General features: G+C 43.4%; 67 protein-coding genes and 1 tRNA gene. 61 read left to right on the top strand and 7 right to left on the bottom strand.

Annotated features, from left to right (window positions below):
* Positions 1-216: 216 nt before the first annotated feature.
* Positions 217-1,854, bottom strand: a complete 1,638-nt coding sequence (locus D5281_RS15595) for a CapA family protein (RefSeq protein WP_160561031.1) — start codon at positions 1,852-1,854, stop codon at positions 217-219.
* The gene (locus D5281_RS15590; protein ID WP_160561030.1) at positions 1,851-4,094 is read right to left on the bottom strand and encodes a DUF3160 domain-containing protein; all 2,244 of its coding nucleotides are present in this window, start codon (positions 4,092-4,094) and stop codon (positions 1,851-1,853) included. Before D5281_RS15590 ends, D5281_RS15595 begins: the two co-directional genes overlap by 4 nt.
* A gap of 487 nt (positions 4,095-4,581) precedes the next feature.
* Between D5281_RS15590 and D5281_RS15585 the strand changes: the two genes are divergently transcribed.
* The 9 genes from D5281_RS15585 (at position 4,582) to D5281_RS15545 (ending at position 11,304) form a co-directional block, all read left to right on the top strand.
* The gene (locus D5281_RS15585; protein WP_160561029.1) at positions 4,582-5,274 is read left to right on the top strand and encodes a hypothetical protein; all 693 of its coding nucleotides are present in this window, start codon (positions 4,582-4,584) and stop codon (positions 5,272-5,274) included.
* Positions 5,275-5,431: 157 nt separating this feature from the next.
* Positions 5,432-6,136: a LytR/AlgR family response regulator transcription factor gene (locus D5281_RS15580; protein ID WP_277935397.1), complete on the top strand. Its 705-nt coding sequence runs from the start codon at positions 5,432-5,434 to the stop codon at positions 6,134-6,136.
* A 58-nt stretch (positions 6,137-6,194) separates the two neighbouring features.
* Positions 6,195-6,932 carry a hypothetical protein gene (locus D5281_RS15575; RefSeq protein WP_160561027.1) on the top strand — a complete coding sequence of 246 codons (738 nt, stop codon included), beginning with the start codon at positions 6,195-6,197 and terminating at the stop codon, positions 6,930-6,932.
* Between the two features lie 405 nt (positions 6,933-7,337).
* Positions 7,338-7,793: a LytTR family DNA-binding domain-containing protein gene (locus tag D5281_RS15570; RefSeq protein WP_160561026.1), complete on the top strand. Its 456-nt coding sequence runs from the start codon at positions 7,338-7,340 to the stop codon at positions 7,791-7,793.
* Positions 7,783-8,271: a DUF3021 domain-containing protein gene (locus tag D5281_RS15565; RefSeq protein ID WP_160561025.1), complete on the top strand. Its 489-nt coding sequence runs from the start codon at positions 7,783-7,785 to the stop codon at positions 8,269-8,271. Before D5281_RS15570 ends, D5281_RS15565 begins: the two co-directional genes overlap by 11 nt.
* Entirely contained in the window at positions 8,261-9,136 is an 876-nt protein-coding gene (locus D5281_RS15560; RefSeq protein WP_160561024.1) for an ABC transporter ATP-binding protein, read from the top strand. Before D5281_RS15565 ends, D5281_RS15560 begins: the two co-directional genes overlap by 11 nt.
* Positions 9,133-9,915 carry an ABC transporter permease subunit gene (locus D5281_RS15555; RefSeq protein ID WP_160561023.1) on the top strand — a complete coding sequence of 261 codons (783 nt, stop codon included), beginning with the start codon at positions 9,133-9,135 and terminating at the stop codon, positions 9,913-9,915. Before D5281_RS15560 ends, D5281_RS15555 begins: the two co-directional genes overlap by 4 nt.
* 143 nt (positions 9,916-10,058) lie before the next feature.
* Positions 10,059-10,814, top strand: a complete 756-nt coding sequence (locus tag D5281_RS15550; protein ID WP_277935396.1) for a peptidylprolyl isomerase — start codon at positions 10,059-10,061, stop codon at positions 10,812-10,814.
* 4 nt (positions 10,815-10,818) lie between these two features.
* Positions 10,819-11,304 carry a hypothetical protein gene (locus D5281_RS15545; RefSeq protein ID WP_160561022.1) on the top strand — a complete coding sequence of 162 codons (486 nt, stop codon included), beginning with the start codon at positions 10,819-10,821 and terminating at the stop codon, positions 11,302-11,304.
* 58 nt (positions 11,305-11,362) lie between these two features.
* Here D5281_RS15545 and D5281_RS15540 read toward each other — a convergent pair whose 3' ends face one another.
* Entirely contained in the window at positions 11,363-12,124 is a 762-nt protein-coding gene (locus D5281_RS15540) for an FHIPEP family type III secretion protein (protein ID WP_160561021.1), read from the bottom strand.
* A gap of 237 nt (positions 12,125-12,361) precedes the next feature.
* On the opposite strand from D5281_RS15540, the gene D5281_RS15535 reads away from it, so the two are divergent.
* On the top strand, positions 12,362-13,522 hold the full coding sequence (locus D5281_RS15535; RefSeq protein ID WP_160561020.1) for a 2-oxoacid:acceptor oxidoreductase family protein: 1,161 nt from the start codon (positions 12,362-12,364) through the stop codon (positions 13,520-13,522).
* Complete coding sequence (locus tag D5281_RS15530; RefSeq protein ID WP_160561019.1) at positions 13,522-15,867, top strand: thiamine pyrophosphate-dependent enzyme; 2,346 nt, start codon at positions 13,522-13,524, stop codon at positions 15,865-15,867. Before D5281_RS15535 ends, D5281_RS15530 begins: the two co-directional genes overlap by 1 nt.
* An 83-nt stretch (positions 15,868-15,950) precedes the next feature.
* Here the strand turns inward: D5281_RS15530 and D5281_RS15525 are convergent, their stop codons facing one another.
* On the bottom strand, positions 15,951-16,988 hold the full coding sequence (locus D5281_RS15525; RefSeq protein ID WP_160561018.1) for a LacI family DNA-binding transcriptional regulator: 1,038 nt from the start codon (positions 16,986-16,988) through the stop codon (positions 15,951-15,953).
* Between the two features lie 402 nt (positions 16,989-17,390).
* On the opposite strand from D5281_RS15525, the gene D5281_RS15520 reads away from it, so the two are divergent.
* The 10 genes from D5281_RS15520 (at position 17,391) to D5281_RS15475 (ending at position 27,899) form a co-directional block, all read left to right on the top strand.
* Positions 17,391-17,543: a hypothetical protein gene (locus tag D5281_RS15520; RefSeq protein ID WP_160561017.1), complete on the top strand. Its 153-nt coding sequence runs from the start codon at positions 17,391-17,393 to the stop codon at positions 17,541-17,543.
* A complete protein-coding gene (locus D5281_RS15515) occupies positions 17,500-19,050 on the top strand; it encodes an ABC transporter substrate-binding protein (protein WP_160561016.1) in 1,551 nt (516 codons plus the stop codon). The genes D5281_RS15520 and D5281_RS15515 overlap by 44 nt, the downstream gene beginning before the upstream one ends.
* 90 nt (positions 19,051-19,140) lie before the next feature.
* Positions 19,141-20,097 carry an ABC transporter permease gene (locus D5281_RS15510; protein ID WP_330585067.1) on the top strand — a complete coding sequence of 319 codons (957 nt, stop codon included), beginning with the start codon at positions 19,141-19,143 and terminating at the stop codon, positions 20,095-20,097.
* A 24-nt stretch (positions 20,098-20,121) separates the two neighbouring features.
* Positions 20,122-21,027: an ABC transporter permease gene (locus D5281_RS15505; RefSeq protein WP_160561015.1), complete on the top strand. Its 906-nt coding sequence runs from the start codon at positions 20,122-20,124 to the stop codon at positions 21,025-21,027.
* 5 nt (positions 21,028-21,032) lie between these two features.
* Positions 21,033-22,001 (top strand): ABC transporter ATP-binding protein, encoded by a 969-nt coding sequence (locus tag D5281_RS15500; protein ID WP_160561014.1) that lies wholly within the window; start codon positions 21,033-21,035, stop codon positions 21,999-22,001.
* A 24-nt stretch (positions 22,002-22,025) separates the two neighbouring features.
* A complete protein-coding gene (locus D5281_RS15495) occupies positions 22,026-22,997 on the top strand; it encodes an ABC transporter ATP-binding protein (protein WP_160561013.1) in 972 nt (323 codons plus the stop codon).
* Positions 22,998-23,010: 13 nt separating this feature from the next.
* Entirely contained in the window at positions 23,011-24,717 is a 1,707-nt protein-coding gene (locus tag D5281_RS15490) for a CocE/NonD family hydrolase (protein WP_160561012.1), read from the top strand.
* A gap of 73 nt (positions 24,718-24,790) precedes the next feature.
* Positions 24,791-26,158 (top strand): acyclic terpene utilization AtuA family protein, encoded by a 1,368-nt coding sequence (locus D5281_RS15485; protein WP_160561011.1) that lies wholly within the window; start codon positions 24,791-24,793, stop codon positions 26,156-26,158.
* 165 nt (positions 26,159-26,323) lie between these two features.
* A complete protein-coding gene (locus D5281_RS15480; protein ID WP_160561010.1) occupies positions 26,324-26,668 on the top strand; it encodes an AtuA-related protein in 345 nt (114 codons plus the stop codon).
* Positions 26,669-26,687: 19 nt separating this feature from the next.
* Positions 26,688-27,899, top strand: a complete 1,212-nt coding sequence (locus D5281_RS15475) for a CaiB/BaiF CoA transferase family protein (RefSeq protein ID WP_160561009.1) — start codon at positions 26,688-26,690, stop codon at positions 27,897-27,899.
* A gap of 71 nt (positions 27,900-27,970) precedes the next feature.
* On the opposite strand, the gene D5281_RS15470 is transcribed toward D5281_RS15475, so the two are convergent.
* On the bottom strand, positions 27,971-28,168 hold the full coding sequence (locus tag D5281_RS15470; RefSeq protein WP_160561008.1) for a hypothetical protein: 198 nt from the start codon (positions 28,166-28,168) through the stop codon (positions 27,971-27,973).
* Positions 28,169-28,644: 476 nt separating this feature from the next.
* Here D5281_RS15470 and rpsJ point away from each other — a divergent pair, with 476 nt between their 5' ends.
* The 40 genes from rpsJ (at position 28,645) to D5281_RS25790 (ending at position 51,947) form a co-directional block, all read left to right on the top strand.
* Entirely contained in the window at positions 28,645-28,962 is a 318-nt protein-coding gene (gene rpsJ, locus D5281_RS15465; RefSeq protein WP_016281731.1) for a 30S ribosomal protein S10, read from the top strand.
* A gap of 82 nt (positions 28,963-29,044) precedes the next feature.
* A complete protein-coding gene (rplC, locus tag D5281_RS15460; RefSeq protein WP_160561007.1) occupies positions 29,045-29,725 on the top strand; it encodes a 50S ribosomal protein L3 in 681 nt (226 codons plus the stop codon).
* 28 nt (positions 29,726-29,753) lie between these two features.
* Positions 29,754-30,374 carry a 50S ribosomal protein L4 gene (gene rplD / locus D5281_RS15455; RefSeq protein WP_160561006.1) on the top strand — a complete coding sequence of 207 codons (621 nt, stop codon included), beginning with the start codon at positions 29,754-29,756 and terminating at the stop codon, positions 30,372-30,374.
* Positions 30,374-30,673 carry a 50S ribosomal protein L23 gene (rplW, locus tag D5281_RS15450; protein ID WP_120465915.1) on the top strand — a complete coding sequence of 100 codons (300 nt, stop codon included), beginning with the start codon at positions 30,374-30,376 and terminating at the stop codon, positions 30,671-30,673. The genes rplD and rplW overlap by 1 nt, the downstream gene beginning before the upstream one ends.
* Positions 30,674-30,903: 230 nt before the next feature.
* Positions 30,904-31,746 carry a 50S ribosomal protein L2 gene (gene rplB / locus D5281_RS15445; RefSeq protein ID WP_160561005.1) on the top strand — a complete coding sequence of 281 codons (843 nt, stop codon included), beginning with the start codon at positions 30,904-30,906 and terminating at the stop codon, positions 31,744-31,746.
* A gap of 19 nt (positions 31,747-31,765) precedes the next feature.
* Complete coding sequence (gene rpsS / locus D5281_RS15440; protein WP_022350138.1) at positions 31,766-32,047, top strand: 30S ribosomal protein S19; 282 nt, start codon at positions 31,766-31,768, stop codon at positions 32,045-32,047.
* A gap of 11 nt (positions 32,048-32,058) precedes the next feature.
* On the top strand, positions 32,059-32,463 hold the full coding sequence (gene rplV / locus D5281_RS15435; RefSeq protein ID WP_160561004.1) for a 50S ribosomal protein L22: 405 nt from the start codon (positions 32,059-32,061) through the stop codon (positions 32,461-32,463).
* A 90-nt stretch (positions 32,464-32,553) separates the two neighbouring features.
* Positions 32,554-33,219: a 30S ribosomal protein S3 gene (rpsC, locus tag D5281_RS15430; RefSeq protein ID WP_160561003.1), complete on the top strand. Its 666-nt coding sequence runs from the start codon at positions 32,554-32,556 to the stop codon at positions 33,217-33,219.
* On the top strand, positions 33,219-33,656 hold the full coding sequence (rplP, locus tag D5281_RS15425; RefSeq protein ID WP_120465907.1) for a 50S ribosomal protein L16: 438 nt from the start codon (positions 33,219-33,221) through the stop codon (positions 33,654-33,656). Before rpsC ends, rplP begins: the two co-directional genes overlap by 1 nt.
* A complete protein-coding gene (rpmC, locus tag D5281_RS15420; protein WP_160561002.1) occupies positions 33,646-33,852 on the top strand; it encodes a 50S ribosomal protein L29 in 207 nt (68 codons plus the stop codon). Before rplP ends, rpmC begins: the two co-directional genes overlap by 11 nt.
* Positions 33,853-33,918: 66 nt before the next feature.
* Positions 33,919-34,173, top strand: coding sequence for a 30S ribosomal protein S17 (rpsQ, locus tag D5281_RS15415; RefSeq protein ID WP_334296619.1), 255 nt, complete (start codon positions 33,919-33,921; stop codon positions 34,171-34,173).
* 109 nt (positions 34,174-34,282) lie between these two features.
* The gene (rplN, locus tag D5281_RS15410; RefSeq protein ID WP_120465901.1) at positions 34,283-34,651 is read left to right on the top strand and encodes a 50S ribosomal protein L14; all 369 of its coding nucleotides are present in this window, start codon (positions 34,283-34,285) and stop codon (positions 34,649-34,651) included.
* Between the two features lie 12 nt (positions 34,652-34,663).
* Entirely contained in the window at positions 34,664-34,975 is a 312-nt protein-coding gene (gene rplX, locus D5281_RS15405) for a 50S ribosomal protein L24 (RefSeq protein ID WP_160561001.1), read from the top strand.
* Positions 34,976-34,999: 24 nt separating this feature from the next.
* Positions 35,000-35,539 (top strand): 50S ribosomal protein L5, encoded by a 540-nt coding sequence (gene rplE, locus D5281_RS15400; protein WP_330585064.1) that lies wholly within the window; start codon positions 35,000-35,002, stop codon positions 35,537-35,539.
* 14 nt (positions 35,540-35,553) lie between these two features.
* Positions 35,554-35,739: a type Z 30S ribosomal protein S14 gene (locus D5281_RS15395; RefSeq protein WP_160561000.1), complete on the top strand. Its 186-nt coding sequence runs from the start codon at positions 35,554-35,556 to the stop codon at positions 35,737-35,739.
* Positions 35,740-35,929: 190 nt separating this feature from the next.
* Entirely contained in the window at positions 35,930-36,331 is a 402-nt protein-coding gene (gene rpsH / locus D5281_RS15390; RefSeq protein ID WP_160560999.1) for a 30S ribosomal protein S8, read from the top strand.
* An 85-nt stretch (positions 36,332-36,416) separates the two neighbouring features.
* Entirely contained in the window at positions 36,417-36,959 is a 543-nt protein-coding gene (gene rplF, locus D5281_RS15385) for a 50S ribosomal protein L6 (RefSeq protein WP_160560998.1), read from the top strand.
* A 17-nt stretch (positions 36,960-36,976) separates the two neighbouring features.
* Positions 36,977-37,345, top strand: a complete 369-nt coding sequence (gene rplR, locus D5281_RS15380; protein ID WP_160560997.1) for a 50S ribosomal protein L18 — start codon at positions 36,977-36,979, stop codon at positions 37,343-37,345.
* A gap of 17 nt (positions 37,346-37,362) precedes the next feature.
* Positions 37,363-37,872 (top strand): 30S ribosomal protein S5, encoded by a 510-nt coding sequence (gene rpsE, locus D5281_RS15375; protein ID WP_160560996.1) that lies wholly within the window; start codon positions 37,363-37,365, stop codon positions 37,870-37,872.
* A gap of 13 nt (positions 37,873-37,885) precedes the next feature.
* Positions 37,886-38,074 carry a 50S ribosomal protein L30 gene (rpmD, locus tag D5281_RS15370; RefSeq protein WP_160560995.1) on the top strand — a complete coding sequence of 63 codons (189 nt, stop codon included), beginning with the start codon at positions 37,886-37,888 and terminating at the stop codon, positions 38,072-38,074.
* Positions 38,075-38,096: 22 nt separating this feature from the next.
* Positions 38,097-38,546: a 50S ribosomal protein L15 gene (rplO, locus tag D5281_RS15365; RefSeq protein ID WP_160560994.1), complete on the top strand. Its 450-nt coding sequence runs from the start codon at positions 38,097-38,099 to the stop codon at positions 38,544-38,546.
* Positions 38,547-39,860, top strand: a complete 1,314-nt coding sequence (gene secY, locus D5281_RS15360; protein WP_160560993.1) for a preprotein translocase subunit SecY — start codon at positions 38,547-38,549, stop codon at positions 39,858-39,860.
* 256 nt (positions 39,861-40,116) lie between these two features.
* Complete coding sequence (locus D5281_RS15355) at positions 40,117-40,758, top strand: adenylate kinase (protein WP_160560992.1); 642 nt, start codon at positions 40,117-40,119, stop codon at positions 40,756-40,758.
* Between the two features lie 12 nt (positions 40,759-40,770).
* The gene (gene map, locus D5281_RS15350; protein WP_160560991.1) at positions 40,771-41,586 is read left to right on the top strand and encodes a type I methionyl aminopeptidase; all 816 of its coding nucleotides are present in this window, start codon (positions 40,771-40,773) and stop codon (positions 41,584-41,586) included.
* A 1-nt stretch (position 41,587) separates the two neighbouring features.
* Positions 41,588-41,848: a KOW domain-containing RNA-binding protein gene (locus tag D5281_RS15345; protein WP_160560990.1), complete on the top strand. Its 261-nt coding sequence runs from the start codon at positions 41,588-41,590 to the stop codon at positions 41,846-41,848.
* Between the two features lie 90 nt (positions 41,849-41,938).
* Positions 41,939-42,157: a translation initiation factor IF-1 gene (gene infA / locus D5281_RS15340; RefSeq protein WP_009256116.1), complete on the top strand. Its 219-nt coding sequence runs from the start codon at positions 41,939-41,941 to the stop codon at positions 42,155-42,157.
* A 71-nt stretch (positions 42,158-42,228) separates the two neighbouring features.
* Complete coding sequence (rpmJ, locus tag D5281_RS15335) at positions 42,229-42,342, top strand: 50S ribosomal protein L36 (protein ID WP_031271335.1); 114 nt, start codon at positions 42,229-42,231, stop codon at positions 42,340-42,342.
* Positions 42,343-42,573: 231 nt separating this feature from the next.
* Positions 42,574-42,942: a 30S ribosomal protein S13 gene (gene rpsM, locus D5281_RS15330; RefSeq protein WP_160560989.1), complete on the top strand. Its 369-nt coding sequence runs from the start codon at positions 42,574-42,576 to the stop codon at positions 42,940-42,942.
* Positions 42,943-42,992: 50 nt separating this feature from the next.
* Complete coding sequence (gene rpsK / locus D5281_RS15325) at positions 42,993-43,391, top strand: 30S ribosomal protein S11 (RefSeq protein ID WP_160560988.1); 399 nt, start codon at positions 42,993-42,995, stop codon at positions 43,389-43,391.
* 222 nt (positions 43,392-43,613) lie between these two features.
* On the top strand, positions 43,614-44,207 hold the full coding sequence (rpsD, locus tag D5281_RS15320; protein WP_160560987.1) for a 30S ribosomal protein S4: 594 nt from the start codon (positions 43,614-43,616) through the stop codon (positions 44,205-44,207).
* A gap of 117 nt (positions 44,208-44,324) precedes the next feature.
* Positions 44,325-45,284 carry a DNA-directed RNA polymerase subunit alpha gene (locus D5281_RS15315; RefSeq protein WP_330585063.1) on the top strand — a complete coding sequence of 320 codons (960 nt, stop codon included), beginning with the start codon at positions 44,325-44,327 and terminating at the stop codon, positions 45,282-45,284.
* A gap of 190 nt (positions 45,285-45,474) precedes the next feature.
* Positions 45,475-46,011, top strand: a complete 537-nt coding sequence (locus D5281_RS15310; protein ID WP_160560986.1) for a bL17 family ribosomal protein — start codon at positions 45,475-45,477, stop codon at positions 46,009-46,011.
* A 202-nt stretch (positions 46,012-46,213) separates the two neighbouring features.
* The gene (locus D5281_RS15305; protein ID WP_160560985.1) at positions 46,214-47,137 is read left to right on the top strand and encodes an AraC family transcriptional regulator; all 924 of its coding nucleotides are present in this window, start codon (positions 46,214-46,216) and stop codon (positions 47,135-47,137) included.
* Between the two features lie 149 nt (positions 47,138-47,286).
* Positions 47,287-47,360 (top strand) — tRNA-Arg (locus D5281_RS15300).
* A 127-nt stretch (positions 47,361-47,487) separates the two neighbouring features.
* A complete protein-coding gene (gene mscL, locus D5281_RS15295) occupies positions 47,488-48,018 on the top strand; it encodes a large-conductance mechanosensitive channel protein MscL (RefSeq protein ID WP_330585062.1) in 531 nt (176 codons plus the stop codon).
* 27 nt (positions 48,019-48,045) lie between these two features.
* The gene (locus D5281_RS15290) at positions 48,046-48,879 is read left to right on the top strand and encodes a pyridoxamine kinase (RefSeq protein ID WP_160560984.1); all 834 of its coding nucleotides are present in this window, start codon (positions 48,046-48,048) and stop codon (positions 48,877-48,879) included.
* Between the two features lie 78 nt (positions 48,880-48,957).
* A complete protein-coding gene (gene cls, locus D5281_RS15285; RefSeq protein ID WP_160560983.1) occupies positions 48,958-50,505 on the top strand; it encodes a cardiolipin synthase in 1,548 nt (515 codons plus the stop codon).
* A 39-nt stretch (positions 50,506-50,544) separates the two neighbouring features.
* Positions 50,545-50,955, top strand: coding sequence for a hypothetical protein (locus D5281_RS15280; protein WP_160560982.1), 411 nt, complete (start codon positions 50,545-50,547; stop codon positions 50,953-50,955).
* Positions 50,956-50,980: 25 nt separating this feature from the next.
* On the top strand, positions 50,981-51,328 hold the full coding sequence (locus D5281_RS15275) for a DUF1700 domain-containing protein (RefSeq protein ID WP_160560981.1): 348 nt from the start codon (positions 50,981-50,983) through the stop codon (positions 51,326-51,328).
* A 469-nt stretch (positions 51,329-51,797) separates the two neighbouring features.
* On the top strand, positions 51,798-51,947 hold the full coding sequence (locus tag D5281_RS25790; protein ID WP_277935394.1) for a hypothetical protein: 150 nt from the start codon (positions 51,798-51,800) through the stop codon (positions 51,945-51,947).
* Between the two features lie 78 nt (positions 51,948-52,025).
* Here D5281_RS25790 and D5281_RS15270 read toward each other — a convergent pair whose 3' ends face one another.
* Both D5281_RS15270 and D5281_RS15265 read right to left on the bottom strand, forming a co-directional pair.
* Entirely contained in the window at positions 52,026-53,591 is a 1,566-nt protein-coding gene (locus D5281_RS15270; RefSeq protein WP_160560980.1) for a response regulator transcription factor, read from the bottom strand.
* Positions 53,551-55,437, bottom strand: a complete 1,887-nt coding sequence (locus D5281_RS15265; RefSeq protein WP_160560979.1) for a sensor histidine kinase — start codon at positions 55,435-55,437, stop codon at positions 53,551-53,553. Before D5281_RS15265 ends, D5281_RS15270 begins: the two co-directional genes overlap by 41 nt.
* Positions 55,438-55,760: the final 323 nt, after the last annotated feature.

The following is a 55,760-nucleotide window of genomic DNA, read 5'->3' as shown; positions in this document are numbered from 1 at the left end:
TCAATCTATCCAAACATTACGAATAAAAGTATAACACAAGAGGCCCCGAATGATAAGTGAAATCTTAATAAGCGCATAAAAATCAATTATCAGGACGCTGAGCGCAGCTTTATGCAATCTTGCTGCATACAACGTCCTGCAATTCATTGCAACGGTTCATTCCGGGTTTGACCTGACAGGCATATTTGTGCAGGACGATGGAATTTGATGGAAAAGCTACTGCGACTTTGGCTTTACCGTATACATCCCATCATCTTCCCGCACAATTATAAGGGGCTGCAGAGCATACTCCGTCACCTTATATCCGGTAGATGTCAGTGATACGGTGAAGCTTGCCACACCGCCTTTTACACAGGCTTTTTCAGGCTGTGCGCTGACGAAATTTCCGATAGAGTAAAAAACCAGCATTTCATGGCAACTGTCATCTGTAAGCATTTCATAAGGCTGCAGGGTGTGGGGATGGGTGCCGATTACCACGTCCACTTTACTGTCCAGAAAGATTTGGGCCCACTTTTGCTGAAATGGATCTGTCTGCTGGGAATTTTCTGTGCCCCAGTGGGCAAAAACAATGATAAAATCTGCTTCGTTGCGGGCTTTTTGGATGTCGTCTCTGATTTCGTCTTCATCATCCAGCAAGTGTACCATATAGGGGTTTTCTTCCGGGATTCTGATGCCGTTTGTGCCATAGGTATAATTAAATAATGCAAACCGGATGCCGTTTTTTTCAATGATTTCATAAGGGCGCCGGTCCTCTTGGTGAAAGGCAGGAGTGTCTTTTAAAGTATGGGAACTGCCGCATTTTGCCTGTATGCCCAGACAAAGGATATTGTGGGAGTCAAAAAATTCTTTTGTAGTTTGAACGCCGTGGGCGCCCTGGTCCAGGGCATGATTGGTTGCACAGGTTACTACATCAAATCCCGCATCTGCAAGGGCCGCCCCTACGCTTACAGGAGTTCCAAATCTTGGATAATCACTATACAGAGACGGATTATCTGTCAAAGGTGTTTCCTGGTTGATGACGGAAATGTCACAGCCGTTTATCAGCTCCCGGACATTTTCAAAGAGAAAATCAAATGATTCACCGTGATACAGGCCATATCGGTAGATTGCCTCATGGATGAGATTGTCTCCAAAGACGGCAAAGGATACGTCCGTATCTTCTTTTTTAAAGCCCCAGGAATCCCAAACCCAGCGGGTTATAAGTCCATCTGTGTCCGTCAGGAAAAGACGGCCAACTTGCAGAAGGGGCTGCTCGCTATTTAACATAAGGATGTTCTGCGAAGCGTGGTATCCGTTGTTTGCATTCAGGGACTCTATTGCATCCATGCGCGCTACATTTTGCCCCAGATAAGATGACATCCACTTGGGTGTCACCTTCCCATCGTCATATTCGTATACAAATATATGCTGGGACCAGCAGGCCTCGTCTTCTTCCACCCAGAAGGGTTTATAGCTGCCGAACCGCCCCTTTTTCCAGCAAAGCAAAACCAGTTCTTCCTCCGCATCCCTGTCTATGTCGCAGGATAATACCTGCTGGACTTTTATATCATCCGGGGATGTCCAGATGGGGGCGTTATCGTAAAAGATGTTGACCGCTTTATGATTTAATATGATTTGATATGGAACCGGATTTGCATAGTACGTTCCGCTTTCCCATGTAATCCACTTAGGCAGAAGGAGTCCCTTATCGATAAGGATATTTCCTGCAAGATAGAAGACGGCGCCGACACATGCCAGCGCCATAATGCTCCTAAAAGTCTTTTGGGTCCATAAGCTGCTCTTAAAAACGGAGCGGCATTTACTGCATATGGTGGCTGGCAAAGTATGCCAGCGCCTGGTGATGTTACTTTTCATGGCGAATCACACCGGTAGCTGTAGGTCCAGTCTGGCTTTGACAGAGGGAAACTAAAGTTATAGTAACCGGTTTCATCAGGTACCATTCCCATCATTTGTCGCCATTTCGTGTCTGTCAACCTGTCGCTTAAAGGCCATGGAAACTGATAAAAAGAATATACGGTTCCTTTTGCAATTTTCAGCTTGCCGTCAACCTGCACCACAACATAAATGGAAGAAGGATTGTCGGTTGCGGCTTCAAGCACTTGGCCGTTGGGATCGGTTGCGATATCCACCACAACTCCTGCGGGGTATTCCTGGGTGGAAATGGATTCGGATGCCCCTTCATTTTTTATGGTTTCATACCAGAAGTGCTCAATGGTTCCGCCGTAATATCTGATAAAATCATATTCTTCATCGGTTAAAAGTTCTTCCGTAAGCTCCTTGTTGGAAATAGTCAACAGCTGGTTTGCGATATAAGATAAACGTGAGAGGTTTTCTTTATCATCCTCCGTAAGCATTCCATATGAGGCAAGACCCTGGGCGGTCTGGTCCGCAAGAAAAGCAAACCTTGCGTATACAAGAGGTTCAGGTTCCACATACCCCCGGTCATCCTGTTCTTCCTCGCCGCCGCCCATTTCCGCCAATACCTGTTTGGAATAAAGTATGGTGTCATGCTTTAATTCCGTAAAGCTGCCTGCAAAGCATTCAAGGTCTTTTTTCAGCCATTCTTCATTTTGCATAAAAACCGGATAGCCCTCTCCCTTGGCGGTAAGTAATGGGCGCAGGGTGTTTAACCAGCCGGCATATAAGCTGGCGGACCACAAAGCCTCGTTATCTTTCGAAAGAGCCTGCTTTAATCGGTCCATATTTTGGCTGTAACCTGCGTAGTCTGCCGCGCCGGCATCTTCCAGAATCCGAAGGGCCATATCGCTGCCAAGAGCAGCCGGGACATCGAGTACATCAGGCAGCATACGCCGCTGGCCTGAGCTGTTTTCCCCCACTCTTTGGTAAATCAGGTTTTGCATGATAGTCCCATCAATGGTAAAACGCTGTCCCATAAAACGGAAACCTGGAATAACGTTATCTTCCCCATCGTCAATGGGAATGGAATTGATTTGGGGAGCGGGCAGTAAAGCAATCAGGTCCTGGAACTTAGAAAACGCATTTTCATCTTCCAACAGAGTATCCAGGGTGGGAGAATCTCCGTATATCTGGCGGATAGCAGATGCATATTCGCACACACCGTTATCATCGCTGGCTCCCGCAAAAAAGGATGTGACAACGTAGGCGGATTCCCAAAGATCATATGCCGCCTGGTTTTTGGAAAGAGCCATGATCATTAACAGAGCGCTTCTGTTCATGTCCTCTTTATCCTGGGGAAAATGGATTCTGCCGTACCACATCATTGCTTTGAAGTATTGTTCCAGACTGCTATCCCCTTCATAATATCCGCGGGGAATGTACTGGGAGTAATCCTCGTAATTTTCAGCCAGCTCAGACATGGCGTTGCCTGTTGCCTGCGCAATGCTCTCAAGCTCACGGCCAGCCAGCTCCTTTACATAATCGGGAACTTCCGTATTTTCATCTAACAGCTTAGCACCAACCGCAAAAAATGCCACATTACGTCTTGCTGCGGATTCCCATTGACTGCCTTTGAGCCGGTCGTACTGGGCCATACTGTCAGCGAGCATATGTCCGCTTAATTGCGTCATGCACTCTTTCAGATAAGTTCTCTCAATATTTTTTAACAGATAACTGAAATAAAGATGATAAGTGTGCATCAGGGAATCGACTGTGACGAAATTGGGTATCTGGGCGTACCTGTTGATTTCATATAGCTCAAAAAATTCATTGCAGCCCCGGTCCTGCACAACAAATCCGTTTCGGGCCAGCTTTTCTGCCATTTCCTCTGTCAGATAAAATTGTTGTAAATTAGAGATGTTGCTTAAATCGGGATTGATGGTATAGGCTTTGATGCAGGGGACTACACTGCTGGTATCCACACTTGCCCCGCCGGTGATAAGTAAGGGCCGGCTATCGGGGAAATACCCGGCGGAGATATTGGATGGAGTGCTTTGCGCCTGGGTATTGTTATCTTGCTCCGGAGAAAGCAGGGGAGAGGAGATGGACTCTGAGGATACAAAAGGGGCCGCATTTTCGTCTGTCCGATTTTGAAAGGAACATGCGCTTAAAGTATTTGTGATAATACTGATAGATAAGATTGATGCAATTAGGAATTTCTTTTTTATTTTTATCATAATAAATGCTCCGTTGTTGTTTTGATTTCTGCGGGCAACGAGCCAAGTAGGCATGCTTGCATGAACATCTGACGGCTGCCGCTATGCTCATAATTATAGGGGGTTCCTGCAAAAAGTCAACAATCTGCGGTTTAAAATCCAACCATTCCAAATCGCCTTGTTACTTTTCACAGGCTGGCCAGAGGACGCTTGGAAAAAACAAATATTTCAAGCTGTTTATTGGCTGAACTTTAAAAAGTAACATCGCCTTCAGCGAGGGGGAATTTACGGGCATTGACAAGAAGGAAGGGGTTTATGACATAATTGATTGATTTCATATAAAGCGGCTAAAGTATATTCCCGGAACGAACGATATATCTATCATCAAAAGGGAGCTATGGAGAGCGTATTTTCAAGGGATTGAAACTTTGATGATACGCTTCCACAATTATGGCGCAAGTTGGCGCCAAGAGCAGATTTTAGACAGACGTTAAGGAGGGGAAAACAAATGGCGGGCAACGACTTTTTTGTAAACAGTATGACCAAGGCATATAGCGGTTTTTTGCAAAGCCAGCTTGCCGGAACGAAAACAAAAGGAGCTGTGGGCTTTATGGACACGGTGGGAACGCTTTATGAGACCGGAGAAGTAGGCGCGTTTTCTGCGGAAGATATGACGCTTGAGGAATATAAGCAGTATATTTACCAAAAAATATCTCAGATACCGATGCATCCTTCCCAGGCCATGAGCTCCATTTCCATTCACATTACGGATAAAGGCTTTGAGGCGATGAAAAAGGATCCTTCCTATGAAAAATGGGTGTTAGACACGCTGAAAGCCAGCTTTTCATTTTATGATCCGTGGGCCAGTACCTGCGGGGGAAGTTTTACCGTGCACCGGTTCGGGGAGACCAAGGAAGAATACCGTGGGGATAGCTGGCGCATGGGATTTCAGGGAGGAAAAGGCGGCAGTATTTTTGACGAGGAATCGGAAGAAAGCTTTTGGGAGAAACGGGCTAAGAGACATAAAAAATATATGGAAATGCTGAATAAAGAGGCCCTGGAAGAAAAGATCATGGGTCAGGTATTAAAGGAGGCAGCTGTACGCAGGGGAGACTATGAAGGGATGTTTGCCGAACAGAGCATGGCGCAGTCCATCAGCTTTGCAAGATTATTGCTGAACCCGGAACTGACAGAAAGTTAGGGGCGATTATCATTGATTACAAAAAAACATCTTTTTATTACAAAATAATTTTAGGTTTGGGAAAAAAGACCGATATAAATATATATGACTTATGGGGGATAAAATTTTGGCTGTGTCCCCGGCATACTGACAGAAGAAAGGACATGGTTACCAGGATATGCTTCGAATTGCCGTTTGCGATGAAGAAAAAAGCATGGGAGAATATCTGAGACAATTGATAGAAAGAGGGATTGCGGACAGAAAGGATTGCCGGGTAGAGGTGTTTTCCTCAGGGGAGGAATTGCTGAAGAAAGGGAAAGAATTTGATATTTATTTTCTGGATATTGATTTAAAAGGAATGAGCGGAATCGATATGGCCAGAAGCCTTCGGCAGGAGTCTGAAGCGATAATCGTGTTTGTAACCGCTCTTAAAGAATATGTTTTTGATGCTTTTGACGTGCAGGCGTTTCAGTACCTGCTCAAGCCGATAGATGAAGAAAAATTTTTCCGGGTGCTGGAACAGGCCATTGCGGAATGCAGGCCAGAGAAATGTTCGGAACCTCTGGTGGTACGGGTGAAAGGCTTATACCGGAACATTCCCAAGGAGAGTATCTTTTATGCGGAAAATGAGGGCAGAAAGATAGTGCTGCATTTGAAGGAGGAACAGATTTCTTATTACGCTAAAATGTGCGAGCTTGAGGAAATGCTGGGGGATGATTTTTTTCGCTGCCACAGAGGGTATCTGGTAAACTTAAATGCGGTACAAGGGTATGACACCGGAAATATACAGATCAAAAACGGAGAAACCATTTTAATGGCAAAACAAAAGTATAGTTCTTTTGTGGATGTCTATATGGAATTTCTGCGCAGGAAACAGCAATAAAAATTTACAGGGTAAAGGCCCGGTTTCAGGAATAATTGATAGGATGGAGGATGAGGAAATGAGTACAAGTAAAGTCAATTCACTTATTACGCAAAACAGACTGCTTAGTCAGGCTAAATCGCGGGCAAGGGCACAGAGCGTTGCCACAGGAAAGGCATTGCTCAACGGTACGAATAATAAGGACAGCGTGGTTAATTCCGTTAATAATAAAGCCGGCCAGCAAAACACCAAAGTAAGCGAAGCGGACCGGAAAGCAAAGGAAAATTACACGACCATGAAGGAGGCGGCGGAAAGCGTCAAAAAGCATGCAAAAAATCTGCTGGTTTGGCCTGAAAAAAAATGGGATGAAATGACAGAGGATGAAATTGCCGAATACAAGGTGGATGTACGCAAAGAGGTTGTCAGCCTGGTGGAAGATTACAATACTATGATTAAGAGTATGAGCGAGGAGCAGGGTAAGGTCAACGAGATTTATTTAAAGCAGATGAAGGGATATTTTAAGAATGCCCAAAAGGATTTGGAGAGTCTTGGCATCACCCAGAAGGAAGATGGCACATTGTCTTTAGACCAGGAGCTTTTAAAGGCAGCGGATGCGGAAACTTTAAAGAAGGTTTTGGGCTCGGAGGGTACCTTTGTGTCCGATATCGGAAATAGGGTGGAGAATGTTATATCCAATGCGGAAACGAATCTGGCGGTGATCAATAAGAGCATATATGCCGGAAATTACACATATAATCAATATGGAAGTGATATTTTTGAAGCATTGCTTGGAGGAAAGTATAATTCCAAAGGCTGAATGGCTGTAAATTATGTTTATATATATGAGTGGCCCGGGAGAGAAATCTCCCGGGTTTTTTCACGAAAAAATACGTCCCTGACAAGTAGCAACAGAAATAAAAAGCGCATATTTCCGGCAGCGCTGAGCCCATATTATATCTGTATTTTTTATAAATGGTATTACGCAGGGCAGTCTATTTTCGCGAGGTTTTGACATTCATGAAATAAAATAGACTGCCCTGTTTGTTTTGCGCGCTGTTTATGTATTTGAAAGGCTCTAAAGTGCACCTTACAGGTATTGCCATTGTGCAGAAAAGAAAATCTGTTACAATACAGATAAAATCATTCCTCATAAAGGGCAGGTATTTAGAGCCTATGTGGGAGATGTAATCTGCAGCGGGATTGTTGACTAAGAGGTGGATAGATGAAACTTACAATGGAAAAAGTCGCAAAGGGGGAGGATGAGGTAATCATTCGATACCATGAAATGAATGAGCAGGTGGAGACATTAGCGGAAATTGTAAAGAGCGGCGGGCGGAAAATATGTGCGGTCATAGAAGGACAAACACTTTTGCTGTCCCCAGAGTGCATTCTGTATCTGGAAAGTGTGGACGGAGTAACTTATGCTTACCTTAAGGACAGAGTTTGCAAAGTGCAGATGAGCCTGTTTGAATTGGCGCTTACGTATGAAAACAGGGGGTTTTTTCGCTGTTCCAAATCTATGGTACTGAATATTTACAAGATCGGTTTTCTGAAAAGCGAACCGGGGAACCGTATACGGGCCACAATGGAAAACGGCGAGCAGGTGATGATTTCCAGAAGATATGCAAAGGCTTTGCGGCAAAAGCTAAAAGGAGGCGTAAAGGAAGATGAGGAATAGAAAAAAAATGGAATCGGGAAAGGAATTTAAGAAACGTTTTAAAAACTATTTGAATTTAGAAATTGTGATTGATTATAAAACCTGTACTTATTTTTTTTGTATTTGGTTCTTTTACTGCGCATATCTGCTTTGCCAAAAAATCCATTGGGCGAATATTTTTTATATGTTTGAAATGATGGCGGCATCGTATTTGATCAGTTATGTGCAGGTTTACGTATTTCACAATTTTGATGAAGCCAGTCAGCTCAGGAAAAAGGATATACCGGGTATTATTTGCTGCAGCGGCCTTTACATTGCCCTTTCATATGGATTTAGGTGGTTTGACAGAAATTATATGGCGACATTGCTATTTGGAGTATATGTACCTGCCACATATTATGTAATGTATCTGGCCAATAAAATAAAGCGTGCAATTGACACGGATAATCTAAATAAAATGTTGGAGGACTTTAAGAAAGGAGAAACTTATGACGCATGAAAGGGAAAATATAATTGAGATAAAAAATCTTACCAAATCCTATGGGAAAAAGAGAGGGGTAAAGGCAATTTCCCTTTCCGTACGGCAAGGAGATATTTTTGGATTTTTAGGGCAAAACGGTGCAGGAAAATCTACCACCATTCGGAGTATGCTTGGACTGCTTCATTATCAGGAAGGAGAAATCCGGATACTGCAAATGGATGCGGTCAAGAATCAAAATGAGATTTTACGGCAGGTAGGGTATATGCCTTCTGAGGCCATGTTTTATCCTTCCATGAAGGTGAAGGAGGTGATCTCATTTGCTGCCAGAGCCAGAAAAACCGACTGCTCCAAGGAGGCTGCGAGACTTTGTGAAGTGCTTAAGGTAGATGAGGAAAAGAAAATAGAGGAATTGTCCCTGGGAAACCGTAAGAAGGTCAGCATTGTCTGTGCCATGCAGCATAGACCCAGGCTTCTCATTTTGGATGAGCCTACCTCCGGCCTTGACCCGCTGATGCAGGAGGCGTTTTTTGAGCTGCTGCTGGAATACAACCGCCAGGGGACAACCTGCTTTTTATCCTCCCATGTGCTCTCGGAGGTAAAAAACTATTGCAGGCATGCGGCTATCATAAAAGAAGGGGCGATTATCCGCACGGATACGGTGGAAAATCTATCAAAGTCTGACGCACGGTATGTGAAACTTACAAGGGGCGGACAGAAAAGGGAATTTGTTTACACAGGTAAAATAAATGCTTTGCTCCATGAACTGGCGAACATGCAGGTGGAGGATGTGCTGATTGAAGAACCGTCTTTGGATGAAATTTTCAGGCATTACTATGAAGATAAGGAAAGTGGCGCTGATATGCAAAAGGAGGGGCAAATATGACACTCTTTATACAAGAATTGAAAATGGGAAGAAAACAGCTTTTGGCATGGACGATATGTATTGGTATTTGTTGTTTTGGGTGTATTTTGCTGTTTCAAGGGCTGGAGGAGACGATGGAAGAAATGGGAGATGTGTATGCGCAGATGGGAGCCTTTGCAACTGCACTTAACCTGGACAGAATGGATGCTGGTACAATGGAAGGGTTTTTTGCTACGGAAATTTCTATGATTTTTGCAGTGGGCGGAGCAATGTTTGCTGCCATGATGGGCATTTGCATGCTGACTAAGGAGGAAGAAGGACATACAGTTGAGTTTTTAAATACACTTCCCTTTGGAAGAAATTATATTGTGGTATGGAAATACATAGCAATGACAGCACTCATTGCCTTATTGAATGGCATATGTCTGTGCTGGGAGCTTTTGGGATTTATCTGCGCAGGGGAAATGATGCCCTTAAGGGAGCTTTTACTTTTCCATGGGGCACAGTTTTTGATGCATTTGGAGGTGGGTAGCATCTGTTTTTTAGCATCTGTTTTCTGTAGAAAAAAGCAGATGGGGGCATCCCTTGGATTTGCTATACTTTTATATGGAATGGATTTAATGTGCAGAATTGTGCCCGATTTAAAAAATCTGAAATATGTGACGCCTTATTACTTTTCGAATGCGGCGGAGATTTTTATAAACGGAAGTATAGAAGGCAAAATGGTGGGAATAAGCGTGGTGGTGATTGTATTTTGCGGCTGCGCGGCAGCAGTACTTTATAAAAGAAAAGATTTTTAACAGCATCAACGGCATAACCCCGGAAGGAATAGAAATTGATATTTAGAATGGAAAAATATGAATTGTGTGGTATAATAAGTGAGGCTGGCGAACATGCATTGTGGGTTTGGGAGCAGCCTGCGATATGCAGGGGGGATATAAACATGAAAGGAATGATAAAATCTATGAAAAGAAAAATAATCTGTTTGTTTATTGGCGCTTTGCTTATTGCGACAGCAGCTGGCTGCGGATTAAAAGAAAAGACTGCAGAGGAAAATCAGAAGGAAACCGGCAGCACCCAGGGGGAAGAAAGCCAGGAGGGAACCGGCAGCATCCAGGAGGAAGAAAACCAGGAGGAAAACGCTGCAGTCCAGGAGGCTGATGATGGGCAGGCGGAAAGTGCGGGAGATGAGGCCTTGTTATCCGGCAAACATTATGTAAATATTAACATCAAGGATAAAGGAACGATCAAGGTAGAACTGGATGCAGATGCTGCACCGATTACAGTAACCAATTTTGTGAAACTGGTGAAAGAAGGCTTTTACGATGGGTTAACTTTCCACCGTATTATAAAGGATTTTATGATGCAGGGGGGAGACCCTACAGGAACAGGCATGGGAAGCTCAGATAAAACGATTGTCGGAGAATTTGCAAGCAACGGCGTGGAGAATCCGATTTCTCACACAAGGGGAACGATTTCCATGGCCCGTTCCAGTCTGCCGGACAGTGCAAGCTGTCAGTTTTTCATCATGCACCAGGATGGTACTTCTCTTGATGGGGACTATGCCGCTTTTGGGCACGTTACGGAGGGAATGGAGATTGTGGATGATATTTGCGAGAATACCACAGGTCAGGACAGAAACGGTGTGGTTCCGGAAGAAAACAGGCCAGTGATTGAAAGCATCGAGTATGTGGAGTAGATGGGTGAAAAAATTTTATTTAGATATGACAGAAAGTAACAATTGTATCTCCGCATTTATGAAGGATGCGGAGATTATTCAGGCAGGGACAACTATTTATTCTATGTCTGTCTCTGCCCGAAATGCGGAATATCAAAAACTGGCGAAGGAGTATGACGTTCATTTTATTTTTGATGATATGGATGTGAAAGTAGACTTTTATACAATTCCTCGGATAGATATTATGGCAATAGACAGCAAGGGCGGATATATTGCAACTGTTGGGATGATGAGCGATTTAGACAGCGATGCGTCTATATGCTATATTGACAAGAATAAAAGAACCTATATCATTGCAGAAAACGCAAGAGAATTTATTGCAAACATAGCGGAGTGGAAAGAAAATCTCAGAGCGTATAACGAAATCCATTTTTTTCAGACGCAAAAGCAAGCGCAGACAATGTATGAATTTATAGATGTGGGAGTATTCGTTTCGGAAAACGAAAGTTGATAAAAACGCTGAAAAAGGCCTGGAAGATTCATAGTCATATCTTCCAGGTCTTTTTTTGCTAAGGGAGTAGCTCTCTTTCCATTTCTTCAAGAATATGAATCAAATCTCTGATTGATTTCCCCTGCTCCAGCATGCATCTGAGGTGGTCTGTGAGCTTAAGATAGCTTATCTTTTCAGGCACAAGACCGTCAGCAGTTCCAGGATAGAGTTCTTTCAGGTTATCAATCATGGTTTTGACAAGCTGTTTGTTGAGAATCTGGCTATAGTTTTTTCTACATTCTTCCACCATGCAATCAAGCATTTCATAGTAAGGATTTGTGATATCGGATTCATCTGCAGAAAGCTTCATATGAGCTTCACGTAGAACATAATCATAGGAAAGGATTCTGTACGAAGATTTATCTAATGCAAGATTATCGCGAAGCCTTATAACAGGCATTAGTATACCATACTTTTTGGCAAGGTCGTTTCTTTTTTGATTCAGATAATCTGTTTTATACCCTTCCAGCACATAGGGGATAAGAGCTTCTCCAAATTCAAGGGCAACAGGTTCAGCAAAAAGATTATGGCGGATTTCCTGCTCCATTTGTAAATTGTTATTTTCCGTGATAGGATTGTCGCTGATTCCTAAAAGTGTGTCGGCGCTGATATGCAGGATGCCGCATATCCCTTTTATAAGAGAAAGGTCCGGCAGACCGTTTCCGCGCTCCCATCTGCTCACTGCCTGTGGGGTGACACCCAGACGATAGGCAAAGTCATCCTGAGTCATTTTTAAATTCTGGCGATACTGGCAAATCACTTCTCCCATGTTTTCTTTCATGTTTATACCTCCTGTTTTTGCTTCCAACCGGTTGGATGAGTATGATGTCATTATACCCATGAAAGATGCGGGTGTAAAACAATGTATTGTTGGGGTAAGACTCAAGGTGGCATTCGCATAGAAAATATAATCATGTCGTTTCAAAATAAATGAATAATTTTCCAAAATAAAAACATACTGTCTGTAAAAAAGGAAAAGGACAATCAATAAGATTGCCGGCCAAAATGGAGGTATGGTATGGGAAAAATAAAACTGCCTATGACTGACAGTGGCTATTACGAAATCCGTCTGGAAAGTATAGGCGGATTAGGGGCCAATCTATGCGGCAAGATGTTGGGAGAGCTGGGCGTAAAATACTTGGATTTAAACAGCGCCAGCTTTTCCAGCTACGGTTCGGAAAAGACAGGTACGCCGGTAAAAGGATTTATCAGATATTGCGAAAAGGAAAAGGAAATCAGAGTTCATTCCCCTGTGATAACGCCCAATCTGCTGGTGATTTTCCATCAGGCCCTTTTAAAAGAGAAGAATGTATGGGCGGGCTGCAATGAGAACACAGAGGTGATTATTGCCATTGAGGAGGGCCAGGAAACGAATGAGATAGAAGTCCCGGATAATTTGAAGGCTTGTTATGCTGTGAAAGCGCAAAAAATTGCAATGGAAACCCACGCAAGAATCAATGTGGTGATGCTGGGGGCTATGGCCCGGGTGCTGGGATTTGTGGCCTTAGAAGATATGAATCAAATCTGCGCAGATGCACTTGGAAAAAAGTACCCGGACGCTCTTAGGGGGAATTTGGAAGGGATCAAAAGAGGTCATGATGAAGTAAAAAAGATAGAAGGAAAAGGCGGAGCAGATTTACTTAAACAGAAACAAAGGGCGCCAAAAGCAGACAAAACAGATGAAAACAAAGAAAAGGGAAATAAGGAAAAAGAGAGTTTCAGGATGGGAAAACCTGCCGTTAAATGGGGATATGATACGGCCCCCATAGGCGGAATCAACCCTGAGTTTGGCAACACGGTAGCGACAGATCTCTCTCCTTCAAGACAGGGTTTTATTCCGCTTTTTATCAAAGAAAGATGTATCAACTGCGGAATGTGTGATTCTACCTGCCCGGATATGGTTTTTCAGTTTGCACCGGGACAGTATAAGGGGAAAGAAATGATGGTTAACCAGGGGCTGGATTATTACCATTGCAAGGGGTGTCTCCGATGTGTGGAAGTATGCCCAGTGAATGCATTAGTCAGAGGGATAGAAGCGGAGCATCCCCGGAAAGAGTATTTCATGCCCAATCAGGATTTGCTGCGTATGCCAGACTATTATATAAAAGCAGGACCTGACGGCTATGTTACTTCGGAGTCCTATTTGACGGAAAAAAGAATGGAAGGCGGGGAAGTGTAATGGAAAAACAGATAACGGAATACGCAAGTGGAAATGAGATGGCGGCAATCGCCATCCGGCAGATTGGCTACGATCTGATGGGTTATTATCCCATTACACCTTCCACGCAGATTGCGGAGAACCTGGATGTCATGCGGGCAAACGGAGAGAGTGATCTGATTATGATTGCAGCCGAGGGAGAGCACAGCGCCGCAGGTATCTGCTATGGAGCAGCGGTAGGAGGCGGCAGAGTTATAAACGCCACCAGCGCCAACGGGCTTTTGTATGCCATAGAACAGTTCCCGGTTCAGTCGGGAACGCGTTATCCTATGGTCATGAATGTGGTGTGCAGAACTGTATCGGGGCCTCTTTCCATCAAAGGGGATCACAGCGATATCATGTTTATGTTAAATGCAGGCTGGCCCATTCTTTTTGCACACTCGGTCCAGGAGGTATATGATTTTAATATAATTTCCTTAAAGCTTGCGGAAACAGTGCGGCTGCCGGTGGTGGTAGCCTATGATGGTTTTTTTACCAGCCACCAGAAAAGACGGTGCCTGCGTTTTGAGCGGGATGAGGCAGTGCAGAGTTTTATAGGCCCCAAGAAAGAAGACTATCCTTTTCTTGATTTGGACCATCCGATTACCGTAGGATCTTATATGAATGAGCCGGATTTGATTAATAACCGGTATCAGCTGCATCTTGCCATGAAAAAGGCGGATACTCTTTTGCCGGAACTTTTTAGAGAATATGGGGAACTGTCCGGCAGGAAATACCAAAAGGTGGAAGGATACAAATGGGAAGATGCAGAGACACTTTTGCTGCTGCTTGGTTCTTCTTATGATACTGCAAAGGAAGCAGTGGATCAGATGCGTGATCAGGGAAAAAAGGTGGGTGTAGTGACCCTTCATACCCTGCGGCCTTTTCCGGATAGGGAGATTGTTTCCCTTTGCAAAAATGCCGAAAATCTGTTGGTAGCGGACAGGCAGGACAGCTACGGTGCAAAAGGAGGAAATCTTTCCCTTGAAGTGAGAGCAGCTATTCAGAGAGCCGGCAGCGAAAAATGTGGGAGCAGCGGACAAAGAATTGAAGCCGAGACAAGCGACAATGGAACAAATAGCAACAATATGTATGGGTCAGAGGTGCACATAAAAAATCTGGTCTATGGATTGGGCGGCAAGGACTTTTTTGTGGAGGATGCCGTCAAAATGGTCACATGGGCGGAAAACCCCAATTCACCTGATTTTGCATATTACGGTGTCACCAAAGCAGATAGTGGGAAGGAGAAGCCGGCAGAAAGCTTTAAAGGCGAAGCGATGGCGGAAGGAACCAACCGTTTTTTTGCCCCCTTAAGTGCAGAAAAAACACAGCTGGGAGCTACCAAGGCGGAAGAAAAGGACGGAAAGGTCCAAATAAGCGGCGGCACCCTAAATGCCACTGCGGCCATTCCCAAACGCCTTGCCCCAGGCCACGGCGCCTGTCCTGGCTGCGGCATACCGGTCAATGTGAATCTGCTGCTTCGGGCAATAGAAAATCCGGTTGTACTTCTGTTCCAGACCGGCTGCGGTATGATTGTAACAACAGCCTATCCCCGTACCAGCTTCAAAGTTCCTTTTGTGCATAACCTGTTCCAAAATGGAGCGGCTGCTTTAAGTGGAATTGCTGAAATCTGCTACCGCAAGCAGAAAAAGGGAGAAATCCCGCCGGGGGATATCATATTTATTATGGTAAGCGGAGACGGCGGTATGGATATCGGCATGGGATCTGCCCTGGGAACGGCCCTGCGGGGCCACAGACTTATTTTGTTTGAGTATGACAACGGCGGCTACATGAATACAGGGTATCAGTTGTCCTACTCCACCCCCAAAGGTGCCAGAAGTGCCACCTCCCATGTGGGCAAAGAGCAATACGGGAAACCCTTTTTCCACAAGGACATGCCTCAGATTATAGCGGCAACAGGCATCCCCTACGTGGCAACTGTTGCAGAATCTAACCCCATGGATTTTATCAAAAAGGCGGCGAAAGCGGCCTACTATGCAGCTGCCACGGGAACAGCCTACGTAAAAGCACTGTCGGCCTGCCCCTTAAATTGGAATGATAAACCAGCTGCGGAGCGGAGGGTAATCGAAAAGGCAGTGGATTGCTGCTATTTTCCTCTCTATGAGGTGGAAAAAGGAAAAACCACTTTAAGCTATGACCCTGAAAAGATGGGCAAAAAAGTACCTGTCCTTGACTGGCTGTCCATGATGGGACGAACAAAGCATTTACAGAAAGAAGCTTATGCGGATATTGTGAAAGAGTTGCAGGAGGAAGTGGACAGGCGTTTTGCGCGGCTTAAGGCCAGAGCGGAAAATCCCATATTATAGGTAAAATGACAAATATGGTCATGTAATGGAATTTGAGAGAATGTTTGATATATTACGATGTGAAAGAGGAATGGCAGATTATGTTATATCTGCCGTTCCTCTTTCGCACGAAGTAACGCCGGGCAGCTTTCCCGTGGAATGTATGGTGTCGGAAAGGCAACGCTTTTTGGAACATAATCAAACGTGCTAAGAGAATCAGACAATATTTTCAGGCATTCTCTGGCCATATCTTCCAGGGGCAGGCTGATTACGGAGAGAGAAGGAACACAATATTCCTCCTGCTCAGGGCGTCCACTGCCGACACTGATGAGCTCGATTTGCTCAGGGATATGCAAACCTCTTTCATAAAAGGCCTTGAGCGCTCCAAGGGCAATACTGTCAGAGGTACAAAAAAGGCAGTCCGGCAGAGAGTTTAAACCACACAAAGTAAGAGCGCCCAAATAGCCACCCTTCATGGTATCATCTACCGTAACAGAAACAGGGTGTTCCATCCCGGCTTCATTTACCTGAAATTCGAAAACATTCGTCCTGATATTCATTCCGGAAAAAGTAGCCGGAGATTTTAACAGTGCCGGATGCTTTTTGCCATGGGCAGCAAATATTTGAGCTGGAAGAAGTCCGATTGTTTTATCATCCATTGTTACAGTTGAATATTTTTTTGAGTATCTGTTATAGAGAACAATTGGAATATTAAAATCGTTGTTTTCCAGATATTCCATGTCCGTTTCTGAAGGATTACAGATGATGATTGCATTTGTAGCAAGCACAGACTCCTGGGTCAGAACATCCTCTAGGTGGTTGTTCTCATAAGGTACGATAGAAAGCTGGAATTGATAATTGTTTTCTATAATTGTGGTCTGGAGGCCTTTTAAAAAGCGGGAAAGCAGATGGATTCGGTTATCTGAAACCCAATACAGAGAAATATTGGATTTTGAAGAAAGGCTGCCCCTCAAAATTTTAGCCTGAATATTTGGCTTATATCCCAGTTCCTTGGCCGCCTCCAGAATTCTTTGCTGGGTTTCTTTTTTTATCTTGCGTTTATCGCCATTTCCCTTTAGAACAATAGAGACAGTGCTTGGGGAAAGTCCTAACTTGGCGGCGATATCTTTAATAGTAGCCATGATAACCTCCCATATTTTATTAGTGATGAACCAGGTGCTTTAGGCATTATTATTTTTATTGTACCACATATGAGATCAAGAAAGAAAGCAAGACAAAAGTTTTTTCATAAAAATATTATATTTGCGTTTAAGTTGTATGATGTGCTTTATCATATGATGCCAGGTTGCGCGAGGAGAGCTGTCTGAATTGTCTTAAGGGGATAAGTCCATAAGTAAGTATAACGTTAGAATAAAGTGCGTGAAACATATAGTAATAATAACCAAAATTAATACAATCAAATAGTGCAAATTGACGAAAAAACAATAAGTATAACGTTGTATATTGACAAAGGGTTGAACTGTGATATACTCAAGATACAAGTACAACGTAGTACTTAGAACAAATACACAGGAGGATGAAAAATGAAGAAAAAAGTGTTAGCAGTATTGCTGTCCGCTTCTATGTTAGCCGTAATGCTCGCAGGATGTGGGAAATCTTCTGACGCACCGTCAGGAGAAACGCAAGCAGCAGATGATGCCGGTGCAGCCGAAGATGCATCTGGGGGGGGGTACTGAGGAAAACAACAGTTCTGATACATCCGGTGGGGCGGTAAGTTCCGGAGAACCGAAAAGCGGCGGTGTTTTAAGGTACGCTTCCGCATCTACCGTATCCACACCGGGGTATACGCCGGAATGTTCAAACAATGCGTCATTGATTTTTTTGACAACTGCATATGAGTTTTTGGTGACCTATGCCGAGGATGGCAGCTTAGCACCAAAGCTTGCCACAGAGTGGGAAACGGATGCAGATGAACCAAGTATTACATGGACCTTAAGGGAAGGCGTTACTTTTGCAGATGGAATGCCGTTTAATGCGGAAGCGGTTAAGGCCAATATTGAAGAGTATCAGAAGAGTGAGCGTAATGAGACAAACAATATTGCAAGCTGTGAAGTGATTGATGACACCCATATTAAGATGGTTCTGAATTCCTGGAATTCATCCACATTGGAAGCCGTAGGTTTCTTCGTATATTATATGTCACCGGAAGCCTTAAAGGATGTGGATTCCTTACGAAACAGTTCCTGCGGTACGGGACCTTTCCAGGTAACTGATTTTTCACCCGGGGTTTCCGTTAAGTATGCGAAGAATGAAAATTATTGGCAGGAAGGCAAACCTTATCTTGACGGAGTTGAAATTTATACCGTGGACGAACCTACCACCAGATCCTCTGCGTTCCAGGCAGGAGAATACGACCTGCTTGAAATGGATGATATGACTATCGCAAATGAACTGGCTATGAGCGGAAATTATGAGACAGAGGATAATATAACAGGCCAGGGATTTGTCAGCACAGGTATTATCCCTAACAGCGCAGAAGACGGACCTTTTGCCGACCCTCTGGTGCGCAGGGCTCTGTGTTATGCGATAGATGTGGAAGCAGTTGTGGAAGCTTTTGGTTATGGCATGTGGATTGAGCTTGACCAGTGGGCAACACCCGATGCAGTTACTTATAATAACGATATCAATCATTTTACCTATGATCCGGATAAAGCGAGAGCATTGTTGGCTGAGGCAGGATATCCGGATGGATTTACAACTACATTCACAACGAATCCGGGACACAAAGACGAGTTTACCGCGATTGCAAATATGCTTGAAGAAGTAGGAATTCACTGCGAAATGAACCTTGTTGATGAAAGCGCACAGGTGAATCTGTATTCTACGGGGACATGGACGGGGATCATGGGACACTTCGCTGCAATCTCTCCGGACCTCGGCCTTTATATGGGACGTCATCTTGACTATAACGGAGCCTTCTATGCGCCTGGTATCCAGCATCCGGATGAGGCAATGGATCTTTTAGAGGCAATCCGTACGGCTCCCACGGAGGAAGAAAAGCATAAACTTGAGCATGATATGCAGAAGCTGATGTATGATGCGGAGGAAGGACTTGCAATTTTCGGAAGGCCTCTTTACACCTCAAAAACAGCCGTTTTCAAGTATGATTATGTCAAAGATGACAACAGAGGTGTATATCATAATGATACGTGGACTCTTGCTGATTGCTGGCTGGATAAATAATCCTGTTGTGTATCTGACCTGTTTCGGTATAACCAAGAGGCTGCCATATTATTACGATATGGCAGCCCTATTAGAAAAGGAGGCCCGTACGTGAATAAGAAATTGTTAAAAATGATTGGAAGACGTATCGTCCAGTCTGTCATAGTTATTTTTATTGTGACGTTGATAGTGTTCCTGCTGAATCAGATGGTGCCGGGAGATCCGATAGTTAACTTCTTAGGACCAAATGCAACCGAAGAACAAATCGAGTATTATACCCAGTTATTTGGATATGACCAGCCGGTTCTGGTACAGTATTTCAAATGGATTCAGGGATTGTTCCGGGGTGAGATGGGACGTTCCGTGGCACTGCAGATGGAAATCTCCGATATTCTCTTTGAACGTTTAAAAGTAACATTATCAATGGTATTCCCTGCCTTTATATTGGCAGTTGCCCTGGGAGTGACACTGGGAATTACCGCTGCCAAAAAAAGAGGAAGTATATTCGACTCTGTAATTTCCTTTTTTGCCAATATCGGAATGTCTATGCCGATGTTCTGGTTCGGAATGATTTTGATTCTTATATTTGCCTTGAAGCTTGGTATTCTGCCTACATCGGGATTTACCGCATTCAGTGAGGGAGCAGGAGAATGGGCGTCTCATATAATCCTGCCGGTTATTGTGCTTGCCATGGGACCGTTAGCCCAGTTTACCAGACAGACAAGGTCATCTATGCTGGAAGTGATTCGCCAGGACTATGTAATGACGGCACGGGCAAAGGGAATCAGCCAGAAAGCAATCACTTTTAAGCACCAATTGAGAAATGCCTTTATACCGATCATTACCGTTATGGGAATGTCATTAGGCGGCATGATCGGAGGAACAGTACTTGTAGAAAGTATCTTCGTTGTTCCCGGGCTTGGAACGTTGATGATTTCATCCATTAAGAGCAGAGACTTTATGGTAGTGCAAAACGGCGTGCTTGTCATTGCAATCGCTGTTGCCCTCTGCAATCTTATCGTAGATATTCTTTATGGTGTAATCGATCCAAGAATCAGAAACGACTAAAGCGTACGGAAAGGAGAAACGAAGATGAACAGGAAATCAACATTAAGTAAAATAAAAGATTCCAGAGTAGTACGTGTTATTTTTGCCAGAAAATCGGTCGTATTCTGCCTGTGCGTACTGGCTGTCTTAATATTGGCGTCAATTGCTGCGCCACTTGTAGCGCCTTATGATCCGTATAAACAGGATTTGAAGGGGATGCTGCAGGGAATGAGTACGCAGCACATCTTTGGTACGGATGCAATGGGACGTGACGTGCTTTCAAGAATCATTTATGGCGGACGCGTATCCTTCACGGTAGGTCTGGTGTCCGTTCTTATTGCGGGAACAGCAGGTATGATTCTAGGGCTGATAGCAGGTATGGCAGGGGGACTTGTGGATGCGGTTATCATGAGAGTTATGGATGCTATGATGTCAGTGCCCATGATTATTATGGCGCTCTTTCTGGGAAGTATTTTCGGCAAGGGACTTGGAAACATTTGTCTTGCAATCGGTATTTCCATGATACCGAGCTATGCCCGTGTTACCAGAGGACAGGTTCTTACCGTAAGAGAAATGGACTATGTTACGGCCGGTACTTTGTGCGGCGCATCTAAGATGAAAAATGCCGTTTCACACATTTTTCCGAACTGTGTCTCCTCCAATATCGTGCTTATGACCATGAACCTGGGCAGTGCAATTTTAAATGAGGCGGCTTTAAGCTTTCTTGGAATGGGAATCAATCCGCCTACGGCAAGTTGGGGCGGTATGGTAAATGACAGTTATAAGTATATGGGGACAAATGCGGTCATTGCAATTGCACCAGGTCTGTTTATCATGATTGTGGTACTTTGCTTTAATATGGTAGGTGATGCGCTCCGTGATGCAATGGATCCGAAGCTCCGTGGAACCTTAGGTAAGAAAGTAAAGCGCAGCAAGGGAAAGAAAGGATAGACATTATGGCAGATAAACTTCTTGAGATTAAGGATTTGAATATAACATATAATACGGAAATTACCACTGTTTATGCAGTGAACGGAATGAGTCTGTCGCTGGAATATGGAGAGACACTTGGGCTGGTGGGAGAGACCGGAGCCGGGAAGACCACAACCTGCCTTAGCGTTATGCGGCTGCTGCCGGAAGGAATCGGAGAAGTCACGAACGGCTCCATTATCCTTGACGGAAATGATATGCTGAATCTTTCCGAAGATAAAGTAAGGGAACTGCGTGGGAATATTGTCTCCATGATTTTTCAGGACCCGATGTCGAGTTTAAATCCGGTTATGACAGTAGGCGACCAGATTTTGGAGGTATTAAAAGAGCATAACAAGGATATGAGCAAGGCGGACTTAGATAAAGCGGTAGATGATATGATGGAATTGGTAGGTATTCCTGCTAACCGCAAGAATGAATATCCCCATGAGTTTTCAGGCGGTATGAAACAGAGAATCGTTATCGCCATCGCCCTGGTCTGCGAGCCGAAGTTGATCCTTGCAGACGAGCCTACAACGGCTCTGGATGTTACGATTCAGGCGCAGATGCTTGGCCTTATCAATGATTTACAAAAGCGTTTGAACACGGCTATGATACTGGTGACACATGACCTTGGCGTTGTGGCGCAGACCTGTGAGAAGGTTGCGGTCATGTATGCCGGGGAAGTGATTGAGTTTGGAAAGGCGGAGCATATATTTGGCGCGGAAAATCTGCATCCTTATACCAAAGGATTGTTTGATGCTATCCCGAAGCTGGACGAGGATACGGAACGTTTGGTTACAATTGACGGTATGATACCGGATCCTACGCAGGTCATAAAAGGATGCCGTTTCGCCGAACGCTGTAAATTCGCTACGGATAAATGTAAAGTAGCGCCGCCGGTGGTGGAAGTGGAACCCGGTCATTTGGTGAAATGCCATAGATACGGCAAATAGAATCAGGTAAAGGAGGTGAATGGAATGGAAGAAAAAATATTAGTTGAAGTACAGGACTTAAAGAAATATTTCAAGACGACTAAGGGAATGCTGCATGCTGTTGACGGAGTTAATTTTCAGATTAAAAAAGGTACCACGCTGGGTGTTGTAGGAGAATCCGGCTGTGGAAAATCCACACTTGGACGACTGCTTTTGCATCTGCATGAGTCAACCGGCGGAAAAATTATTTATGACGGGGTGGATATTACCAACTATGACGAGAAGCAGATGCGGGAGGTCCGAAAGAAAATGCAGATGATTTTCCAGGACCCACAGGCTTCTCTGGACCCCAGAAAGAATGTAAAAGAATTAATCGGCGAGCCATTGAAAAACTATAAGGTATGCGGAACGAAAGAAGAATATGAGAAAAAGGTAGAAGAAATCATGGATACGGTAGGCCTGGCAAAGCGATATGCTGAAAGCTACTCCCATGAGCTGGACGGTGGAAGGCGCCAGAGGATCGGTATTGGGCGTGCGCTGGCAATGAACCCGGAATTTATTGTCTGTGATGAACCGGTGTCTGCTTTGGATGTATCGATTCAGGCGCAGGTTTTGAACCTGCTGATGGATTTGCAAGATGAAAAGGGCCTGACCTATATTTTTATTACCCATGACTTAAGCGTTGTAAAACATATAAGCCATGAAATTGTAGTAATGTATTTGGGACAATGTGTGGAGTATGCCAAAACGGCGGACTTATTTAACAATCCGATGCATCCCTATACCCAGGGTCTGCTAAATGCCGTACCAATTCCCAGTTTAACAGCCAAGAAGCTTTCCACGCAGGTGATGAGAGGGGAACTGACTAGTCCCATTGACCCGGTGCCAGGCTGTCGTTTTGCGGCAAGGTGTCCCTATGCAACAGATAAATGCCGGGGCAAGGATATAGAACTAAAAGAGATTGAACCAGGTCACTTTGTAAGCTGTAGAAAAGTACTGGATGAGATGAAGGTATGATAAGGAGAGAATTATGGCGGGACAGGAAAAAGCGGCTGGGGCGCAGGCGGAAATGGAAGAACGCCTCCATCAGGAGATGCTGAATATCAGAGCGGAATTCGATAACTGCCCTGTGGACGGAGCAGCATGTGATTATGCTATGGAGGAATGCTTTCTGCCGATGCCTGACGGAGTAAAATTACATACAGTCATATATAAACCATCGGATAAACAGAGCTTTCCGGTATTGATACAAAGAAGCTGTTATCCTGCGAATATGGAAATTTACAAAGTATATGGTCAGGAGCTGACAAAGAGAGGGTATGGTTATGTCTTGCAGATATGCCGCGGTACCGGCAAAAGTGGAGGCCAGTGGGAGCCGAATGTGAACGAGCGCAGGGACGGCATAGCAACGCTTAGCTGGTTAAATGCACAGGACTGGGCGGAAAGCATCGGCTACTTTGGCGCCAGTTATCTTGCGCTGACAGGATGGGCAGTTGCAGATGTTGTTCCGGATAAAGTGAAAGGCATGATGCTGACGGTGTATGGTACGGACAGATTTAAGTCGGCCTATGAGAAAAGATTGTTCCGGCACGATGTTCTGACCGGGTGGAGTATGGCAAACGCAGGGCATCCGGTGGAAGCGGATTATCTGGAGAGCTGCAGATACAGACCCCATGCGAAGGTAGACGAACAGATGTGGGGAGGGCGGCTTGACTGGTACCAGGATTGGATTCATGCGGTAAAACGCAGCGATGCATACTGGCAGCAGGGCTGGTGGAAAGAATTGGCGGAAATACCTGCAAAAGTAAAAGTTCCGGTTTATATCGTGGATGCCTGGTACGATCACCATTTTGGCAGTGCCATGAATACTTATATTTCTCTTAATGAGGAAACGAAAGAGCACAGCTGGATGGACGTGGGATGTTGGAACCATATGTGTGAGAACTGTATTGAATGGGGAGAGCAAAAGAACCTTGAAAACGGTGATGTAAAACGCACCCTTGAGTGGTTTGACCTGCTGTTAAAGAAAAAAGAAATGCCCCAAAAGCGAATTCGTGCCTACGTGATGCGGGAAGATTGCTGGCAGAAACTTGAAACGTGGCCTTTGCCCTCGGGATGTGTCAAAAAGTTTTACATCCGAGAGGACAGAAGCTTGGGGGAAGATACGGGGCGGGCAGGAGAAATTACTTTTGATTACGACCCGGAAAACCCATGCCCTTCTCATGGCGCGGAGAGTGTGCTGACTACAATTACCGAGGCAGGTTCTCTAAAGCAGCCAGAGCCGGATTATAGGCCGGATGTAGTGAGCTTTTTAAGCGAACCGCTTACGCGGGAGCTGGCGATGGCAGGGCAGATCAAAGTACATCTAAGGGTCAGGACGGATGCTGATGACACTGCTTTTTCGGCAAAGCTATGTGAAGTATTTCCGGATGGCAAGGCCTATAATATTCGAAGCGGTATTACAACCATAGCAGCAGATATGCCGCAGGACGCTGTCTATAGCCCCGGTGAAGAAGCGGCGGTATGCATAGAGTTTTGGGATATTGTGTGGACCGTTAAGCCGGAAAGCCGTCTGCGTCTGGATATTTCTTCTTCTGATTTTCCGCAGTATACGGCGCATAGTAATTATGCCGGTATCTGGTCGGAGCAGGAAAAGAGCAGAATCGCCCATCAGGTGATTTGTACGGGGAATGCAGGCTGCTATTTGGAAATTCCCTTGTCCCCGGCCCAAAAGTAGTTCAGGTGGTTTGTTATGCCGCCAAGCGGCATGATTAAAAATTATAATATAATGAAGAAAGAGGTAAAAGTCTATGAAAAAAATTGCAATTGGCGGTGGCCAGGGCTTTTGGGGCGACTCCCCGGATGCTGCGCTCCATATGCTGCGTCATGCGGATATTCAATATATGGCATGCGATTATCTGGCGGAGCTTACTATGTCTATTATGGCCAAACAACAGTTAAAGGATCCCGGTAAGGGATTTGCTCCGGATTTTGTCACAAGAATTTTGAAAGAAGGCGGCAAGGAAGCATGGGAAAAGGGAATCCGCATTCTGACCAACGCAGGCGGTATGAATATTACCGGCTGTGTGGAGGCTATCAGACAATGGGCTGATTCGGCGAGTATGAAGGGGTATAAGATCGGATATGTAACAGGAGATTCCATTAAAGAGAAAATACCGCAACTTTTGAAAGAAGGCTGGACATTCCCTAATTTTGATTATGATGGGGATTTTAATGAGATTGTTGATAAGATTTACAACTGTAATGCTTATATTGGACATGAAGGCATCAAAGAGTGCTTAAACCAGGGGGCGGACGTTGTAATCACAGGACGTGCGGCTGATTCCGCATTGTTCCTTGCTCCTTTTGCCCATGAATTTGGATGGGCTGAAGATGATTGGGATAATCTGGCAAGAGGTATTATGGCAGGACATCTCTTAGAGTGTGGCGGTCAGGGAGCAGGCGGCAACTATATGTATGACTGGCGCGGTGTTCCGAGAATGGATGAACTTGGATTCCCGATTGCCGAGATTACGGACGACACCTTCGAGATTACGAAAGCTCCTGATTGCGGCGGTATTATCTGTGAACAGAGCTGCAAGGAACAGTTCCTTTATGAAGTGCTGGACCCTGCAAATTACATGACGCCCGATGTAAATGTTGATATCAGTCAGGCAACAATCACGCAGGTTGGACCTGACAGAGTACGCATTGGTAATGTACGCGGCAAGCAAAAGCCTGACAAACTAAAACTTTGCGTGGGATATCATAAGGGCTGGAAGACCGTATCTATGTTGAGCTTTGCATGGCCGGATGCCTATGAGAAGGCACAGTACTGTGCAGATGTGATTATGAAGAAAATGGCAAGACGGGGCATGAAGGCGGACGATATACATATCAGCTATATCGGAGTGAACAGTCTGCATTTGAATGTGGCGGATATGAGCGAAGAATCTCTGAAGAACCTGAATGAATGTGTACTTCGCATTGCGGTATTTAGTGAAGATAAGTCCGAATGTGCCAAGATTATTCCGGAAATCAGCCCAATGCAGTTAAACGGCCCTCCAGGAGCATCTTTCTTCGGCGGACGTGCACATGTGCAGGAGGTAATGGCGTTGTGGCCGACCTACGTTCCTAGAGATGCCCTTGATATTCAGGCGCACATCCTGGAGGTATAACGTGAGAAGAACTTCTAATTACCTGTGGCAATTTTCACTGGCATCAATGACTGCTTTGTGTAGAAGTTCTAAGTCTGCTGTGCAGACTGTTCTCACGTAAGTAAGTGCCCAAAGTACGGGCATTCTTCGTATAAATATTAAATAAGTGGAAGGAGATAAGGAAAGATGGCGGAGATTTATTTAAATGATATCGCCCATGGACGCAGTGGAGATAAAGGTGATACGAGCAATGTTTGTGTATATGCAAGAAAACCCGAATACTACAAGATTATTGAACGTGAAGTGACACCCAAAACGCTGCATGCACATTTTGGCGATATGGTAAAAGGCGAGATTGTAAGATATGATGTTCCGAGTCTTGGCGGATTTAATTTCGTGATGAAGCATGCGCTGGGGGGCGGTGCGACAATGAGCTTAAGACTGGATTCTCTTGGAAAGTCCATGGGAAGCGCGGTTATGCGGATGAAAATCCATGTGACAGATGAAGAAATGAGTGGAATTATCGCGTAAATGGGGAGGTTTATATAGATTGAGCGGCAAAAATATTCAGGATATACAGGCATTAGAGGATTTAAAAGTGCTTGATCTTACGAGAGTTGTGGCAGGGCCATATGCAGGTTCTATTCTTGGAGATTTTGGCGCACAGGTGCTGAAAATTGAGATTCCCGGGCGTGGGGATGATGCGAGAGCGTACGGTCCTTATGAAAACGGAGAGAGCATGTACTACGCGAATTTGAACCGGAATAAGAAGGGCATCACACTGAACTTGAAAATGGAAAAAGGCAAAAAAATTTTTTTGAAACTTGTGGAAGATGCGGATATCCTTTTGGAGAACTATCGGCCCGGAGTTATGGACAAGCTGGGAATCGGCTATGAGAAATTGCATGAAGTTAATCCCCGGCTGATTTACGGAACTCTTTCGGGATTCGGCTCCTATGGTCCGTATTCACAAAGACCAGGATACGATATTGTGTCGCAGGGAATGGGCGGACTTATGAGCATTACGGGAGCAGAAGGCGGTGAGCCTACAAGGTCAGGAAATGCAATGGGGGATATTCTTGGCGGTATGAATCTGGTCATCGGTGTTCTGCTGGCTGTTCATGCAAGGGAGATGACCGGTATAGGACAGAAGATTGACGTATCGCTGGTTGATTCGGTGGTGGCAAGCCTTGAAAACGCTTACGTGCGGTATTTTAAGTCAAAGGAGCTTCCCAAGCGGACAGGAAATGCTTATGCATCTATCGCCCCCTATGACACCTATCAGGCAAAGGATGGAAGGGTGATTCTGGCATGCGGAAATCAGAAGCTGTATGAAAAATTTTGTATTGAAGTTTTGGACATGCCCTGGATGATTACGGACGAGCGTTTCTTAACAGTACCTCTTAGGGTAAAAAATAATAAAATCCAGAAGGCCTACATAGAGGAGTGGAGCATTCGGTATACGGTGGACGAAATTGTAGAGAAAATGCTCAGCAAGGGAATTCCGGCAGCGCCTCTTTACAATGTAAAGCAGATTACGGAAGATGAACATATTGCGAAAGTAAGGGAAATGTTTATTGAAGTGGAACATCCCGTAATCGGCAGGTCGAAGGTGAATGGTAATCCTGTTAAATTAATGGACATGATGCCCCGGATTAATTATCCGGCGCCCACACTTGGACAGCACAATGAGGAAGTGCTTGCTGGGCTTGGGTATACGAAGGAACAGATTGGAGCGCTGCAAGAGGAAAAAGTCATATAAAATCTGTTTTTAGAGTTTAATAACATTGAAGAACTGCTGTAATCCCGAAAGGGGAACGGCAGTTCTTTCGTTCATTCCTTTATTTTGTCAAATTCTGTAAGATTAATACCAGAAGCTGTTAAGATAACTTTTAAATCTATATATCGGTCTTTCATCTCAGCGTATGCTTCAGAGTTTTTATCAGACAACCGCATATAACGCTGCAATCTTGCAAATTCTTCAACATTTTTTTGCATCATTTCTTTTTCGGTCGTTTCTAATACCTCCATATTTTCACCGCCTTTACAATGAAAGTAACTGTTAGCATGTTACTATATTTATTATAATGGTTTCAATTGCCGGTGTAAAGTCTATTGCTTTGTTCATTTACAGCTTATTAAAAAAAGCAAAAAAAGTACTTGCATGATACGTAAACTTCATGTATACTAATTAATGCTGTGGCATGATAGCGATGAAGCGTGAGGTTGCTGCATTGCCGAAAGACATTGCAGGTTTTCCGTGGAGCGAATGTCAAGAGGTCGGCAGAAATATAATGCCGGACCTAAGAACCTGACGGCAAGTCACTGTACAAACATATTGTCTGCCAAGCAAGGCAGAAACACGGGCGTTGAGCAAGTCCGAGGTAAATGTGCGGATAAATCCGCGCGTTATCTTTCGGGAAAGCATGACACGCACGGAAGAGTGTACAGTCACCACTTGTCGTACTTAAATCTTATAAAAGTGCGAAAAGGAGGCGGCTTTTTTTATGGCAAGTCAAGTAATGAGAATCACACTCAAGGCTTATGATCATCAGTTGGTTGATGCATCTGCCAAAAAAATCATCGAAACAGTTAAGAAGAATGGATCACAGGTAAGCGGACCGGTTCCCCTTCCTACTAAGAAGGAAGTAGTTACCATCTTAAGAGCGGTTCACAAATACAAAGATTCCAGAGAGCAGTTCGAACAAAGAACCCACAAGAGACTGATCGATATCATCACACCTACACCCAAGACAGTGGATGCTCTGCAGAGACTGGAAATGCCCGCAGGTGTGTACATTGATATTAAGATGAAGAACAAATAAGCCATAGGGCGTTCTCATCAAAACCCCTTACACTAGTATGGCCCGACAGAGGCCCGCTGTAGAAACAAATGGAGGTAAAGAAATGAAGAAAGGTATTTTAGCTACAAAAGTCGGAATGACTCAAATCTTCGGCGAGGATGGAACTTTGATTCCTGTAACTGTTCTTTCGGCAGGTCCTTGCGTGGTAACCCAGGTCAAGACAGTGGAAAATGACGGTTACAGCGCAGTACAGGTTGGCTACGTTGACAAGAAAGAGAGAATTACCAACAAGGATAAGAGCGGAAAGAAAGAAGTTATCCACAGACATGGCGTTGGCAAAGCTATGAAAGGACATTTTGACAAGGCGGGTGTGCCCTGCAAGAGATATGTCAGAGAGTTCAAGTTTGACAATGCTGAGGAATATACCCTTGGAAGCGAAATCAAGGTTGATGTATTCGCAGCAGGCGATATGATCGATGCGTCCGCTGTTTCCAAAGGAAAAGGATTCCAGGGCGCAATCAAGAGACATGGACAGCACAGGGGCCCTATGACCCATGGTTCTAAGTTCCACCGCCATCAGGGTTCTAACGGCGCTTGTTCTTCGCCCAGCCGTGTATTTAAGGGCAAAAAGATGCCTGGCCACATGGGATGCGTAAAGGTTACCGTGCAGAATCTTGAAGTAGTCAGAGTAGATGCTGAAAAGAATCTTCTTTTGATTAAAGGCTCCGTACCCGGACCTAAGAAAGCCTTGGTTACAATCAAAGAAGCCGTAAAGATGGCTTAAGCCGATAGATGAAAGGAGGACCATTCAAATGGCAAATGTAGCTGTTTATAATATGGAAGGCAAGGAAGTTGGCACACTTGAATTAAACGATGCCGTATTTGGCGTTCAGATCAATGAACATCTGGTACACATGGCAGTTGTGCAGCAACTTGCCAATAACCGTCAGGGAACACAGAAAGCAAAAACGCGTTCTGAGGTTTCCGGAGGCGGCAGAAAGCCCTGGCGGCAGAAAGGAACTGGCCATGCAAGGCAGGGTTCAACAAGATCGCCCCAGTGGAAGGGCGGCGGTGTTGTATTTGCACCCGTTCCGAGAGATTATTCCTTTAAATTAAACAAGAAGGAAAAAAGAGCAGCGCTTAAGAGTGCGCTTACGAGTAGAGTACAGGGTGGTAAGCTGATTGTTGTAGATGAGCTTAAATTAGACGAGATTAAAACAAAGAAGTTTAAGGCGGTTATGGATAACCTGAAGGTAGCTAAGGCCTTGGTTGTGTTATCTGAAAATGACGAAAAAGTTATTTTGTCCGCAAGGAATATTCCTGCTGTTAAGACAACACAGGTGAATACAATCAATGTTTACGATATCCTGAAAGGCGACACACTGGTTCTGACTAAGGATGCAGTGGCCAAAATTGAGGAGGTGTATGCATAATGGCAGCAATTCAATATTATGACGTAATCCTTAAACCGGTTATCACCGAAAAAAGTATGGCTGGTATGAGTGAAAAGAAATATACTTTTTTTGTTCATCCCGAAGCAAACAAGAGCATGATCAAAGAAGCTGTTGAAAAAATGTTTGAGGGAACAAAGGTTGCCAAGGTAAATACCATCAATATGGATGGAAAGGTCAAAAGACGCGGTATGACATTCGGCAGAACCGCAAAGACCAAAAAGGCAATCGTATGGCTGACAGAGGACAGCAAAGAAATCGAAATTTTCACCGGCCTATAAAATACGGCCAAGAGATGTTCTAAACTGCCAAAGAACGGCAGTTAAGAACAACTAAGACTTGGCCGAAGAAAAGCTAAGATGCGAAAGGACCGCATCTGAGCATTTCTAAAGTTTCGTTGTGTGCTTGACTGCCAAAGAACGGCAGTTAAGAACAACTAAGGCTTGGTCGAAAGAAAAACTATGCACAGGAAAAGTGCGATATGAAATGAGAATTGAAAGGAGAAAAAGTCATGGGAATTAAGACATATAACCCATATACACCTTCCAGAAGAAATATGACTGGCTCCGATTTCGCTGAAATCACTAAGACAACACCTGAGAAATCACTTGTTGTTTCTTTAAAGAAAAATTCCGGTCGTAACAATCAGGGTAAAATCACGGTAAGGCATCGCGGAGGCGGCGCAAAGAGAAAATATAGAATTATAGATTTCAAGAGAAATAAGGACGGTATTCCGGCAACGGTAGTTGGAATCGAATATGATCCTAACAGGTCGGCAAATATTGCTTTGGTTTCCTATATAGACGGAGAAAAGAGCTACATCCTTGCTCCCGAAGGATTGAAAGACGGCATGAAGGTTATGAACGGACCTGAGGCGGAAGTAAGAATCGGCAACTGCCTTCCTTTAGCGGCTATTCCGGTTGGTACCCAGGTACACAACGTTGAATTATATCCCGGAAAGGGCGGCCAGCTGGTTCGCTCTGCAGGAAACAGCGCCCAACTTATGGCAAAAGAAGGAAAATATGCAACCCTTCGTCTTCCCTCCGGTGAAATGAGAATGGTTCCTATTGTCTGCAGGGCAACGGTTGGCGTTGTAGGAAATGGAGACCACAGCCTGATCAAGGTTGGTAAGGCAGGACGCAAACGCCATATGGGTATCCGCCCTACAGTTCGCGGTTCTGTTATGAACCCCAATGATCATCCTCATGGTGGCGGTGAAGGTAAGACTGGTATCGGACGTCCGGGTCCCAGCACACCTTGGGGCAAGCCAGCTCTTGGTCTTAAGACGCGTAAGAAGAAAAAAGCTTCTAACAAGTTGATCGTAAGAAGAAGAGACGGCAAGGCCATCAAATAATGAAGGAGGAGAGAAGAAAATGGCTAGATCACTGAAAAAAGGACCTTTTGCAGATGCAAGTCTGCTTAAAAAAGTAGATGCAATGAATGCAGCAGGACAAAAGCAGGTTATCAAGACCTGGTCCCGTCGTTCTACAATCTTCCCCTCTTTTGTGGGGCATACATTTGCAGTACACGATGGAAGAAAACATGTGCCTGTATATGTAACAGAGGATATGGTCGGACATAAACTCGGCGAGTTTGTTGCCACCAGAACCTACAGAGGACACGGAAAAGACGAAAAGAAGTCTAAAGTAAGATAGGAGGTTTTATCATGGCAAAAGGACATAGATCCCAAATTAAAAGAGAGAGAAATGCGCAGAAAGACACAAGACCCTCCGCTAAGTTATCTTACGCAAGAGTGTCTGTTCAGAAAGCTTGTTTCGTTTTAGATGCCATCAGAGGCAAAGATGTGGAGACTGCCCTGGGTATTTTAACCTATAATCCCAGGTATGCTTCCAGCATTATCAAGAAATTATTAGAGTCAGCTCGTGCAAATGCTGAGTATTTGTACAGCCAGGATCCTACAAAGTATCCGAATCCGGAGCACCTTTATATCGCGGAATGTTATGCAAATAAAGGACCTACGATGAAAAGAATCAAACCGCGTGCACAGGGCAGGGCTTACAGAATCGAAAAGAGAATGAGCCATATCACCCTTGTGCTGGATGCGAGATAATATGGCAAAGAGCCAGCGAAACGCTAGCTAAAAGCGTTGCGGAAAGAGGCTTGCAGGGCAGGCCAGATAAGAAAGGAGTAAACTAATTTTATGGGACAGAAAGTTAATCCTCACGGCCTCAGAGTCGGTATTATTAAGGATTGGGATTCTAAGTGGTATGCAGAAGCAGATTTTTCTGATTTCCTGGTAGAAGATTACGATATCAGAAAATTCCTTAAAAAGAAATTATACAGTGCCGGAGTTTCCAGAATTGAAATCGAGAGAGCTTCTGACAGAGTGAAAGTAATTATCTATACGGCAAAGCCCGGCGTGGTAATCGGTAAGGGTGGCGCTGAAATCGAAGTAACCAAAAAAGAACTTTGCAAAATGACCGGAAAAAGGGTATTAGTAGATATTAAGGAGATTAAGAGACCTGACAAGGATGCACAGCTGGTTGCTGAAAATATTGCGCAACAGTTAGAGAATCGTATTTCCTTCAGACGTGCTATGAAATCCTGTATGGGAAGAACCATGAAGGCAGGAGCGCTGGGTATTAAGACTTCCGTATCCGGACGCTTAGGCGGTGCAGATATGGCCCGCACGGAGTTTTACAGCGAAGGTACAATTCCGCTTCAGACATTGCGTGCCGATATTGATTACGGTTTCGCAGAAGCTGATACCACCTACGGCAAGGTAGGGGTTAAGGTATGGATTTACAAGGGTGAGGTACTTCCTACCAAGAAGAATGAAGAAAAGCAGGAAGGGAGCGATAAATAATGTTAATGCCAAAAAGAGTTAAACGTCGTAAACAGTTCCGTGGCAGCATGAGAGGAAAAGCGACCCGCGGCAACACAATCACTTACGGTGAATACGGTATTGTTGCATTAGAGCCATGCTGGATCAAGTCAAACCAGATTGAAGCTGCCCGTATCGCCATGACCCGTTACATTAAGCGTGGTGGTAAGGTTTGGATCAAGATTTTCCCTGACAAGCCAGTAACAGCAAAACCCGCAGAAACACGTATGGGTTCCGGTAAAGGTACCCTGGAATACTGGGTGGCAGTTGTGAAGCCGGGCCGTGTTATGTTTGAGATCGCAGGAGTTACCGAGGAAATCGCAAGAGAAGCGCTGCGCCTTGCAACTTATAAGCTTCCTTGCAAATGTAAGATTGTTTCTAAGGCAGACTTGGAAGGTGGTGCATTGAATGAAGACTAACAAGTATGTAGAAGAATTACAGGCAAAAACAGCTGCAGCCTTAAGCGAAGAATTGGTGGCAGCTAAGAAAGAGCTTTTTAATTTGAGATTCCAGAATGCAACAAACCAGCTGGACAATACAGCAAGAATCAAGGAAGTAAGAAGAAATATTGCAAGGATCCAGACCGTTATAACCCAGAAGAAGAAAGAGGCGTAAGGTCTGCCAAAGGAGCCGGAATAGAATCTGCGTTGCAGGAATGTCAAAGAAAGGAGACGAAAAGTCGTGGAAAGAAATTTAAGAAAGACACGTACCGGTAAAGTGGTTAGTGATAAAATGAATAAGACAATTGTTGTTGCAATTGAAGAACATGTAAAACATCCGCTTTATAAAAAGGTCGTTAAAAGCACCTATAAGCTGAAAGCGCATGACGAAAATAACGAATGCAAGATCGGCGATACCGTTAAAGTGATGGAAACAAGACCTTTATCCAAGGATAAAAGATGGAGACTTGTGGAGATTGTAGAGAAAGCTAAATAAATTTAGCTTCAGCTAAATAAATTAGCAGCATGCCAGAGGTTTTGGCGGGTATTAATTCAATAAGACGACATGCGCAGCATGTTGGCGTTTGATTGGAAGGAGAAATAGCATGATTCAACAGGAAAGCAGACTGAAAGTCGCTGACAATACAGGTGCAAAAGAAATCCTTTGCATCAGAGTTATGGGTGGATCCACAAGAAGATATGGAAATATCGGCGATATCATTGTTGCTACGGTTAAAGATGCAACACCAGGAGGCGTTGTAAAGAAGGGTGATGTTGTAAAAGCCGTAATCGTCCGCACTGTGAAAGGCGCGCGCCGTAAAGACGGTTCTTATATCAGATTTGATGAAAATGCTGCTGTTATCATTAAAGATGATAAGACTCCCAGAGGAACACGTATTTTTGGGCCGGTAGCAAGAGAGCTTCGTGAGAAACAGTTTATGAAAATTGTTTCTTTGGCTCCGGAAGTATTATAGGAGGTATGCAGCATGGCAACTTTAAAAATTAAAAAGGGCGATACCGTTAAGGTAATGGCCGGTAAAGATAAAGGAACAGAGGGAAAAGTAATTTCCGTTGACGCCAAAAAGCATAAAGTGATAGTAGAAGGCGTAGGTATGGTTACCAAGCACACGAAGCCTTCAGCAGCGAACCAGAACGGCGGAATTATTCAAAAGGAAGCGCCCATTGATATATCAAACGTAATGTATGTTCACAAGGGCCGTCCAACAAGAGTTGGGTTTAAGTTTGAAAATGGCAAAAAAGTACGTTTTGCAAAGTCAACAGGTGATACGATTGATTAATTCTGGGAAAGGAGAACTGTAAGCGTGAACAGACTTAAAACTATTTATAGTGAAGAGATCGTAGATGCTATGATCAAAAAGTTCGGATATAAAAACATTATGGAAGTGCCGAAGCTTGACAAGATTGTTGTAAACATGGGCGTTGGCGAAGCAAAAGAAAATGCGAAGATTTTGGAATCCGCAGCCAGAGATCTTGAGATTATCACAGGCCAGAAGCCTATCCTTACCAAGGCAAAGAAGTCTATCGCTAACTTCAAGATCAGAGAAGGTATGCCGATTGGCTGTAAAGTAACTCTGCGTGGGGAAAAGATGTATGACTTCCTGGACCGATTGGTCAACTTGGCATTGCCTCGTGTCCGCGACTTCAGGGGCGTAAATCCTAACGCTTTTGATGGAAGAGGAAATTATTCATTGGGTATCAAAGAGCAGCTTATCTTCCCTGAAATCGAGTATGATAAAGTGGATAAGGTAAGAGGAATGGATGTTATCTTTGTGACAACAGCAAAGACCGATGAAGAAGCACGTGAATTATTAAGATTGTTTAATATGCCATTTGCTAAGTAAAAGGAGGAAAATTCATGGCTAAAACATCAATGAAGATTAAGCAGCAGCGTAAACCGAAATTCTCTACAAGAGCATATACCCGCTGCAAGGTTTGTGGACGTCCCCATGCAGTCCTTAGAAAATACGGAATCTGTAGGATTTGTTTCCGCGAATTAGCTTACAAGGGGCAGATCCCCGGCGTAAAGAAAGCCAGCTGGTAAAAACGCATCGCTAAGCGATGCTATAGAAATTTGCAAGCAAATTTCCCAATGTTAATAGATTTGCGATTGAGGAAGAAAGCAAATTTTCCATTTGACGAAGGGAGTGGCTTACAGGGTAAACTTTGTGATAAGCTGATTTAGTGGATAGAGATAAAGGATATTGCATTGAATTTATATAGGAGGAAGTAAAATGACAATGAGTGATCCTATTGCAGATATGCTTACAAGAATCCGTAATGCAAATACTGCAAAACATGATACGGTAGATATTCCATCTTCCAAAATGAAGCTGGCAATTGCTGATATTCTTCTGGAAGAAGGCTATATTAAGAAATATGATTTGATTGATGAAGGCAGCTTTAAGACAATCCGCATTACCTTAAAGTATGGCGTAGACAGAAACGACAGAATCATCAGTGGATTAAAGAGAATTTCCAAGCCAGGCCTTCGTATTTACGCCGGCAAGGATGAACTTCCAAGAGTTCTCGGTGGCCTGGGCATTGCAATTATTTCTACCAATCAGGGCGTTATTACTGATAAAAAGGCAAGAGAGCTGCAGGTAGGCGGAGAGGTGCTGGCTTACGTTTGGTAATACAATACTGGACGATGGGCAGGTTGGGAAGAACCTGTGGTTCTTCCGGTAAAATAGATATAGGAATAGAATAGGAGGTACGGGCATGTCACGTATAGGAAGAATGCCAATCGCAATCCCGGCAGGCGTTACTGTGGAGATTGCAGAAAATAACAAAGTGACGGTAAAGGGTCCGAAAGGAACACTGGAAAGAGTGCTTCCTGAGGAAATGGAAATCAAGGTTGAGGGAGCGGAAGTTACTGTTTCAAGGCCCAATGATTTGAAGAAAATGAAATCCCTTCACGGCCTTACAAGAACACTGATCCACAACATGGTTGTGGGCGTTACGGATGGCTTTGAGAAGAAGCTTGAAGTGAACGGTGTTGGTTACAGGGCAGCAAAATCCGGTAATAAATTAACCTTATCTTTGGGATATTCCCATCCGGTTGAGATGATTGACCCCGAGGGCATTGAGACAGTGCTTGAAGGACAGAACGTTATCATCGTTAAGGGGATTGATAAAGAAAAAGTTGGCCAGTTTGCAGCTGAGATCAGGGATAAGAGAAGACCTGAACCCTATAAGGGCAAGGGTATCAAGTATGCGAATGAAGTGATCAGACGTAAAGTTGGTAAGACTGGTAAGAAATAGATAAGGAGAGTGTAAAGATGGTTAGTAAGAAGTCAAGACAAGAAGTTCGTGAGAAAAAGCACATGAAAGTGCGTAACCACATCAGCGGTACAGCCGAAAGACCCCGTCTTGCTGTATTTAGAAGCAATAATCATATGTATGCTCAAATTATTGACGACACAGTTGGAAATACTTTAGTTGCAGCTTCTACTGTTGAAAAGGAAGTAAAAGGTGAGCTGGAAAAGACCAATAACGTTGATGCGGCAGCATATTTGGGAAAGGTTATTGCTGGTAGAGCACTTGAAAAAGGTATTGACACCGTAGTTTTTGACAGAGGCGGATATATATACCATGGTAAGGTTGCAGCATTAGCTGATGGAGCCAGAGAAGCTGGCTTGAAATTCTAGGAAGGGAGAAGCTTAACATGAGACGTACAATCATCGATGTCAGCGGCATGGAATTAACAGAAAAAGTAGTTTCCATCAAGCGTGTAACCAAAGTTGTTAAGGGCGGCCGTAACATGCGTTTTACAGCATTGGTAGTAGTTGGGGACATGAATGGCCATGTAGGCGCCGGCCTTGGTAAAGCAACAGAAATCCCTGAAGCAATCCGTAAGGGTAAGGAGGATGCCATCAAACATTTGGTTTCCGTTGCAATAGATGAAAAGAAAAGTATTACACATGATTTCACAGGAAAATTCGGATCTGCTTCCGTTCTCTTAAAGAGGGCTCCGGAAGGTACAGGTATTATTGCCGGCGGTCCTGCGCGTGTGGTTTGTGAGCTTGCAGGTATCAAGAATATCCGTACCAAATCTTTGGGTTCTAATAATAAGCAGAACGTTGTGCTTGCAACAATCGAAGGCTTAAAGGCACTTAAGACGCCTGAGGAAGTAGCGAGAAAACGCGGAAAATCTGTGGAAGAAATTATGGCATAGGAGGGAACGGAAAATGGCAGAACAGAAAATGTTAAAGATTACTTTAGTGAAATCTCCTATCGGAGCAGTTCCCAAGCACAGAGCTACTGTTACATCCATGGGACTTAGAAAACTGAATAAGTCAATTGTGTTGCCGGACAACGCATCTACAAGAGGACAGATTCAGCAGATCAGGCATTTAATTAAAGTCGAAGAAGTTTAATTTTAGATAAGGAGGTGTCACAATGAGTTTAGGATTATCAAATTTAAGACCTGCTAAAGGTTCTAAGCACAGTGATAATTTTAGAAGAGGGCGTGGACACGGTTCAGGAAACGGCAAGACTGCCGGTAAGGGGCACAAAGGCCAGAAGGCTCGTTCAGGCGCACCAAGACCGGGTTTTGAAGGTGGTCAGATGCCTTTATACAGAAGAATTCCCAAGAGGGGCTTTACCTGCCCTAACTCAAAGGAAATCGTAGCGATTAATTTGGGTGTGCTGGATGAAAGATTTGAGGAAGGCGCTGTAGTGGATGTGAATGCACTTATGGAATCCGGTATTGTTAAGAATCCGAAAGATGGCGTTAAGATCCTTGGAAATGGCGAAATAACCAAAAAGCTTACAGTAAAGGCAAATGCTTTTAGTGCATCCGCAAAAGAAAAAATTGAAGCTGTTGGTGGAACTGCAGAGGTGATGTAAATGTTTACAACCTTAAAAAATGCGTTTAAAATTAAAGAAGTAAGAAATAAATTACTGTTTACCCTTGGCATGCTTGTTGTGATCCGTTTAGGGTCACAGCTTCCTGTGCCGGGAGTAGACAGGCATTATTTTTCCAACTGGTTTGCACAGCAGACCGGGGATGCATTCAATTTTTTTGATGCCTTTACAGGCGGTTCTTTTCTAAATATGTCTATTTTGGCGCTGAACATTACCCCTTATATTACATCTTCTATTATTATGCAGCTTCTCACAATTGCGATTCCAAAGCTGGAGGAGATGCAGAAGGAAGGGGAGGATGGCAGAAAGAAGATTGCTGCAATCACCCGTTATGTAACAGTTGGACTGGCACTGATTGAATCTACGGCAATGGCATTTTACTTTGGCGGCGGCGGACTTTTGGAAGTGAATAATCTCTTTAATAAATTAACCGTTGTGGCAGCCCTTACTGCAGGTAGTGCTTTTCTTATGTGGATTGGCGAGCGAATCACAGAAAAGGGCGTGGGGAATGGTATTTCCATAGTGCTTGTTATTAATATTATTTCCAGGATTCCCCAGGATATTGCAGGATTGTTTGAAAGGTTTGTGAATGGTAAGGCAATCGCTGTGGGGGCGGTAGCGGCAATCGTAATTCTGGCTGTTATTCTTGCAATGGTGGTTCTGGTTATTATTTTGAATGACGGTGTTCGCAAAATTCCTGTTCAGTATGCTAAAAAAGTGCAGGGAAGAAAGATGGTAGGCGGACAGATGTCTTCCATCCCCTTAAAAATTAACACAGCAGGTGTTATTCCAATTATTTTTGCATCCTCATTAATGCAGCTGCCTGTTATTCTTTGCAGCTTTTTTGGATATAACGGAAGTGGTGTGTGGGGCCATATTTTAAGAGGGCTAAGTTCTTCAAATTGGTGTAATCCTAATGAGCCTGTTTATTCTATCGGGCTTTTGGTATATGTAGTGCTGGTTATTTTCTTTGCCTATTTTTATACCTCCATCACGTTCAATCCCATTGAGATTGCAGAAAATATGAAAAAGCAGGGCGGATTTATTCCCGGTATAAGACCTGGAAAGCCGACCAGTGAGTATCTGACTAAAATTCTGAACTATATTATCTTCATAGGAGCTGTGGGTTTAACCATTGTATGCGTGATACCTTTTGCATTTAACGGTATATTCGGCGCACAGGTATCCTTTGGAGGAACCAGCTTAATCATTATCGTCAGCGTAGTATTAGAGACGATTAAGCAAATTGAATCACAAATGCTGGTGCGCAATTATAAAGGTTTTTTGAATGACTAAGAATCGTCATGGATTATCCTGGAACGGTACGAAGATGTCATTACATGAAAATATCATTTCATGAATATATATTAGAGGTTAAAGGAAAGTTTGAATGAACTGTCAAAACTTTTCTTTCACCTCTAATTTGATAATGCAGGATTTGTGTTGTCATAAGACAGCAGCACAAAGACTGGCAGACAGTATGGAAAGCATGGTAGTATGGCCCGTTAATGTCATATCACAGGTTCTGGTGATGTGGCGGAGGAGATAGAATATGAAAATAATTATATTAGGTGCGCCTGGTGCAGGGAAAGGCACGCAGGCAAGAATTATTTCAGAAAAATTTGGTATTCCGAATATCTCTACAGGAGATATTTTCAGAGCAAATATTAAAAATGGAACGCAGCTGGGAATGGAAGCAAAAAAGTATATGGATCAGGGACTTTTGGTACCTGACGAACTGACTGTTAAAATTCTTCTTGACAGGGTAGGCCAGGAAGACTGTAAAAATGGTTATATACTGGACGGCTTTCCAAGAAACATTCCTCAGGCCCAGGTGCTTGATAAGGCCCTTGAGGAAAGAAAAGAAAAACTTGACTATGCAATCAATGTGGATGTGCCGGATGAAAATATTATCAAAAGAATGAGTGGAAGACGTGCCTGTACGGGCTGCGGCGCTACGTATCATATAGAGCATATTCCGCCCAAGGCGGAGGGCATCTGCGATACATGCGGCCAGGAGCTGGTTCTTCGCGATGATGATAAGCCAAAGACGGTTAAAAACCGTCTGGATGTGTATCATGAGCAGACACAACCGCTGATTGAGTTTTATGAAGCGAAGGGCATATTAAATACGGTGGATGGCACTAAGGATATGAAGGATGTATCTGCCGCCATCGCTGCCATTTTACAGTGAAGGAGTTTTTAAATGGCAGTGACGATTAAATCGGAACGTGAAATTAAGCTTATGCGTGAGTCCTGCCGGATTTTGGCGGAGGTTCACACACAGCTTGGAGGGGCGATTAAGCCGGGAATTTCCACCTGGGACATTAATGCTTTAGGTGAGGAGCTGATTCGCAGCTATGGTTGTGTTCCTAATTTTTTAAATTATAATGGCTATCCGGCTTCTATTTGTGTTTCCGTGAATAATGAAGTGGTACATGGTATTCCCTCTAAAAAACGAATCCTCAGGGAGGGTGATATTGTCAGCTTAGATGCGGGACTTATTTATAAGGGGTATCATTCCGATGCGGCGCGGACTTACCCGGTAGGAAAAATAAGCCCGGAGGCGGCAAGACTTATTATGATTACCCAAAGGAGTTTCTTTGCAGGCATGAAATATGCCAGAGCAGGATGTTACCTCTATGATATATCGAATGCCATCGCCGCTTATTGTGGCAAGTACCGATATGGCGTGGTAAGAGATCTGGTGGGCCATGGAATTGGTACCAGCCTGCATGAAGAACCTGAAATACCAAATTTCAGACAATGGCGCAGAGGTATTAAGCTGCGGCCGGGTATGACGCTGGCGATTGAACCCATGGTTAATATAGGAAGCTATAAAGTGGCATGGATGGAGGATGGCTGGACAGTGGTCACCCGGGACGGTTCTCTCTCGGCTCACTACGAAAATACGGTGCTGATTACGGAAGGGGAGCCGGAAATCCTTACTATGCTGCCAGGGCAGGAAAAGTTTGGAAGCCTGCAACCAAATTTGCGGGCTGTTGGAAACATGGGGGATTAGTATGATAGGGATGTTTGCTATATCCTGTGCAGGACATGATAATGGGCAGATGTATGTGATCATAAAAGAGGATGCGGATTTTGTTTATCTGGCGGATGGAAAAAATAAAAAGTTAGATAATCCGAAAAGAAAAAAAAGGAAACATATACAGCTAGTAAAGGCAGGGACGAATGAGGCTTTAGAGCAGAAGCTTAAGGAAGGGATGACTGTATATGATGAAGAAATCAAACGTGCCATTAAGTTAAGAATGAATCATGAGTAATGACATTAAAATAAAGTAGCAGTTCAGATAAAGTGAACCGTTACATGCAAAATCCATTTAAAATGCTTTTATTCAATAAGGAGGTAATGAATGTCAAAAGCTGATGTAATTGAAATTGAAGGAACCGTAGTGGAAAAGCTTCCCAACACCATGTTTCAGGTAGAATTGGAAAATGGCCATAGGGTGTTAGCGCATATTAGTGGTAAACTTAGACAGAATTTTATCCGTATTCTGCCTGGGGATAAGGTTACATTGGAATTGTCTCCCTATGATTTGAGTAAGGGGAGAATTATTTGGCGGGATAAGTAAGAATCCCCCTTGCATTTGTATTTGTACCATGTTATAATGTAAAACGGTCTTTTTTGAAAGGAGGGTTTAACATGAAGGTTAGATCATCAGTAAAACCGATTTGCGAAAAGTGCAAGATCATTAAGAGAAAAGGACGTATCAGAGTTATCTGTGAGAATCCAAAGCACAAACAGAGACAAGGATAATCTGCTGCCAAAAGCAGGAGGGTTCTTGTCCAATTATCATGAAGCGGCTGCAGTGTTCGCTGACTGGTGGAACACTGATTGATATAATTGTACGAAGGAGCCTTAAAGATTACTTCTTGGTTCGTGAAATTTCGCACGTGAATCATTCACTGTGAATGTCGCGTAAGATCGGAAAATCCGGTTGGGCTTAGAGAGCCCCAATCAATTAGTAGGAAAATGGAGGAAACGTAAATGGCTCGTATTGCAGGTGTTGACTTACCCAGAGAAAAACGTGTAGAAATCGGCTTGACTTATGTTTACGGAATCGGAAGAGCAAGCTCTAACAAGATTCTTGCCCAGGCAAAGGTTAATCCGGATACCCGTGTTAGAGAGCTGACAGATGAAGAAGTTAAGAGAATCAGTGAAGTAATTGAAGCTGGTTACATGGTGGAAGGCGATCTCCGCAGGGAAGTTGCTATGAACATCAAGAGACTTCAGGAAATCGGCTGTTACAGAGGTATCCGCCACAGGAAAGGACTTCCTGTACGTGGACAGAATACGAAGACAAACGCAAGGACCAGAAAGGGACCGAAGCGTACCGTTGCTAACAAGAAGAAGTAAAGTGTTATCGTTACTCACAAATAGTTTATTAAGAAAGTAGGTTAGTTTAAATGGCAGCAAAAAAAGTTACCAAAAAAGTGACAAAAAAACGTGTCAAGAAAAACGTTGAACATGGACAGGCACATATCCAGTCTTCTTTTAACAATACAATTGTTACATTGACAGACAATGAAGGAAATGCCTTAAGCTGGGCAAGTGCTGGTGGTCTTGGTTTTAGAGGTTCAAGGAAATCTACTCCCTATGCCGCACAGATGGCGGCAGAGACAGCGGCTAAGGCTGCTTTGATACATGGTTTAAAGACAGTTGACGTTATGGTAAAGGGTCCCGGTTCAGGCCGTGAAGCAGCAATCCGTGCTCTTTCCGCATGCGGACTGGAGGTAACCAGCATCAGGGACGTAACACCGGTTCCTCACAATGGATGTCGTCCTCCTAAGCGTCGCCGCGTCTAGTGTGAAGATGCGTTCTAAGATGTCAAAATGTCACTAAGAACGATGAAAGCTTCACACAACAATTTATACTTGCGCCCCAATTTGCCGGGGTGGGCAACATGAGAAATGAATCGTAATAACAGCTAGGTTAATCGTAACAAAGGTTGGAAGAAGGCGCACAGCGCTGTAAACAATATCACGAAGAAGATGTTCTTCTATCGTGTCATTATGGAGGTAAAAAGAATGGCGGTAAACAGAGTTCCGGTTTTAAAAAGATGCAGGTCACTTGGCCTTGATCCTGTGTTTCTTGGATATGATAAAAAGTCTAACAGGACAAATGCAAGGGCAGGTAAGAAGGTAAGTGAATATGGTCTTCAGCTTAGAGAAAAGCAGAAAGCAAAATTCATTTACGGCGTGTTAGAGAAGCCCTTTAGGAACTATTATGACAGAGCTGACAGAATGAAAGGCATGACCGGTGAAAACCTTATGATTATGCTGGAAACAAGACTTGACAGCGTTGTCTTCAGAATGGGCTTTGCAAGAACCAGGAGAGAAGCTCGGCAGATTGTAGGCCACAAGCATGTTCTGGTAAATGGAAAGAAAGTGAATATTCCTTCTTACTTGATAAAAGCAGGGGACGTAATTGAAATCAGCGAAAAAGCGAAAGCTCTGCAAAGATACAAAGATATCCTTGAGGTAACGGGCGGAAGACTTGTTCCTGAATGGATGGATGTGGATCAGGAGGCGTTGAAAGGGACAATTAAAAACCTTCCTACCAGAGAAATGATTGATGTTCCTGTAAATGAAATGTTAATCGTTGAGTTGTATTCCAAGTAAAAAACAAAAAGATATCCTTAATGCGGCAGCAATATGCTGCTTAAGGATGTCTGTGTTTTACGGTACCTGGAACTTAGTGGATGGTTTTTTAATTGCTCGTAAAGGAGGGTATTTGCAGTGTTTGATTTTGAAAGACCAAATATTGAGGTAGCAGAAATCTCTGAGGATAAAAAGTATGGCAGATTTGTCGTAGAACCCCTGGAAAGAGGTTACGGAATCACACTTGGTAATTCATTACGAAGAATTATGCTCTCTTCACTTCCTGGCGCTGCTGTGAGCCAGGTTAAGATTGAAGGCGTACTTCATGAGTTCAGTTCTATCGAAGGCGTTAAGGAAGATGTAACTGAGATCATTATGAATATCAAGGGTCTTGCCATCAGAAACAACAGCGATACAAACGAGCCGAAAACTGCATACATTGAGTACGAAAGTGAAGGTGTAGTTAAGGCATCTGATATCCAATGTGATCAGGATATAGAGATTCTCAATCCTGAGCTTACAATTGCGACCTTAAACGGAAAGAATACCAAGCTTTACATGGAACTGACCATCAGTAATGGACGAGGATATGTAAGCGCTGAGAAGAATAAAAGCGAAGACCTGCCAATTGGCGTGATCGCAGTGGATTCTATCTACACACCTGTTGAGAGAGTGAATGTAACTGTTGAAAATACGCGTGTGGGCCAAATTACAGATTATGATAAGCTGACACTTGATGTTTATACAAACGGGACATTAGTACCTGACGAGGCAGTCAGCTTAGCTGCAAAGGTACTTAGCGAGCATTTAAGTCTTTTCATTGATCTTTCTGAAAATGCCAAGACCGCAGAGGTTATGGTAGAAAAAGAAGAAGATGAAAAAGAAAAGGTGTTGGAGATGAGCATTGATGAATTAGAGCTGTCAGTGCGTTCCTATAACTGCTTAAAGAGAGCTGGTATTAATACAGTTGAAGAATTAACAAACAAGACTTCAGAGGATATGATGAAGGTTCGTAATTTGGGCCGGAAATCTCTTGAAGAAGTTTTAGCGAAATTGAAAGAATTAGGATTACAGCTTAATCCGGTTGATGAGGTGTAATTCAAAGTAATGGTCTAGCTTCTTGATAGCCGTTACAATTTGAAAGCTTATATGAAGCGCGGTGCAGTAAATCCAAAGAGTTTGCAGCGTGTTCTCATAAATGGAGTAAACTGCATTCGGTAAGTAAGTCCAAAGAGCGTGGCTGAATGTACCATGAAGGGTATAGACCCGTTGAGAAAGGAGCCTAAAAATGGCAAAATACAGAAAATTAGGAAGAACATCAGATCAAAGAAAAGCATTACTCAGAAGCCAGGTAACAAGCCTTATGTATAAGGGAAGAATCGTGACTACGCTTGCCAGAGCAAAGGAAGTTCAGAAAATTGCCGATGGATTGATTGCACTTGCTGCAAAGGAAAAGGATAATTACGAGACAGTTACCGTTTCCGCTAAAGTGCCTGTAAAGGACAAAGATGGAAAGAGAGTAAAAGAAGTAGTAGATGGTAAGAAAATTACGAAATTTGAGACAGTTGACAAGCAGATTAAGAAGGATCTTCCTTCCAGAATGCATGCAAGACGCCAAATTCTCAGAGTTTTGTATCCTGTAGTTGAGGTTCCTACCACCAATGCCGGTAGGAAAAGAGGTACAAAACAGGTAGATTTGGTTGGAAAGATGTTTGATGAGTATGGCCCTAAGTATGCAAACCGTAACGGCGGCTATACAAGAATCATCAAGATTGGTCAGCGCAAGGGTGATGGCGCTATGGAAGTTGTTCTTGAGTTAGTATAAATTCGAATAAAAATGAGAAAAGTAACAGTCACTTAGTTGTGGCTGTTCTTTTTTTGGCAGCACTTTCCTGTTCCATATATCCGAATAGCAATTACATTATTTGAAGGACAGTATTAAGCAGAAAAAAGCAGGATTATTTATGGAAACTTATATAAGATAGGAAGGAAGACAGGGCAATGGAGATGAAAGGAGATATTTTATTATGGAATGGCTATCGAGCTTAAAGATTGCAATTGATTATATGGAAACACATTTGCTTGAACACATTAGCGCTGATGAAGTGGCAGGTGCAGTGCATATATCACCTTTTTATTTTCAAAGAGGCTTTAAAATTGTGACAGAATACACCATCGGAGAGTATCTGAGAAATCGGAGGCTTTATATGGCAGGTTTGGACGTGATTAAGGGGGATGAGAAAATCATCGAGCTGTCATACAAATATGGATATGATACACCGGAAAGCTTCACCAAGGCATTTTCCAGATTCCATGGCTTATCACCCATGCAATTAAGAGCACAGCCGTTTATGATAAGAGTCTTTTTGCCCATCACGATTGAAATATCAATGAAAGGAGGTAACAAAATGGATTATGCGATTGAAAGGATGGAATCTATGCGGGTAATCGGATTTGAACGCTTATTTTCCTTTGGAAGAGGATATCAGGAAATCCCTATTTTTTGGAATGAATTCTGCGAAAAATGTACGCCGCCGATGCATTCAGAGAAAAAGCCCCAGAAAGAAGTGGAACGGCTTATAGCTGATTGTGCAATTGGCGAGTTTGGGATTTGCATTGATGAAGAGGCAAGGGATTGTCCGGGAAAGTTTCGTTACATGATTGCCGGTACCATAAAAGACAATACATTCATGAAGAAGGAATATGGTGATACGATACCAGAAGGGATGAAAGTACTTGAAATTCCCGCATATGAATGGGCAAAATTTAAATGTGTCGGATCAATGCCAGAGGCCATACAGACAGTGAATACCCGTATTTTTAAAGAATGGCTTCCTGGGAATTCTGATTATGAAATAGCCGCAGATATTATCATTGAGTGGTACCCAGAAGGTGATACCACGAGTGAAAATTATGAGAGTGCCATCTGGATTCCTATAAAAAGAAAATAGATTTTAAAGTTGCTGCTATGGCAGCTGAAAGCTGTTTCACCTTTAAAAGCAGCTGAAACTGCCGCAGCAGTGGAAATAATCTTGTTAAAAGTATTGACAAAATGTATAGATTATACTATTATAATTATTGTTGTCGGAAGATGATAGTTGTGCGTTTAGCTCAGCTGGATAGAGCGTTTGGCTACGGACCAAAAGGTCGGGGGTTCGAATCCTCTAACGCACGCGAGGTATGGAAGTCGAAATTCTTTGAAAAGGAAGGATTTCGGCTTTTTTCATATATGGGATTACGCACGCAATTACCTTCCTATCAAAATCAATTAGAAAAACTTTCTTGAAGCAGCAGGGAAAGCGTGATAGAATGGTGGTTGATGAATATGAGTGAGCTTAAGGCGAGGCAGAATCTGCTTAAAACAAAAGAGGAGCGGCATATTAATATGAAAGAGTTCTTGAAGGAGTTTAAAAAATTTATTTCAAGAGGCAATGTAATAGATATGGCAGTAGGTATTATCATTGGCAGTGCCTTTACTGCAATTGTAAATTCACTGGTAAATGATGTTATGATGCCGCTTTTGTCGATTCTCACAGGAGGATTGGATTTCGCGGCTCTGTGTTTTGTTTTAGGTGAGGGAGATGGCGCCGCTACCTTAAATTATGGCGCATTCATTGCGGCTGTTATTAATTTCCTATTAATAGCATTTGTTATCTTTACTATAATTAAGGCAATGAATAAGCTTTCCAGAAAGAAGCCGGAAGCGCCTAAGGAGGAGCCGCCGAAAAAGAAGGCATGCCCTTTCTGTAAGGAGGAAGTGGCAATTGATGCGGTTAAGTGTCCCCACTGTACATCGGTTTTGGCGGAAGATGGATTGATTTATGTGGATTGAAGTGATAATTTTTGAAGGTAGAAAGAGATGATACAGGGTTCGCAAAAGAAAATTGCAGCGATCAATGATTTGACCGGTTATGGAAGGTGTGCGCTCACGGTATCCATGCCGGTTATTTCGCATATGAAAATTCAATGTTGTCCGGTACCCACCTCTATTTTATCCAATCATACAGGGTATGAGGAATATTTTTTTGATGACTATACAGGCAAGCTTCCGGAATATGTTGCCATGTGGAAGAAACTGGGACTGAAATTTGATGGTATTATGTCAGGTTTCCTGGGCTCGAAGGAACAGATTGGCATTGTGGAGGCGTTTATCAAACAGTTTCGTGAGGAGGGTACAATTGTGGTGGTTGACCCTGTGATGGGGGACCATGGAAAAATTGCCGGCACCTATACAGAAGAAATGTGTCATGAAATGCGAAAGCTGGTATCACTTGCAGATATAATAACGCCCAATCTGACAGAAGCCTGTAAGCTGACGGATACACCCTATCGGGAAAAGGGATGGAAGCTGGCGGAACTCTTTGATTTGACCGAAAAGCTGCGTGCCATGGGACCTGAAAGGGTAGTGATTACAGGAATCCCTCAGGGGAAATTTATTGCGAATTATATGAACCAGGAGGGTGAGAAGCCTATGGTGCTTAGAACCTGCCGTGAGGGTACGGAGCGATGTGGGACAGGAGATTTATTTGCATCTATTATAGCGGCGGATGCGGTAAACGGAGTGATTTTTGCCCAATCTGTGCGTAAGGCATCGCTGTTCGTAAAAAAATGTATGATAAAGTCAATGGAAATGAATATTGACCGTAAAAATGGAGTATGCTTTGAGGAGGTCTTGCATCTTTTAAAAGTATAAGTTTAGAAGTAAACTTTCAAATTCTTTACCGGTAGCAGTATCGCAGGCATAGCCTGCGGTATGCAGGGGGTATCAATTATGAAGCAGTTTATGAAATGCTTGTTTAGAATCATATTTGGCCGTACATTGATTATCATATTGATGGTAGTCTTACAGGTAGTAGTTCTCCTTGGCAGTTTTTTGGAGCTTAAGAATTATTTTCCTTTTATTTGGGAGAGTATGAATGTGTTAGGCGCCTTTTTAATTATTTTCATTATTAACAGGGACGAGCCTGCTGAGTTTAAGCTGAGCTGGATTATACCGATTTGCTTGTTCCCGGTGCTGGGCGCTTTGATTTATATTTTTATCATGGGAAATTTTAGCGCCATTGGCCTTAAGACGAAGCTGGGCAGGCGTATGAAAGAGACAGATGGTCTGCTGTTTGTGGATAAAAAGACAGAGGTGGCCATTGAGGGCAGCTCGGTGGACCTTAAAGGCTTTGCATATTATATGGGGAATACAGGAGGATTTCCCCCATACCATAATTCTACGGCAGTTTATTATCCGCTGGGTGAGGATAAGTTTGCCGATTTGCTTGTGGAGCTTAAAAAAGCGGAGAAATATATTTTTTTGGAGTACTTTATTATTGAGCCAGGAATTATGTGGAATTCCGTGCTTGATATTTTGAAGGAAAAAGCAAAGGAGGGCGTGGAGGTGCGTGTTATGTATGATGGCATGTGCTCTATTATGCTGCTTCCTTACTGGTATCCGCGGATGCTTAAGCAATATGGAATTAAGGCTAAGATGTTTGCGCCTATTGTCCCCTTTTTGTCAACCTCACAAAATAACAGGGACCACAGGAAAATTGTGGTGATTGACGGGAAGGTGGCTTTTACAGGCGGCGTAAATCTGGCTGACGAATATATTAACAAGGTGGTGCGGTTTGGCCATTGGAAGGATGTTTCCGTAAAAATAACGGGAGATGCGGTGCGCAGCTTTACGGTAATGTTTCTCCAGATGTGGAATGTTTCGGAGAAAGCAGATGGAGAATACGAGAAATATCTGAAAAATATCACCTTTGAGAAACCGCTTGTCCCAGATGGCTTTGTGATTCCTTATGGAGAGACGCCGACCAGAAGCAACGAGGTGGGAAAAACGGTTTACTCGTCTATTTTTAACAGTGCATCACAATATGTGCATATCATGACGCCATATTTTATCATAGACAGAGAATTTTTGGATTGTATGCGCTATGCAGCCTGCAGGGGAGTGGAGGTAGCTATGATTTTGCCCCATATTCCTGATAAAAAGATGGTTTATTATATTGCAAGGACTTTTTATCCGGAGCTTTTGGAAGCAGGGATAAAGGTGTATGAATATACCCCTGGTTTTGTGCATGCCAAAGTTTTTGTTTCGGATGATATTTGTGCCACGGTGGGTACGATTAACTTGGATTACAGAAGCTTTTATCACCATTTTGAGTGTGGGGCTTATTTCTATGACAGCTCTGTGGTTGCAAAGGTGGAGGAAGATTTTCAGGCTACCTTATGTAAATGTCAGGAAGTCACATTAGAATATTATCGCAAGCTGCCTTTGTATCAAAAAGTAATAGGAAGAACTTCCAGGCTGCTTGCACCTTTGCTTTAAAGTGCGGACAGCTTGGATTAGGGCCCGCGAGGATAGGCGATGGGGAGGAAAGGAAGTGGTTTTGTGCAGGGAATTTTATATGATGCTACGAAAATAAAGGTATGCCAGGCTTTTTACGAGATATGTGATTATGCGGAGCTGTCGCGGGAATGGGCAGACGGAATGTGGATGGATATTTTATCGAACAGGCAGATTTATAAGGAGCTTACATATTATATAGAGCATCATACATTTCTGGATGAGATGAAGGTATGTGGGTATTCTCTTTGTGATTTGTATGTCTGGCAGATGAACCGGTACAACTTAATTAAGGATACAGGAAAAAATTCAAGAACCTGCAATAAGGAAAAGATGGCAATGCTCGCCTTTGGCACAATGATGAACTTGCTCAAAAACCCCGAGGAGTACAGGAAAAGACTGGAGGAAGGACAAGGGACGGATAAACTTTAAGTATGGCGGTAACATGGAGGTCAGCGTGACAAAACAGGAATTTTTAACGGAGCTTCAAAGGGCCTTAAACGGCAGGATGGGAAGCAGGGCGGCGGCGCCTCATATATCTTATTATCAGGAATATATAGAAATTGAAATGCGTAAAGGACTTAAGGAGGAGGAAGTCATAAACAGTCTCGGAAGTCCAAGACTGCTTGGAAAGAGTATTGGAGATGCTTTTGACCGGGCGGAACAAAAATCTACTCCCAAGGAAAAGGCAGCAGGGTATGGCTTACAGATTTTAAGATATGGGAAAATTCTGGGAAGAAGGTGTGGACAAATAGGTACGGAAACCCTAAGGAGAGCAAAGGTATGGTTTGACAGGCTAAATTAAGAAGTGCAGTATCGCAAGCTGCGCTTGCGGTATGCAGGGGTAAAGGTTGAAAGAATTGTATTCTTTCAACTGCAAATTTGTGCTTGAGCGCACAAATTCGCATGTTAAGAAAGGAGCATGGTTATAAAAATGTTAATAAAACGTAAAGCCCGTCATAAGACAGGCTTTACAGGGGAGTATAAATAATTAATATAAGGGTTGTAAACAGAAATTGAAGGGTTTTTCTGCTTACGAATACATTATAGCGTATATTTTTGAGTTATGCAATGTTAAATAGAGCCAAAGTCCTGGCTGAAGCGATAATAAAATTGTGCAAAACAGACAACGAAAAGGATTCTTTATAGGTTTTTTGACAGCTTGCTCGTTTTACATTAAAAATAGTACTAAAGTACCATTATTTGGAAGTATAAAAGATTTGAAAAAAGAAAATAATACTCATGTAACCTAAAGAATCAGGAGGAAACAAATTATGTCTAAGAATGATTATCAGAACAACCAGAACAATCAGAATCAGAACAACCAGAATCAGGAGAACAAATCCAACCAGAATAGCCAGAACAGCCAGAAGAACAGTTCTTCTAACTGCAAGGACAACAACAAAAAGAACAACGAGTTCTAACTGGATTTGGAAAAATTTAAGAAAATGTTCTTGGGAGAGCCGGCCGTTGGGCCGGCTCTTTGCATATAAATTGGTTTACTAATTTTTACTCTGACGGTAATCTCCCGGGCTTTGTCCTGTAAGGGCTTTAAATGCCCTTACAAAGTGGGAGTGTTCGTTATAGCCTGTCCGCTGGGCCACTTCATAAATACGTAAATTTGTGGTGGTAAGCAGTTCTTTTGCCTTTTCAATACGAAAGCTGCGCAGGTAGTTGCGAAAGGTGGTACCGGTCTTTTGACTGAAAAGGGTGGAAAAATAATTTTCACTTAAAAATACATGGGAGGCCACATCATTTAAGGTCAAATTGTCCTGATAGTTGTTATGAATATATTCTTTCGCTTTTTGAATTACATAATCGTCCTTATTTTCCATACTTTGTACCAATTCTCCAATCAGGTAGTTGATGGAAGAATATAGGTGCTTCTGCAAAACAGAAAGGCTTTCGGAATTTTCAATATGCTCAAAGATGTCATAATCTGTAAACTTGCTGGTGCTGATTGCCGGTATGAAGGCAGAGTTTCTGTTTAGGATGGAATAGACAAAATGGTTCATCTGTTTTTTGACTTCTGAAATGGAAGGCCGCAGGAAGCTAAGCATGGCAAAGCAGTGCTCCAAATCCTTGATTGTAGCTGCATAATCATAGGAGGAAGCGGCGTCTGCCGCCGTATCAAGGCACGCAGAAAGGGTTTCTGGGCTGGCGGAAGTTTCCGATGCAGCATAGGGTAAATCGAAATAATATTTTTCAAACCCTTTTCGACAGTGGTCATCCGCCTGGTGGATATGGTCATAAGAGTACCAGTCGGAGGTGAAGCTGTATTTGAAATGGTCTTTGCGTAAAAGTTCCAGAAAGGGTTTTAAAATTTCCTGGGGTTTTAGGGATGCTTCTTCTGAAAACAGAAGAAAAATCCAGTAGGTATCAAGCCTGCCATATACGATAGTAGGTTTCAGGAGCGCTATTTCAGGAGAATTGCTTAAAAAATATTCCACACGGTCTGTCAGAAATTGAAACATGGTCAGATAATTGCTGTACAGAGCCCGTTTGATGTCCACATAACACATAAGGCAGGAGGTTTTGCCGGAAATGTTATGTTCCTGTTCAAAATGGACAGCATCAGGTGACTGGATGCTTGAAGCACTGACAAGATTTTCCACAATCTGCTGCATCTTTAGAATAGATGTAAGTGAATAAGTCTGTTTGGAAAAGGAAGGAAGCTGACTTGAGGCCTTTTTCAGTTCGTGGAGGGTGTTAATCAGCAAGCCTTCATCAACCGGCTTTAGCAGGTAGTCCGATGCGCCTAAACGCATGGCGTTTTTCACCAGATTAAAATCATCATAACCGCTTAAAACGATAGAAGAACAGGGAAGATCCCGCTCGTTAATAAATTTCAGAAGGTCAATTCCCGAATATAAAGGCATTTTAATGTCCGTAATGACAGCATGTATTGGCTCGCTGGCAAGGAGCTGAGTTGCCATAAGTCCGTTCTTACAGGAAAAGATGAGTATTTCATCTTTGGAAAAATGATTGGATATAATCTTTTCCAATCCCAGCAGAATCTGAATATCATCATCCACCAGCAGAAGTTTGAAGGGAGTCGATTGTTCCATTGAAATCCTCCTTTGTATGAGATGGAAATGGGGCGGGTGTCTTTGGTATGCGTACGGTGACGGATGTTCCCTTGCCGGGGGCGCTGTTGATTGCAAGTCCATAGTTTTTGCCGTAATATAATCTGATACGGCGATGTATATTTTTAAGCCCTATTCCATAGCGTGTATTGTTCTCATCGTCAAGAGATGCTCTTAAATCTTCCAGATATTGTTTTTCCATACCGTGTCCATTGTCCGAGACAATAAAAACCAAATCATTTTTTTCCTCGTAACCCCATACCTGAATGTGAATAGCATTTTGCAGCTCTTTTGTTGCATGATTGGCGGCATTTTCTACCAAAGGCTGAAAGATTACTTTTATAATGCAATATTCGTAAAGGGCTTTGTCTATAAAAATATCAACTTGCAGTTTAGGGAAGCAGTAATGCAGCAGGGAGGTATAATATTGTAGATGTTCCATTTCTTCCCGTATGCTCACAAGGGAGGACTGATTGGTCACACCGTAGCGCAGGACCTTGGAAAGGAGCAGACACATTTCGCTGAGCTCTATATATCCCCGGGTATAGGCGGACATACGCATATTTTCGAGGGTATTATAGAGGAAATGCGGGTTAATCTGGGAGCGGAGCATCTGCAATTCCAAATCACGCTCGGCCAGGGTACGCACGTAAACCTCATCAATTAACTGCTGCACACGCTCGGACATATGATTGAGGGAATAGGTCAGGTAGGCTAACTCATCTGTCTGAGAGCAGGGAATGCGGACGCTGAAATTACCGCGGCCGATTTCTTCACACATATTGACAAGCTTGGCAAGTGGCCGGTTGATACTGTTGATGATACCCATAAATATATAGATATTAAGTAAAATTAAAATCAGGCCACCAAGCAGTATACCGGAAATGGTGTGAAATTGTTCGAAAGCCAAAAGCATTGTAGGGGTGCGTATAACGCTGTAGGAGCCGCCAGACTCCATGGTGTAGGAGATATGATAAACATATTTGGTTCCGTCTTCTATGCGCGTAAAGGAATAATCGTCCTGACGGGATTCAGATAGAATATTCTGTGTAAGGGGGACGTCCAGATCCCCCATAAATTTGCGGCCGGAGGAATCATAGATAGCATAAAGCTGTTCACGAAACATTTTGTCCGTCTTAAAGGTAATGGGGATATCCGTAGCGCGTATTCCGGTGAGGGTGATGCAGAAGGGCTCTAAGGTAAGGTGGTCGTAAAGCATCCTGGCAGCATGCAGGTTCTGGGAGGTGCTTCGCAGACCAAGCAAGAGAGTCTCCTCCTGGGTGAGAATATAAATTTTCCCTCCCCTCTCCTGGCATTTGGAATACCAAGTATCAGAACTATGATTTTCCTTTGGCAGAGTGATATTGTATACGGCCTTGGTGTCAATCAGATCTCCGGTTTTATCCAGCAGCACTAAGGATTCCACCTCCGGGAACTGGATAAAAACTTCACCGGTGCGATAATAAAAAACTCTGTAAAGATCAGACTGTGTCATATGTGCATGATCGTCCCGGATAAGGTATTTAAGCAGGGGATCATTATATCTGTCCGCCATATGTGCCAGTGGAAAACTAGAAGCGGTGTCCAGTTTTTCTAAAATAGAATTGGTATGGAGCAGGAGCACATGGTTCAGGTTATAAATGGCAGTGTTTTGCTGTAGTCTGCAGTTCTGTGCATAGAAAAATAGAATCAAAAGATAGGCGATGATCAGCATAAAGACCTCTAATACCATGAGAATCAACAGCCTGCGGCTGACATGGTAAAAGAGTCTTTCTCGTTTATAAGGGTGAAATAGATGGGAGAGTGAAGGAAGTGTATATTTCTTCATAAGAACCTCCGTGCTTTTAGCAGCCTGCCAATTTGAGGGCAAGCATAAATTGTGCAAATTGTACCAAATTCGTAATTCCAGTTTTAATTATTCATTAACTTTGTCATAAATTATATCATATAAAAGTGAAAATCGAAACACCGGAAAAAATGGTAAGAAACAGGAAACCAGGGCATTTTATTGAATGATTGATTTTGTTATACTCTAGCCATAGAACAAGAAGTGATGTTAGGGAGAAAGGAAAAGGAGAAGAAGTTTGAAACAAATAAGTAGAGGACAGCCAAGAAATAAAGGGCATAGCAATCAAACCATCTTAATAGGTG

The sequence above is a fragment of the Parablautia muri genome, from assembly GCF_009917485.1.
GTDB classification, from domain to species: domain Bacteria; phylum Bacillota; class Clostridia; order Lachnospirales; family Lachnospiraceae; genus Suilimivivens; species Suilimivivens muri.
The sequence above is the reverse complement of the archived record's forward strand: the minus strand, read 5'-3'. Positions and strand labels throughout refer to the sequence as shown.

What these genes read in the sequence shown, in the direction of transcription:
- secY (WP_160560993.1), top strand. Translation starts at nt 38,547, where the DNA reads ATGTTTACAACCTTAAAAAATGCGTTTAAAATTAAAGAAGTAAGAAAT.
- rpmC (WP_160561002.1), top strand. Translation starts at nt 33,646, where the DNA reads ATGAAGACTAACAAGTATGTAGAAGAATTACAGGCAAAAACAGCTGCA.
- D5281_RS15480 (WP_160561010.1), top strand. Translation starts at nt 26,324, where the DNA reads ATGGCGGAGATTTATTTAAATGATATCGCCCATGGACGCAGTGGAGAT.
- rplP (WP_120465907.1), top strand. Translation starts at nt 33,219, where the DNA reads ATGTTAATGCCAAAAAGAGTTAAACGTCGTAAACAGTTCCGTGGCAGC.
- D5281_RS15305 (WP_160560985.1), top strand. Translation starts at nt 46,214, where the DNA reads ATGGAATGGCTATCGAGCTTAAAGATTGCAATTGATTATATGGAAACA.
- D5281_RS15310 (WP_160560986.1), top strand. Translation starts at nt 45,475, where the DNA reads ATGGCAAAATACAGAAAATTAGGAAGAACATCAGATCAAAGAAAAGCA.
- rplV (WP_160561004.1), top strand. Translation starts at nt 32,059, where the DNA reads ATGGCAAAAGGACATAGATCCCAAATTAAAAGAGAGAGAAATGCGCAG.
- D5281_RS15520 (WP_160561017.1), top strand. Translation starts at nt 17,391, where the DNA reads ATGAAGAAAAAAGTGTTAGCAGTATTGCTGTCCGCTTCTATGTTAGCC.
- D5281_RS15495 (WP_160561013.1), top strand. Translation starts at nt 22,026, where the DNA reads ATGGAAGAAAAAATATTAGTTGAAGTACAGGACTTAAAGAAATATTTC.
- D5281_RS15595 (WP_160561031.1), bottom strand. Translation starts at nt 1,854, where the DNA reads ATGAAAAGTAACATCACCAGGCGCTGGCATACTTTGCCAGCCACCATA.
- D5281_RS15570 (WP_160561026.1), top strand. Translation starts at nt 7,338, where the DNA reads ATGAAACTTACAATGGAAAAAGTCGCAAAGGGGGAGGATGAGGTAATC.
- rpsS (WP_022350138.1), top strand. Translation starts at nt 31,766, where the DNA reads ATGGCTAGATCACTGAAAAAAGGACCTTTTGCAGATGCAAGTCTGCTT.
- D5281_RS15355 (WP_160560992.1), top strand. Translation starts at nt 40,117, where the DNA reads ATGAAAATAATTATATTAGGTGCGCCTGGTGCAGGGAAAGGCACGCAG.
- D5281_RS15530 (WP_160561019.1), top strand. Translation starts at nt 13,522, where the DNA reads ATGGAAAAACAGATAACGGAATACGCAAGTGGAAATGAGATGGCGGCA.
- D5281_RS15580 (WP_277935397.1), top strand. Translation starts at nt 5,432, where the DNA reads ATGCTTCGAATTGCCGTTTGCGATGAAGAAAAAAGCATGGGAGAATAT.
- rpsE (WP_160560996.1), top strand. Translation starts at nt 37,363, where the DNA reads ATGAGACGTACAATCATCGATGTCAGCGGCATGGAATTAACAGAAAAA.
- D5281_RS15525 (WP_160561018.1), bottom strand. Translation starts at nt 16,988, where the DNA reads ATGGCTACTATTAAAGATATCGCCGCCAAGTTAGGACTTTCCCCAAGC.
- rpmJ (WP_031271335.1), top strand. Translation starts at nt 42,229, where the DNA reads ATGAAGGTTAGATCATCAGTAAAACCGATTTGCGAAAAGTGCAAGATC.
- D5281_RS15590 (WP_160561030.1), bottom strand. Translation starts at nt 4,094, where the DNA reads ATGATAAAAATAAAAAAGAAATTCCTAATTGCATCAATCTTATCTATC.
- rpsD (WP_160560987.1), top strand. Translation starts at nt 43,614, where the DNA reads ATGGCGGTAAACAGAGTTCCGGTTTTAAAAAGATGCAGGTCACTTGGC.
- rpsC (WP_160561003.1), top strand. Translation starts at nt 32,554, where the DNA reads ATGGGACAGAAAGTTAATCCTCACGGCCTCAGAGTCGGTATTATTAAG.
- rpsM (WP_160560989.1), top strand. Translation starts at nt 42,574, where the DNA reads ATGGCTCGTATTGCAGGTGTTGACTTACCCAGAGAAAAACGTGTAGAA.
- D5281_RS15490 (WP_160561012.1), top strand. Translation starts at nt 23,011, where the DNA reads ATGGCGGGACAGGAAAAAGCGGCTGGGGCGCAGGCGGAAATGGAAGAA.
- D5281_RS15585 (WP_160561029.1), top strand. Translation starts at nt 4,582, where the DNA reads ATGGCGGGCAACGACTTTTTTGTAAACAGTATGACCAAGGCATATAGC.
- rpmD (WP_160560995.1), top strand. Translation starts at nt 37,886, where the DNA reads ATGGCAGAACAGAAAATGTTAAAGATTACTTTAGTGAAATCTCCTATC.
- D5281_RS15265 (WP_160560979.1), bottom strand. Translation starts at nt 55,437, where the DNA reads ATGAAGAAATATACACTTCCTTCACTCTCCCATCTATTTCACCCTTAT.
- rpsH (WP_160560999.1), top strand. Translation starts at nt 35,930, where the DNA reads ATGACAATGAGTGATCCTATTGCAGATATGCTTACAAGAATCCGTAAT.
- D5281_RS15280 (WP_160560982.1), top strand. Translation starts at nt 50,545, where the DNA reads ATGGGGAGGAAAGGAAGTGGTTTTGTGCAGGGAATTTTATATGATGCT.
- D5281_RS15575 (WP_160561027.1), top strand. Translation starts at nt 6,195, where the DNA reads ATGAGTACAAGTAAAGTCAATTCACTTATTACGCAAAACAGACTGCTT.
- D5281_RS15470 (WP_160561008.1), bottom strand. Translation starts at nt 28,168, where the DNA reads ATGGAGGTATTAGAAACGACCGAAAAAGAAATGATGCAAAAAAATGTT.
- D5281_RS15270 (WP_160560980.1), bottom strand. Translation starts at nt 53,591, where the DNA reads ATGGAACAATCGACTCCCTTCAAACTTCTGCTGGTGGATGATGATATT.
- D5281_RS15505 (WP_160561015.1), top strand. Translation starts at nt 20,122, where the DNA reads ATGAACAGGAAATCAACATTAAGTAAAATAAAAGATTCCAGAGTAGTA.
- map (WP_160560991.1), top strand. Translation starts at nt 40,771, where the DNA reads ATGGCAGTGACGATTAAATCGGAACGTGAAATTAAGCTTATGCGTGAG.
- infA (WP_009256116.1), top strand. Translation starts at nt 41,939, where the DNA reads ATGTCAAAAGCTGATGTAATTGAAATTGAAGGAACCGTAGTGGAAAAG.
- rplN (WP_120465901.1), top strand. Translation starts at nt 34,283, where the DNA reads ATGATTCAACAGGAAAGCAGACTGAAAGTCGCTGACAATACAGGTGCA.
- D5281_RS15345 (WP_160560990.1), top strand. Translation starts at nt 41,588, where the DNA reads ATGATAGGGATGTTTGCTATATCCTGTGCAGGACATGATAATGGGCAG.
- rpsJ (WP_016281731.1), top strand. Translation starts at nt 28,645, where the DNA reads ATGGCAAGTCAAGTAATGAGAATCACACTCAAGGCTTATGATCATCAG.
- D5281_RS15555 (WP_160561023.1), top strand. Translation starts at nt 9,133, where the DNA reads ATGACACTCTTTATACAAGAATTGAAAATGGGAAGAAAACAGCTTTTG.
- rplO (WP_160560994.1), top strand. Translation starts at nt 38,097, where the DNA reads ATGAGTTTAGGATTATCAAATTTAAGACCTGCTAAAGGTTCTAAGCAC.
- D5281_RS15560 (WP_160561024.1), top strand. Translation starts at nt 8,261, where the DNA reads ATGACGCATGAAAGGGAAAATATAATTGAGATAAAAAATCTTACCAAA.
- D5281_RS15485 (WP_160561011.1), top strand. Translation starts at nt 24,791, where the DNA reads ATGAAAAAAATTGCAATTGGCGGTGGCCAGGGCTTTTGGGGCGACTCC.
- rplF (WP_160560998.1), top strand. Translation starts at nt 36,417, where the DNA reads ATGTCACGTATAGGAAGAATGCCAATCGCAATCCCGGCAGGCGTTACT.
- D5281_RS15550 (WP_277935396.1), top strand. Translation starts at nt 10,059, where the DNA reads ATGAAAGGAATGATAAAATCTATGAAAAGAAAAATAATCTGTTTGTTT.
- rplC (WP_160561007.1), top strand. Translation starts at nt 29,045, where the DNA reads ATGAAGAAAGGTATTTTAGCTACAAAAGTCGGAATGACTCAAATCTTC.
- D5281_RS15395 (WP_160561000.1), top strand. Translation starts at nt 35,554, where the DNA reads ATGGCTAAAACATCAATGAAGATTAAGCAGCAGCGTAAACCGAAATTC.
- D5281_RS15500 (WP_160561014.1), top strand. Translation starts at nt 21,033, where the DNA reads ATGGCAGATAAACTTCTTGAGATTAAGGATTTGAATATAACATATAAT.
- cls (WP_160560983.1), top strand. Translation starts at nt 48,958, where the DNA reads ATGAAGCAGTTTATGAAATGCTTGTTTAGAATCATATTTGGCCGTACA.
- D5281_RS25790 (WP_277935394.1), top strand. Translation starts at nt 51,798, where the DNA reads ATGTCTAAGAATGATTATCAGAACAACCAGAACAATCAGAATCAGAAC.
- rplR (WP_160560997.1), top strand. Translation starts at nt 36,977, where the DNA reads ATGGTTAGTAAGAAGTCAAGACAAGAAGTTCGTGAGAAAAAGCACATG.
- D5281_RS15540 (WP_160561021.1), bottom strand. Translation starts at nt 12,124, where the DNA reads ATGAAAGAAAACATGGGAGAAGTGATTTGCCAGTATCGCCAGAATTTA.
- D5281_RS15535 (WP_160561020.1), top strand. Translation starts at nt 12,362, where the DNA reads ATGGGAAAAATAAAACTGCCTATGACTGACAGTGGCTATTACGAAATC.
- rplD (WP_160561006.1), top strand. Translation starts at nt 29,754, where the DNA reads ATGGCAAATGTAGCTGTTTATAATATGGAAGGCAAGGAAGTTGGCACA.
- D5281_RS15565 (WP_160561025.1), top strand. Translation starts at nt 7,783, where the DNA reads ATGAGGAATAGAAAAAAAATGGAATCGGGAAAGGAATTTAAGAAACGT.
- rplX (WP_160561001.1), top strand. Translation starts at nt 34,664, where the DNA reads ATGGCAACTTTAAAAATTAAAAAGGGCGATACCGTTAAGGTAATGGCC.
- rplW (WP_120465915.1), top strand. Translation starts at nt 30,374, where the DNA reads ATGGCAGCAATTCAATATTATGACGTAATCCTTAAACCGGTTATCACC.
- rplB (WP_160561005.1), top strand. Translation starts at nt 30,904, where the DNA reads ATGGGAATTAAGACATATAACCCATATACACCTTCCAGAAGAAATATG.
- D5281_RS15515 (WP_160561016.1), top strand. Translation starts at nt 17,500, where the DNA reads ATGATGCCGGTGCAGCCGAAGATGCATCTGGGGGGGGGTACTGAGGAA.
- rpsK (WP_160560988.1), top strand. Translation starts at nt 42,993, where the DNA reads ATGGCAGCAAAAAAAGTTACCAAAAAAGTGACAAAAAAACGTGTCAAG.
- D5281_RS15290 (WP_160560984.1), top strand. Translation starts at nt 48,046, where the DNA reads ATGATACAGGGTTCGCAAAAGAAAATTGCAGCGATCAATGATTTGACC.